Origin of the sequence: Natrinema limicola JCM 13563 (assembly GCF_000337475.1) — an archaeon.
Classification (GTDB): domain Archaea; phylum Halobacteriota; class Halobacteria; order Halobacteriales; family Natrialbaceae; genus Natrinema; species Natrinema limicola.
Genome location: NZ_AOIT01000029.1, coordinates 1 through 54,031, shown reverse-complemented (window position 1 = coordinate 54,031; position 54,031 = coordinate 1). Strand labels below are relative to the sequence as shown.

Annotated in this window: 64 protein-coding genes, 1 tRNA gene and 1 pseudogene (1 of these 66 cut by a window edge); 31 read left to right on the top strand and 35 right to left on the bottom strand. The window is 64.0% G+C overall.

Features of this window, described 5'->3' with window-relative positions; genetic code table 11:
- Window positions 1-934, bottom strand: partial view of a PD-(D/E)XK nuclease family protein gene (locus C476_RS06365; RefSeq protein ID WP_008011071.1) — the beginning only. The gene continues 1,289 nt to the left of window position 1, outside the view; only the first 934 of its 2,223 coding nucleotides appear in the window; it begins with the start codon at window positions 932-934; its stop codon lies off the left edge, out of view.
- 66 nt (window positions 935-1,000) lie between these two features.
- Window positions 1,001-2,647: a thiamine pyrophosphate-binding protein gene (locus C476_RS06360; RefSeq protein WP_008011069.1), complete on the bottom strand. Its 1,647-nt coding sequence runs from the start codon at window positions 2,645-2,647 to the stop codon at window positions 1,001-1,003.
- A gap of 204 nt (window positions 2,648-2,851) precedes the next feature.
- Between C476_RS06360 and C476_RS06355 the strand changes: the two genes are divergently transcribed.
- The gene (locus tag C476_RS06355; RefSeq protein ID WP_008011067.1) at window positions 2,852-3,259 is read left to right on the top strand and encodes a CBS domain-containing protein; all 408 of its coding nucleotides are present in this window, start codon (window positions 2,852-2,854) and stop codon (window positions 3,257-3,259) included.
- A 63-nt stretch (window positions 3,260-3,322) separates the two neighbouring features.
- On the opposite strand, the gene C476_RS06350 is transcribed toward C476_RS06355, so the two are convergent.
- The 4 genes from C476_RS06350 to C476_RS06335 all read right to left on the bottom strand — a co-directional run bounded on the left by C476_RS06350 (window position 3,323) and on the right by C476_RS06335 (window position 7,974).
- Entirely contained in the window at window positions 3,323-3,670 is a 348-nt protein-coding gene (locus tag C476_RS06350; RefSeq protein ID WP_008011065.1) for a hypothetical protein, read from the bottom strand.
- An 87-nt stretch (window positions 3,671-3,757) separates the two neighbouring features.
- Entirely contained in the window at window positions 3,758-4,171 is a 414-nt protein-coding gene (locus tag C476_RS06345) for a hypothetical protein (RefSeq protein WP_008011062.1), read from the bottom strand.
- 53 nt (window positions 4,172-4,224) lie between these two features.
- Entirely contained in the window at window positions 4,225-7,188 is a 2,964-nt protein-coding gene (gene uvrA, locus C476_RS06340; protein WP_008011060.1) for an excinuclease ABC subunit UvrA, read from the bottom strand.
- A 135-nt stretch (window positions 7,189-7,323) separates the two neighbouring features.
- Window positions 7,324-7,974 carry a hypothetical protein gene (locus C476_RS06335; RefSeq protein WP_008011057.1) on the bottom strand — a complete coding sequence of 217 codons (651 nt, stop codon included), beginning with the start codon at window positions 7,972-7,974 and terminating at the stop codon, window positions 7,324-7,326.
- Between the two features lie 107 nt (window positions 7,975-8,081).
- Here C476_RS06335 and C476_RS06330 point away from each other — a divergent pair, with 107 nt between their 5' ends.
- From C476_RS06330 to C476_RS06310, 6 genes are all read left to right on the top strand, one after another.
- Complete coding sequence (locus C476_RS06330) at window positions 8,082-8,579, top strand: hypothetical protein (RefSeq protein ID WP_008011055.1); 498 nt, start codon at window positions 8,082-8,084, stop codon at window positions 8,577-8,579.
- A gap of 66 nt (window positions 8,580-8,645) precedes the next feature.
- Complete coding sequence (locus tag C476_RS06325) at window positions 8,646-9,437, top strand: hypothetical protein (protein ID WP_008011054.1); 792 nt, start codon at window positions 8,646-8,648, stop codon at window positions 9,435-9,437.
- Window positions 9,438-9,546: 109 nt separating this feature from the next.
- Complete coding sequence (locus C476_RS18895; protein WP_008011053.1) at window positions 9,547-9,696, top strand: DUF7557 family protein; 150 nt, start codon at window positions 9,547-9,549, stop codon at window positions 9,694-9,696.
- Between the two features lie 4 nt (window positions 9,697-9,700).
- Entirely contained in the window at window positions 9,701-10,414 is a 714-nt protein-coding gene (locus C476_RS06320) for a triose-phosphate isomerase (protein ID WP_008011052.1), read from the top strand.
- Window positions 10,415-10,446: 32 nt separating this feature from the next.
- A complete protein-coding gene (locus C476_RS06315) occupies window positions 10,447-10,863 on the top strand; it encodes a universal stress protein (protein ID WP_008011051.1) in 417 nt (138 codons plus the stop codon).
- A gap of 68 nt (window positions 10,864-10,931) precedes the next feature.
- Window positions 10,932-12,182 (top strand): digeranylgeranylglycerophospholipid reductase, encoded by a 1,251-nt coding sequence (locus tag C476_RS06310; protein ID WP_008011050.1) that lies wholly within the window; start codon window positions 10,932-10,934, stop codon window positions 12,180-12,182.
- Between the two features lie 23 nt (window positions 12,183-12,205).
- On the opposite strand, the gene C476_RS06305 is transcribed toward C476_RS06310, so the two are convergent.
- Window positions 12,206-13,846, bottom strand: coding sequence for a potassium channel family protein (locus tag C476_RS06305; protein WP_008011049.1), 1,641 nt, complete (start codon window positions 13,844-13,846; stop codon window positions 12,206-12,208).
- A gap of 191 nt (window positions 13,847-14,037) precedes the next feature.
- Between C476_RS06305 and C476_RS06300 the strand changes: the two genes are divergently transcribed.
- A complete protein-coding gene (locus tag C476_RS06300) occupies window positions 14,038-14,835 on the top strand; it encodes a ZIP family metal transporter (protein ID WP_008011048.1) in 798 nt (265 codons plus the stop codon).
- 104 nt (window positions 14,836-14,939) lie between these two features.
- Complete coding sequence (locus C476_RS06295; protein WP_008011047.1) at window positions 14,940-15,401, top strand: universal stress protein; 462 nt, start codon at window positions 14,940-14,942, stop codon at window positions 15,399-15,401.
- Window positions 15,402-15,424: 23 nt separating this feature from the next.
- Here C476_RS06295 and C476_RS06290 read toward each other — a convergent pair whose 3' ends face one another.
- The 7 genes from C476_RS06290 to C476_RS06260 form a co-directional block, all read right to left on the bottom strand.
- Entirely contained in the window at window positions 15,425-15,835 is a 411-nt protein-coding gene (locus C476_RS06290; RefSeq protein WP_008011045.1) for a hypothetical protein, read from the bottom strand.
- A gap of 73 nt (window positions 15,836-15,908) precedes the next feature.
- Complete coding sequence (locus C476_RS06285) at window positions 15,909-16,376, bottom strand: phosphopantetheine adenylyltransferase (protein ID WP_049911640.1); 468 nt, start codon at window positions 16,374-16,376, stop codon at window positions 15,909-15,911.
- A gap of 76 nt (window positions 16,377-16,452) precedes the next feature.
- Window positions 16,453-17,046, bottom strand: a complete 594-nt coding sequence (locus C476_RS06280; RefSeq protein ID WP_008011038.1) for a cysteine hydrolase family protein — start codon at window positions 17,044-17,046, stop codon at window positions 16,453-16,455.
- Window positions 17,043-17,840: a YqcI/YcgG family protein gene (locus C476_RS06275; protein ID WP_008011036.1), complete on the bottom strand. Its 798-nt coding sequence runs from the start codon at window positions 17,838-17,840 to the stop codon at window positions 17,043-17,045. Before C476_RS06275 ends, C476_RS06280 begins: the two co-directional genes overlap by 4 nt.
- A gap of 280 nt (window positions 17,841-18,120) precedes the next feature.
- Window positions 18,121-18,609: an MOSC domain-containing protein gene (locus C476_RS06270; protein ID WP_008011035.1), complete on the bottom strand. Its 489-nt coding sequence runs from the start codon at window positions 18,607-18,609 to the stop codon at window positions 18,121-18,123.
- A gap of 137 nt (window positions 18,610-18,746) precedes the next feature.
- Window positions 18,747-19,439 carry a YqjF family protein gene (locus C476_RS06265; RefSeq protein WP_049911624.1) on the bottom strand — a complete coding sequence of 231 codons (693 nt, stop codon included), beginning with the start codon at window positions 19,437-19,439 and terminating at the stop codon, window positions 18,747-18,749.
- Between the two features lie 71 nt (window positions 19,440-19,510).
- A complete protein-coding gene (locus C476_RS06260; RefSeq protein ID WP_008011032.1) occupies window positions 19,511-20,251 on the bottom strand; it encodes an SDR family oxidoreductase in 741 nt (246 codons plus the stop codon).
- A 130-nt stretch (window positions 20,252-20,381) separates the two neighbouring features.
- On the opposite strand from C476_RS06260, the gene C476_RS06255 reads away from it, so the two are divergent.
- Together C476_RS06255 and C476_RS06250 are read left to right on the top strand one after the other, a co-directional pair.
- On the top strand, window positions 20,382-20,849 hold the full coding sequence (locus tag C476_RS06255) for a universal stress protein (RefSeq protein ID WP_008011031.1): 468 nt from the start codon (window positions 20,382-20,384) through the stop codon (window positions 20,847-20,849).
- Between the two features lie 128 nt (window positions 20,850-20,977).
- Window positions 20,978-21,442: a universal stress protein gene (locus C476_RS06250; protein WP_008011028.1), complete on the top strand. Its 465-nt coding sequence runs from the start codon at window positions 20,978-20,980 to the stop codon at window positions 21,440-21,442.
- 209 nt (window positions 21,443-21,651) lie between these two features.
- Here C476_RS06250 and C476_RS06245 read toward each other — a convergent pair whose 3' ends face one another.
- Entirely contained in the window at window positions 21,652-22,086 is a 435-nt protein-coding gene (locus tag C476_RS06245; RefSeq protein WP_008011026.1) for a hypothetical protein, read from the bottom strand.
- Between the two features lie 153 nt (window positions 22,087-22,239).
- On the opposite strand from C476_RS06245, the gene C476_RS06240 reads away from it, so the two are divergent.
- The 13 genes from C476_RS06240 to C476_RS06185 all read left to right on the top strand — a co-directional run bounded on the left by C476_RS06240 (window position 22,240) and on the right by C476_RS06185 (window position 34,312).
- A complete protein-coding gene (locus C476_RS06240; RefSeq protein WP_008011024.1) occupies window positions 22,240-23,217 on the top strand; it encodes an ROK family protein in 978 nt (325 codons plus the stop codon).
- Window positions 23,218-23,294: 77 nt separating this feature from the next.
- Entirely contained in the window at window positions 23,295-24,731 is a 1,437-nt protein-coding gene (locus tag C476_RS06235) for an LVIVD repeat-containing protein (RefSeq protein ID WP_008011021.1), read from the top strand.
- Window positions 24,732-24,791: 60 nt separating this feature from the next.
- Window positions 24,792-25,157: a NifU family protein gene (locus tag C476_RS06230; RefSeq protein ID WP_008011018.1), complete on the top strand. Its 366-nt coding sequence runs from the start codon at window positions 24,792-24,794 to the stop codon at window positions 25,155-25,157.
- 539 nt (window positions 25,158-25,696) lie between these two features.
- Window positions 25,697-25,846 carry a DUF7512 family protein gene (locus tag C476_RS18890; RefSeq protein ID WP_008011016.1) on the top strand — a complete coding sequence of 50 codons (150 nt, stop codon included), beginning with the start codon at window positions 25,697-25,699 and terminating at the stop codon, window positions 25,844-25,846.
- An 8-nt stretch (window positions 25,847-25,854) separates the two neighbouring features.
- Complete coding sequence (locus C476_RS06225) at window positions 25,855-26,850, top strand: sulfite exporter TauE/SafE family protein (protein ID WP_008011014.1); 996 nt, start codon at window positions 25,855-25,857, stop codon at window positions 26,848-26,850.
- 185 nt (window positions 26,851-27,035) lie between these two features.
- A complete protein-coding gene (locus C476_RS06220; RefSeq protein ID WP_008011012.1) occupies window positions 27,036-27,608 on the top strand; it encodes a hypothetical protein in 573 nt (190 codons plus the stop codon).
- Entirely contained in the window at window positions 27,605-28,552 is a 948-nt protein-coding gene (locus C476_RS06215; RefSeq protein ID WP_008011010.1) for a homoserine dehydrogenase, read from the top strand. Before C476_RS06220 ends, C476_RS06215 begins: the two co-directional genes overlap by 4 nt.
- 374 nt (window positions 28,553-28,926) lie before the next feature.
- Complete coding sequence (tuf, locus tag C476_RS06210; RefSeq protein WP_008011008.1) at window positions 28,927-30,189, top strand: translation elongation factor EF-1 subunit alpha; 1,263 nt, start codon at window positions 28,927-28,929, stop codon at window positions 30,187-30,189.
- Window positions 30,190-30,498: a 30S ribosomal protein S10 gene (gene rpsJ, locus C476_RS06205; protein ID WP_004215311.1), complete on the top strand. Its 309-nt coding sequence runs from the start codon at window positions 30,190-30,192 to the stop codon at window positions 30,496-30,498.
- A gap of 228 nt (window positions 30,499-30,726) precedes the next feature.
- On the top strand, window positions 30,727-31,833 hold the full coding sequence (locus C476_RS06200; RefSeq protein ID WP_008010963.1) for a putative sulfate/molybdate transporter: 1,107 nt from the start codon (window positions 30,727-30,729) through the stop codon (window positions 31,831-31,833).
- 140 nt (window positions 31,834-31,973) lie between these two features.
- Window positions 31,974-32,447, top strand: coding sequence for a DUF7384 family protein (locus C476_RS06195; protein ID WP_008010961.1), 474 nt, complete (start codon window positions 31,974-31,976; stop codon window positions 32,445-32,447).
- A gap of 88 nt (window positions 32,448-32,535) precedes the next feature.
- Window positions 32,536-33,666 carry a guanosine monophosphate reductase gene (locus tag C476_RS06190; protein ID WP_008010959.1) on the top strand — a complete coding sequence of 377 codons (1,131 nt, stop codon included), beginning with the start codon at window positions 32,536-32,538 and terminating at the stop codon, window positions 33,664-33,666.
- A gap of 193 nt (window positions 33,667-33,859) precedes the next feature.
- A complete protein-coding gene (locus C476_RS06185; RefSeq protein WP_008010957.1) occupies window positions 33,860-34,312 on the top strand; it encodes a universal stress protein in 453 nt (150 codons plus the stop codon).
- Between the two features lie 9 nt (window positions 34,313-34,321).
- Here the strand turns inward: C476_RS06185 and C476_RS06180 are convergent, their stop codons facing one another.
- Both C476_RS06180 and C476_RS06175 read right to left on the bottom strand, forming a co-directional pair.
- Entirely contained in the window at window positions 34,322-35,203 is an 882-nt protein-coding gene (locus tag C476_RS06180; protein ID WP_008010955.1) for a universal stress protein, read from the bottom strand.
- Between the two features lie 61 nt (window positions 35,204-35,264).
- Complete coding sequence (locus C476_RS06175; RefSeq protein WP_008010953.1) at window positions 35,265-35,969, bottom strand: DUF2270 domain-containing protein; 705 nt, start codon at window positions 35,967-35,969, stop codon at window positions 35,265-35,267.
- A 163-nt stretch (window positions 35,970-36,132) separates the two neighbouring features.
- Between C476_RS06175 and C476_RS06170 the strand changes: the two genes are divergently transcribed.
- On the top strand, window positions 36,133-36,621 hold the full coding sequence (locus C476_RS06170) for a DUF2267 domain-containing protein (RefSeq protein WP_008010952.1): 489 nt from the start codon (window positions 36,133-36,135) through the stop codon (window positions 36,619-36,621).
- Window positions 36,622-36,667: 46 nt separating this feature from the next.
- Here the strand turns inward: C476_RS06170 and C476_RS06165 are convergent, their stop codons facing one another.
- On the bottom strand, window positions 36,668-37,306 hold the full coding sequence (locus C476_RS06165; protein WP_049911623.1) for an SOUL family heme-binding protein: 639 nt from the start codon (window positions 37,304-37,306) through the stop codon (window positions 36,668-36,670).
- A 128-nt stretch (window positions 37,307-37,434) separates the two neighbouring features.
- Here C476_RS06165 and C476_RS06160 point away from each other — a divergent pair, with 128 nt between their 5' ends.
- Window positions 37,435-37,935, top strand: a complete 501-nt coding sequence (locus C476_RS06160; RefSeq protein ID WP_049911639.1) for a universal stress protein — start codon at window positions 37,435-37,437, stop codon at window positions 37,933-37,935.
- 534 nt (window positions 37,936-38,469) lie between these two features.
- On the opposite strand, the gene C476_RS06150 is transcribed toward C476_RS06160, so the two are convergent.
- The 7 genes from C476_RS06150 to C476_RS06120 all read right to left on the bottom strand — a co-directional run bounded on the left by C476_RS06150 (window position 38,470) and on the right by C476_RS06120 (window position 42,822).
- Window positions 38,470-38,889 (bottom strand): universal stress protein, encoded by a 420-nt coding sequence (locus C476_RS06150; RefSeq protein ID WP_008010945.1) that lies wholly within the window; start codon window positions 38,887-38,889, stop codon window positions 38,470-38,472.
- A 76-nt stretch (window positions 38,890-38,965) separates the two neighbouring features.
- On the bottom strand, window positions 38,966-39,379 hold the full coding sequence (locus tag C476_RS06145) for a universal stress protein (protein ID WP_008010942.1): 414 nt from the start codon (window positions 39,377-39,379) through the stop codon (window positions 38,966-38,968).
- A gap of 144 nt (window positions 39,380-39,523) precedes the next feature.
- Complete coding sequence (locus C476_RS06140; protein ID WP_008010939.1) at window positions 39,524-40,075, bottom strand: XTP/dITP diphosphatase; 552 nt, start codon at window positions 40,073-40,075, stop codon at window positions 39,524-39,526.
- A gap of 113 nt (window positions 40,076-40,188) precedes the next feature.
- Window positions 40,189-40,473, bottom strand: a complete 285-nt coding sequence (locus tag C476_RS06135) for a DUF5808 domain-containing protein (protein ID WP_008010938.1) — start codon at window positions 40,471-40,473, stop codon at window positions 40,189-40,191.
- 90 nt (window positions 40,474-40,563) lie between these two features.
- The gene (locus C476_RS06130) at window positions 40,564-42,303 is read right to left on the bottom strand and encodes a bifunctional N(6)-L-threonylcarbamoyladenine synthase/serine/threonine protein kinase (protein ID WP_008010936.1); all 1,740 of its coding nucleotides are present in this window, start codon (window positions 42,301-42,303) and stop codon (window positions 40,564-40,566) included.
- Window positions 42,304-42,371: 68 nt separating this feature from the next.
- Window positions 42,372-42,506 (bottom strand): 30S ribosomal protein S27ae, encoded by a 135-nt coding sequence (locus tag C476_RS06125; protein WP_008010935.1) that lies wholly within the window; start codon window positions 42,504-42,506, stop codon window positions 42,372-42,374.
- 1 nt (window position 42,507) lies between these two features.
- On the bottom strand, window positions 42,508-42,822 hold the full coding sequence (locus C476_RS06120) for a 30S ribosomal protein S24e (protein WP_008010934.1): 315 nt from the start codon (window positions 42,820-42,822) through the stop codon (window positions 42,508-42,510).
- 213 nt (window positions 42,823-43,035) lie between these two features.
- Here C476_RS06120 and C476_RS06115 point away from each other — a divergent pair, with 213 nt between their 5' ends.
- Together C476_RS06115 and C476_RS06110 are read left to right on the top strand one after the other, a co-directional pair.
- A complete protein-coding gene (locus C476_RS06115) occupies window positions 43,036-44,241 on the top strand; it encodes an outer membrane protein assembly factor BamB family protein (protein ID WP_008010933.1) in 1,206 nt (401 codons plus the stop codon).
- A complete protein-coding gene (locus C476_RS06110; RefSeq protein ID WP_008010932.1) occupies window positions 44,238-45,038 on the top strand; it encodes a hypothetical protein in 801 nt (266 codons plus the stop codon). Before C476_RS06115 ends, C476_RS06110 begins: the two co-directional genes overlap by 4 nt.
- A gap of 4 nt (window positions 45,039-45,042) precedes the next feature.
- On the opposite strand, the gene C476_RS06105 is transcribed toward C476_RS06110, so the two are convergent.
- The 3 genes from C476_RS06105 to C476_RS06095 all read right to left on the bottom strand — a co-directional run bounded on the left by C476_RS06105 (window position 45,043) and on the right by C476_RS06095 (window position 47,451).
- Window positions 45,043-46,113 carry a beta propeller repeat protein gene (locus C476_RS06105; RefSeq protein WP_008010931.1) on the bottom strand — a complete coding sequence of 357 codons (1,071 nt, stop codon included), beginning with the start codon at window positions 46,111-46,113 and terminating at the stop codon, window positions 45,043-45,045.
- 160 nt (window positions 46,114-46,273) lie between these two features.
- Window positions 46,274-47,152, bottom strand: a complete 879-nt coding sequence (locus C476_RS06100) for a universal stress protein (protein ID WP_008010930.1) — start codon at window positions 47,150-47,152, stop codon at window positions 46,274-46,276.
- A 20-nt stretch (window positions 47,153-47,172) separates the two neighbouring features.
- Window positions 47,173-47,451, bottom strand: a complete 279-nt coding sequence (locus tag C476_RS06095; protein ID WP_008010929.1) for an amphi-Trp domain-containing protein — start codon at window positions 47,449-47,451, stop codon at window positions 47,173-47,175.
- Window positions 47,452-47,781: 330 nt separating this feature from the next.
- Between C476_RS06095 and C476_RS06090 the strand changes: the two genes are divergently transcribed.
- The gene (locus C476_RS06090; RefSeq protein ID WP_008010928.1) at window positions 47,782-48,000 is read left to right on the top strand and encodes a hypothetical protein; all 219 of its coding nucleotides are present in this window, start codon (window positions 47,782-47,784) and stop codon (window positions 47,998-48,000) included.
- A gap of 284 nt (window positions 48,001-48,284) precedes the next feature.
- On the opposite strand, the gene C476_RS06085 is transcribed toward C476_RS06090, so the two are convergent.
- The gene (locus tag C476_RS06085; protein ID WP_008010927.1) at window positions 48,285-48,752 is read right to left on the bottom strand and encodes a cupin domain-containing protein; all 468 of its coding nucleotides are present in this window, start codon (window positions 48,750-48,752) and stop codon (window positions 48,285-48,287) included.
- A 45-nt stretch (window positions 48,753-48,797) separates the two neighbouring features.
- On the opposite strand from C476_RS06085, the pseudogene C476_RS06080 reads away from it, so the two are divergent.
- A pseudogene (locus tag C476_RS06080) lies at window positions 48,798-49,117 on the top strand (hypothetical protein); the annotation flags it as partial.
- On the opposite strand, the gene C476_RS06075 reads toward C476_RS06080, so the two are convergent.
- From C476_RS06075 to C476_RS06050, 6 genes are all read right to left on the bottom strand, one after another.
- Window positions 49,114-49,419 carry a hypothetical protein gene (locus C476_RS06075; protein ID WP_008010924.1) on the bottom strand — a complete coding sequence of 102 codons (306 nt, stop codon included), beginning with the start codon at window positions 49,417-49,419 and terminating at the stop codon, window positions 49,114-49,116. The pseudogene C476_RS06080 and the gene C476_RS06075 overlap by 4 nt on opposite strands.
- A 512-nt stretch (window positions 49,420-49,931) precedes the next feature.
- Window positions 49,932-50,750 (bottom strand): hypothetical protein, encoded by an 819-nt coding sequence (locus tag C476_RS06070; protein ID WP_008010922.1) that lies wholly within the window; start codon window positions 50,748-50,750, stop codon window positions 49,932-49,934.
- An 86-nt stretch (window positions 50,751-50,836) separates the two neighbouring features.
- A complete protein-coding gene (locus C476_RS06065) occupies window positions 50,837-51,040 on the bottom strand; it encodes a hypothetical protein (protein ID WP_008010920.1) in 204 nt (67 codons plus the stop codon).
- Window positions 51,041-51,354: 314 nt separating this feature from the next.
- A complete protein-coding gene (locus tag C476_RS06060) occupies window positions 51,355-51,663 on the bottom strand; it encodes a hypothetical protein (RefSeq protein ID WP_008010914.1) in 309 nt (102 codons plus the stop codon).
- 107 nt (window positions 51,664-51,770) lie between these two features.
- A tRNA-Ala gene (locus C476_RS06055) sits at window positions 51,771-51,842 on the bottom strand.
- 114 nt (window positions 51,843-51,956) lie between these two features.
- The gene (locus C476_RS06050) at window positions 51,957-52,640 is read right to left on the bottom strand and encodes a rhomboid family intramembrane serine protease (protein WP_008010912.1); all 684 of its coding nucleotides are present in this window, start codon (window positions 52,638-52,640) and stop codon (window positions 51,957-51,959) included.
- 91 nt (window positions 52,641-52,731) lie between these two features.
- On the opposite strand from C476_RS06050, the gene thiD reads away from it, so the two are divergent.
- The coding region (gene thiD / locus C476_RS06045; protein ID WP_008010911.1) for a bifunctional hydroxymethylpyrimidine kinase/phosphomethylpyrimidine kinase at window positions 52,732-54,031 on the top strand (1,300 nt) is incomplete at its 3' end.

The window sequence follows — 54,031 nt, the reverse complement described above, 5'->3', positions numbered from 1 at the left end:
GGATGCGTCGTGCGCGTCCCATCGAATCGGCGTCAGGGGGTTGCTCCGGGGACTCGCCGGTCGCCAGAAACCGCACGATCGGCTGGTGTGGCGACCGAGCGTCCGTTGTGCGCACTGTCTCGGGCTCGAGCAGTTCGACCTCGAGCCCCGCGTCGGCTGCGATCTCGTCGACCGAACCGGGTTCGACGCGCGTCCGCTCGACGCTGGCGTGGCGTTCGCCGAGACAGACCAGCTCGGCGTCGCGCGTGAGCGCAGCGAGATACCGGCGGTCGAGCCGACGATATTCCTCGAACTCGACGGCGAGGACGGCGTCGAAGGAGGCGGTCACGCGTGTCCGAAGGCCGTCGGCGTCGGCCTCGAGTAAGTCGACTGCCTGCGGGATCACGTCTGCCCGCTCGACGTAGCCCCGATCGTCGAGTTCCGCGTGGAAGCGGTCGTTCATCGCGTACAAAAAGGCCAGGCAGTCGTGGGGGTCGTCCAGCTCGTCGCGGCGAATCCGCTGGCGGGTCGCCGCGAGCAGCAGTTGTCCCACGTCGCGCGTAAAGCTCTCGTGGGCGGCCGCCCGCTCGAGGTAGTCCGGAACCGAACGGTTCGCGCCGTCGATTACCAGCGAAATGAGTTCGATCCGTTCCTCGTACTCGAGGCGGTCCAGTGTCGGATCGTACTCCTCGATGGTCTTCGAGGCGTGTTCCGGGAGCGACTCGACGCGGGGCGAGCGAGGCCCCCCGTCGGCCCGCGAGAGATCGGCATCGGCCAGCGCCTCGGTCAGCGACTCGAGACCCGTCGGGTGCCGTTTCAAGACTAACACGTTGCGTGGGCCATACTCGTCGGCGAGCGCAGCGTACTCCGAAGCGACGGCCGCGAAGACGTCGCTCCCGGGTGCGGGCGCGGGGAGGAGCTTGCAGGGTCCCTCGAGGGTGGGCGGCGGAGCCATCGATCGTACGTCACCGAGTATGGCCGATTTCCTATTTAAATGTAAGCACACTCGAGTGGCGGGCCGCTAATCGCGCATCCAGTCACTCGCCTGTGGCTCGCGTGGGTCTGTCGGCACCGCGAGCACCACTGGCTCGTCGGCATCGATCGCGGTTGCGAGCCGCGACTGGATCTCGGCGGGCGTTGCCGCGCGCTCGGCGCGCAATCCGAGGCTGTCGGCGAGGCCCACGAAGTCGATCGGTGCGTCCGCCCAGCCGTACTCGCTCGCCTCGAGGTCGTAGTTTCGATCGGCGTCGTCGCTGATGATCGCGTAATCCTCGTTGACGAAGACGACGACGGTTAGGGGCACGTCCTCGGCGACGGCTGTGTGAAGTTCGTGGACACACATCATGAGCCCGCCGTCGCCGGTGAGGACGACTACGTCGTCGTCGGGGTTGGCGAGCTGTGCGCCGATACCCGACGGCAGGCCGGTCCCCATCGTCGCCCACGAACCCGGATTGACGTACGATCGCGGGCCCGCCGCCTCGAAGACGTTGAGTCCCCAGACGCGAAAGCCGCCGGCGTCGACGGTGACGATCGTCTCTTGCGGGATCGCCTTCCGGACGGCCTCGAGCGCACTGACAGACGTAATCGGTGGCGATTCCGTTCGAAGGTCCGCGAGCCGATCGCTAGTTGCCTGCCGAACTTCGCTCGCGCGCTCGAGGGCATCGTCACCGGCCGCGACCGTACGGTTGTCGAGGGCTGACTCGAGAGCCGACAGCGCCACGGCGGCGTCGGCGACGATCCCGACGGTCGGCTCGTAGCCGGTCCCGAGGTCGGCGGACTCGAGCGTGACGTGGACCAGCGAGTCGGGAACGTCGACCGACCAAGAACGGGTTGCAACCGCGTCGAAATCGGTGCCGACGGCCAGCGCCGCGTCGGCGTCCGCGAGGCACGCGAGCAACTCGGGCGCGGCACTGCCCGCGAGCGTTCCGGCGACGTAACCGTCGGGACCGTCCGGAAGCACCCCTTTGCCTTTGTAGGTGGTGACGACGGGCGCACCGAGTCGGTCGACGATGCGGCGCAATTCGTCGCTCGCGTCGGCGGCGCGAACACCGCCACCGGCGACGATCACTGGCCGTTCAGCGGCGGCCAGAAGGTCGGCGGCTGCCGCAACGTCGCGGTCGGCAACGCCCGCGAGGGACTCGCGGCTGTACGTCGCCGGCGTCGCAAGGGGGACGTCCATCGTCAAGAAATTCTTCGGGATACCGACTCTGACCGGCCCCTTGGGCGGCGTCTCAGCGGTCGCGATGGCCTCCTCGAGGACGACGGCCGTGCTCTCGGGATGCTCGACGAGGACGTTGTCCTTGACGACAGTGTCGTAGGTATCGGGTGGCGTTTCGTGGATGCCGTCGCCGCCGCGGATCTCGGGTTCGGTTTCGACTCCGAGGTGGAGTAACGGGGTACAGTCGTTGAACGCGTTCTTCAGCCCGTTCATGGCGTTCATATCTCCCGGGCCGGGCACGACTGCCGTCGCCGCGAGCCGCCCACTGGTTTCCGCGTATCCCCACGCCTGATGGGAGACGGCGGTCTCGTGGCGGGCCATGACGAACCGGATGTCGTCTCGCGTCTCGATGGTCTCGTTCAACGGCAGCGTCTGTGTGCCGGGCACGCCGAAGACGGTGTCGACCCCGTTTTCGACCAGCCGTTCGATGACTCCGCGGCTGACGTCCATACGGTCATCTCGTCGACCGGACACTTATCTCCACACCCGATCGGGGGCGCTGGCAGTCAATTCGATCAGGCTCGAGCGCCGCCACAGAGAGACGGTGTCGGTCTCGTCTCGAGCAGTGCGACAGCGACCCGAGACGTCCATACCCGTCTTCGAGAAGGATACTCACCAACAATCATTATAATGAGGGGGCGTGTATCGGTCAGTATGGAAGACATTTTCGTCGCCAGGGTGATGTCCACGTCGATACACACGGTCACGCCGGACACGCTCGTCGAAGACGCCGCACAGGAGATGCTCGAGAACGGAATCGGGTCGGTCATGGTCGTCGACGATGAGAACCACCTCGAGGGCATCCTGACGACGACGGACTTCGTCGAGATCGTCGCCGAACAGAAGCCGAAAGACCAGACGCCGGTCTCGAAGTACATGACGACAGCCGTTGTCACGACCACGGCTCAGGAAAGCATCCGCAACGTGGCAGACGCCATGATCGAACACGGCTTCCACCACACCCCGGTCGTCGACGAGGACGAGGGCGTAATCGGGATGATCACGACCTCGGATCTGGCAGGCTACATCTCGCGCGTGCAATCGCCAAGCCCCGCGGAATAAGCACGCGCAATCGGATCGCCACGCCGTTTTGGGTGACGGGGATCTATCTGCGCGCCGCGTTAGTCAGCGGTCGGCATCGTCGTCATCTTCGGTCATCCAGCGCACTGTTTCGTCGAGATACTCCCGAAGCATGCGGGCCTCTGCTGGCGTCAACGCGATATCGGCGTGGCCCGTCCCGTGATCGCCGACCATCGCGTCGATACTGACGATCACGCGGTGGTCCGTCTCCGACTCCGGCCGAACCGAGACGTCGGCCCGATCGGGATAGTCACGCGGCGGGCCGATCTCGAGGGCGGTTTCACCCCGTGTCACACCGATCTCGACGCGCTCGGATAACTCGAGATCGAACGAATCCGTCCGTTTTTCCTCGATCGGCGTCGGCTCTTCGTCGTGGGTGTCATCATCTGCCATAGATAGTGGTTGACCGGCAACGGCCTTGGCTGTACTGCTGATTGTGTGTCCCGAGAACTCGAGTGACTCCCATCAAGCATCACGGCCTCACTCGACAGCGAACATCGCATCGTCGAGGTGCCAGCCACCGCGCCAGCACTCGAGGGCGAACCAGACGAGATAGCCAAGCACGAACAGCGTCACGAGGCCGGTGAGCAGCCACATTGTGCTCCCGACTGCGAACTGGCCCAGCCTCGAGAGCCCGAACGCACTCGAGCCGACAGCGAGGACACTGATACCGATCGCGGCAACGCGGGGCCAACCGAAGGTTCGACCGCCGACGGTGAGGTGCTCCCGGCGGCCGGCCAGCAGCAACGACAGGCCGACGACGGCGAGCCAGCCAGCCAGAAGCAATGTCGTCGGCTCCGTTCCGCCACCGACGGCAAAGAGGCCGGCCAGCAGCAGCGCTGCGCCGCCACCGCCGGCGAATCCGCGGCGAACGACGGCCTTCAGTCCGGTCATCTGACAGCGGGTTGGGCGGGTTCGCAGTTAGCCGTTCTGATACGGGCTGCCGATCAATCGTCGTCCATCGGTGCCGTCACGGGCTCGACGCGCTCGCCGCGTGGCCCCTCGAGATCGACCTTCGGCAGCAGGTCTCGCAAGTAGCGGCCGGTGTGAGAGTCCTCGCGGCGCGCGACATCCTCCGGCGTCCCGGTGGCGACGATTTCGCCGCCGTGTTCGCCACCTTCGGGGCCGAGATCGATGATGTGATCGGCGTTTTTCACGAGGTCGAGTTCGTGTTCGATGACGACGACCGTATTGCCGTTGTCGGTCAGCCGGTGGAGGACGTCGATCAGTTTGCGCTCGTCCGCGCTGTGGAGGCCGGTCGTCGGCTCGTCGAGCAGGTAGAGCGTCTCGCCGGAGTCTTTCTTCCCCAGTTCCTCGGCGAGTTTGATCCGCTGGGCCTCACCGCCCGAGAGCGTCGTCGAGGGCTGGCCGAGTTTCATGTAATCGAGCCCGACGTCCTTGAGCAACTGGAGCCGGCGGCGGATCTGGCTCGAGGACTCGAAGAAGTCGTAGGCTTCCTCGACCGACATCTCGAGGACGTCGGCGATGGTCTTGCCCTTGTAGGTGACATCGAGCGTGGCGTCGTTGTAGCGAGCGCCGTCACACTCCTCGCAGGGGACGTAGACGTCCGAGAGGAAGTTCATATCGATCTTGACGGTGCCCTGGCCACCGCACTCCTCACAGCGACCGCCCTTGACGTTGAACGAGAAGCGGCCCTTCTCGTAGCCGCGCTGTTTCGCGAGTTTGGTCTCGGCGAACAGTTCGCGAACGTAGTCGAAGACGTTGGTGTAGGTCGCGGGGTTCGACCGGGGCGTGCGGCCGATCGGCGACTGATCGATCAGCCGGACGGTTTCGATCGCCTCGAGGCCCTCGAGGGCGTCGTGGTCGCCCGGAATTACGCTCGTGTTGTTGTTCATTTCGCGGGCCAGTCCCTTGTAGAGCACCTCGTGCATGAGCGTGGACTTGCCCGAACCCGACACCCCGGTGATCGCCGTAAAGCAGCTAAGCGGGATGTCGATGTCGAGATCCGCGAGGTTGTGCTGGCGTGCGCCGCGGATCGTTAGCGCGCCGTCGGGGTCCCGTCGCTCGTCGGGGACGGGGATCTGCTTGCGCCCCGAGAGGTAGTCGCCGGTGATCGATTCCTCACTGGCCTTGACCTCCTCGACGGGGCCGTTGACGACGACCTCGCCGCCGCGCTTTCCGGGACCGGGCCCCATGTCGATGACGTTGTCAGCGCGGCGCATCGTCTCCTCGTCGTGTTCGACGACGAGCAGGGTGTTCCCCAAGTCGCGCAGTTCCTCGAGCGTATCGAGCAGGCGGTCGTTGTCCCGCTGGTGGAGGCCGATCGAGGGCTCGTCGAGTACATAGAGGACGCCCACGAGCCCGGAGCCGATCTGGGTCGCGAGCCGGATGCGCTGGCTCTCGCCGCCCGAGAGCGTGGAAGCCTCGCGATCGAGCGTGAGATACTCGAGGCCGACCTCGGTCATGAAGCCGAGTCGCGCGCGGATTTCTTTCAGGATCTCCTCGGCGATCACCTTCTCGCGTTCGGTGAGGTCGGCTTCCATCGCTTCGAAGTGCGCCAAGGCGTCGCCGATGCTCATCGCATTGATTTCGGTGATCGACGTGTCGTCGACCAGCACCGCACGCGAGGCGGGTTTGAGGCGGGTGCCGTCACAGGCTGGACACTCCGTGACCGACATGTAGTCCTCGATGTGTTCGCGCGTCGAGTCCGAATCGGTCTCGATGTACCGGCGCTCTAAGTTGGGAATAACGCCCTCGAAGCGCTTTTTCTTCCGGCGGGTGCCGTTTTTCGTCTGTCGCTTGAACAGCACCTGCTCGTCAGTGCCGTAGAGGAACGCCTGCTGGATGTCGTCGTCGAGTTCCTCGAAGGGCGTCTCGAGCGAAACGTCGAAGTGTGCGGCGACGGCGTCGAGTCGGGTCCGATAGTACGACCGGTTGTAGCTCCAGGGCTCGAAGACGTGTTTCAGGGGCTTGGACTCGTCCTGGATGACGAGGTCTTCGTCGACCTCCTTGGTCTCGCCGAGGCCCTCACACTCGGGACAGGCACCGTGGGGCGAGTTAAAGGAGAACGAGCGGGTCTCGATCTCAGGCACGTCGATCCCGCAGTGCGTACAGGCGAGATCCTTCGAGAACTCGACGACGAAGCGGTCGTCGTCTTCGGTCTCGTCGCCGAGTGCACCAGTTCGGCGGGCTTCTGCGCCGAGATCTTCGGCGACTTCTTCGGAGGCGTCCGGGAGGATGACTTTCAGGACGCCCTCGGCCTCGTCGAGTGCCGTCTCGACGCTGTCGATGATGCGCGGCCGGTCCTCGACCGAGACCTTCACGCGGTCGACGATCACGTCGATCGTGTGGTCAAAGTTCTCGTCCAGATCTGGGTCCTCGAGCGTCAGATCGTGTTCCTCACCGTCGATCTCGACACGGGCATACCCCTCCGAGACGAGTTCCGCAAAGAGGTCCTCGAAGGCCCCCTTCTGGTCGCGGACCACGGGTGCCGCGAGTTTGGCCTTGGTTCCCTCGGGGAGCTCGAGGATGCGTTCGACCATGTTCTGGGCGCTCTGCTCACCGACTTCGCGGCCACACTCCGGACAGTGAGGCGTGCCGACGCGAGCGTACAGCAAGCGCAGGTAGTCGTGGAGTTCGGTGACCGTCCCGACCGTCGAGCGGGGGTTGTTCGCGGCGTTTTTCTGATCGATCGAGATCGCCGGCGAGAGGCCCTCGACGGTCTCGACCTGGGGTTTGTCCATCTGGCCGAGGAAGTTCCGTGCATACGCCGAGAGGCTCTCGATGTACCGGCGCTGGCCTTCGGCATAGACCGTCTCGAACGCCAGTGAGGACTTGCCCGACCCCGAGAGGCCGGTGACGACAGTGAACTCCTCACGCGGGATCGTCACGTCGATGTCCTTGAGGTTGTGTTCCTCCGCCCCGCGAACGTCGATGGTGTCCTTGCTCATCGTTCGCGCACGATCGTAGACTGTCTCTCGTGTCGATACGGGTCCAGATTCATTGTATCCGAATCAGTGGCCGGACGGACTTAACGAGTCTGAAAGGCAAATAGCGTGATCCGTGTTGGCAACTAGCGCTCGGATTTAGCTGTCTAATATCTGCTCGTGTGACTCCGACTCAGAGGGGTCGGCGGTTCGTCCCTGCCACCACTGGCCGACGATCGCGCCGGTCGCGAGGGCAACGACGAAGACGGCGACGGCGAGATTGAGCAGCGGCACCAGATACAAAACCTGGACGACGAGTGCCCCGACGACGAGCGCGAGCCACGGGTTCGGCTCCGGCTCGTCACGGAGTCGACGGAGCACGACCAACCCGGCTACGATCATCCCGACCGTGTTGATGACGGTCAGTCCGACCGAGATACCGATCCCCACGAGTGTAGGGACAGCCTCGAGGGCTGCAGGCGCGCCAGCGTCGACGAGCAGCGCTACGACGGCTCCCAGAGCGGCGAACACGACGAACCCACCGACGAGCACGCCCAGTCCGATCACGCCCACACTCACCGGGTCATCGCTGAGCCGCGCTTCGATCGACCGCACGTACGAGCGGTCGATGGTCAAGACGATCGCGCCGATGACGAGCGTGACGGCGACGTAGACGCCGAACGCGAGCGCTATTTCCTCGGGGGTCGTGGGGTTCGCGAGGGTGTCTCTGAAACCCCGCTGTGCGGCGGCCGGCATGGGAACGAACGCCAGGAGAGCGATCGCTGCTGCAAGCGCATGACGACGGATCATGGGGACATCTCGTGCGTGCCCATTCCTAATACTGCCGGACAACAGCCCGTGACCAGCCACTCGCGGCCGGACCAAAGTGACTTCGGCCGGCAGTCCCAAGGAACCCTATGAGCGACGACGCCGCGGACACATTCGCGGTCGACGAGGTCATCGAGTACTGCCGGACACAGGCCGGCTTGCTCTCGGGCCGCGTCGAGCAGATGGGCGCAGAGGCCGACGAACTCCTAGATGAAATCGACCAGGAGATGGCCGAGCTCCGATCACGCCTCGAGGCACTGCCCGACGAGGTACCCGGAACCGAAACCCCCTCGACTGCGGAGCTCCCAGCCACAAGCGAGAGCGACGTCGCGGCGATCGAAGAGCGACAGGAAACGCTCGAGGAGAAGCAACTCCTCGTCGAGGCGAAACAAGCCCGGATGCAGGCCTTTCAGGAGTTAGCCGCCGACTACACCGATCTCGCAGAAGACCTCGCGGCGGAAGCAGAAGACGGACAGACAGCGTTGACTCGCGTCATCGAGTTCGAGGCCGACGCCGACGCGCCGGCGTACTTCGACGAGCGCCAGACACTGCTCGAGGCGGCGGCTGCATCGACGGATACCGAGTAAGCGGACTTCCCGACCGGCTGCAACAGGGGTGTATACTTATTCCGGCTCGGCAGCCACGCTCACCCGATGATGTTCGCTCCGAGTTCGTCGATCACGTTCGATGCCAGTGATCCGGCCACGACGGTCGCGATCGGGCGGCTGTTCGCGTACCTTGCGATGGGCGTCGCGGCAGTCGTCCTGCTCTACTACGCGATTATCTACATCCGCGAGGTCCTCGCGGTCGAGGCGACCACCGAGCAGTGGTACCTGCTGGCCGGGATCGGCGCAGCGATCGTCTACGCCGTCGCCGGCGTCGCCTCGATACTGCTCGAGCCAGCCTGGATCGGTCGGTTCGTCGACGGCGCGATCCTCTTTTTCATCCTCTTTCTCGCGCTGTCGATCCGCGCGGTGTACTACGACCAGCCGGCCGCGGGCGATCGCTCCCCGTTGTTGCCCGCGTGGGCCGATTACGTCGTTATCGGCAGCTTCGTCGCCGCGTGGTGGGGTACGTTCCTGATCGAGACCGCCGCGACGCGGCTGGTCGTCGCGGTCGGCTGGGTCGTTACCTCCGCGTGGGCCGTCCTCTACGGCATCCGCGCCGTCCGCGTCCACGAAGGGACGACCTTCGCGGCGCTGACACGCCATCTGCTGCCGGCGATCGTCTGCGTCACCGCCGTCGTGTTCGTCGACCTGCTGACGAACTTCCTGCCCGGCTACGAGGCACTCGCCGACGCCGTCTGGCTCGTCGGGACGACGCTCGTCGCCGCGTTCCTCTTTAATACTGCCGTGGCGATCCGCCAGCAAGGCGGTGAACTCGAGCGCCTCTACGACTGGACGACCTGGCGCGAACAGTCGTTCGAGGACGGCTCGCTCGAGTAGCCGACCGCGTGCACATGCCACCCGCAAACGGCTATGTGTGTGGCCCCCGTCTATTTGACGACGGGCACCGATACGTTGACCGACGCGGGTACACCGCGGCCGATAATCAATGACACAGACACTCGAGATCAGCGACGACCTGATGGATCGACTCGAAAGCCACTGCGAGGAGGGAGAGACACCCGAAGAACTCATCGAGGAACTCGTCTCGATGTACGAGACCGAAGGCGCGTTCCTGCAGGAGGGATACTCCGAATAGACGGATGGGAATCGGAGCCCCCGTTTTCCTCGTCAACTACAAGACCTACGCCGGGACGACCGGCGACGACGCGCTCGCGTTCGCGGAGACGATCGAGCGGGTCCGCGACGAAACCGGCAGTCGCTTCGCCGTCGCCCCTCAGTTGCCCGACCTCCGACTCGTCGCCGAGCGGACGACCCTGCCGATCGTCGCACAGGCAGGCGTCCCACGAGCCGAAAGTGGGATGGGTGACGTTACCCTCGAGGCGGTCGCGAACGCCGGTGCTGACGCAGTCTTCGTCTCGCATCCCGAACACGAAGCGGCGCTGACTGCCGTCGATCGGGCTGTCGACCGGTGTGCCGAGCTTGGCCTCGAGTCGATCGTCGCCGTCGAGAGTCTGTCGACGGCCCGGATGGCGCTGGCCGCCGGCCCGGAGTGGCTGCTCTTCGAGCGACCGGCCGATATCGCCACCGAGGAGGGGATGGTCCGAACGCATCCCGAGCGCATCGAGGCGTTCGTCGAAGCGGTTGCCGACGAAGCCCCCGAAACGCGGACGTTCGTCGGCGGCGGCGTTCGGACCGCCGAAGATGTCTCCCGCGCGTTCGACTGCGGCGTCGACGCGACGGGGGCCGCCTCCGCAGCCGTCGGGGCCGACGACCGCGAGGCGTGGCTCCGGTCGATCGCGACCGCCGTTCCGACGGCCGACTCGAGTCGCTGCGGATCGAATGTGAATGGCTGACAATCAAGTAACTGGTCCCCGTACGTACCAGTATGCACTTACTAGTCGCCCTCGAGGACTCGGAGCCGGGGTGGGCGGCACTCGAGTTTGCGTGTGCGGAACACGCCGACGACGACATCACGGTCCTCCACGCCATCGATCCGACGAACAGTAGCTACGGCGAAGTCGCACACCTCGGGCCGACGGAACTGCTCGAGCACAGGCGCGAGGACGCAGCGGAACTGCTCGCCGATGCCGAAGCCAGGGCAGCGGACGAGGGGCGTTCGATCGAGACGGCAGTGGCCGTCGGCCAGCCGGCGGACGCCATCGTCGACTACGCGGCAGAAAACGCGATCGATCTAATCGTCGTGGGCAGCCACGGTCGATCGGGCTTCTCGCGGGTCTTACTTGGCAGCGTCGCGGAACGGGTCGCTCGACAGGCACCCGTGCCAGTGACGATCGTACGGTAACGGGCCACACAGTCGGCCCGTCGGCGCAACAGGACAAACTCATTAGGGACCACCACAGTCCAGAGTACATGAACGACCGCTACGACGTAGTCATCGCCGGTGCCGGTCCCGCCGGCGCGCAATGTGCCCGCGATCTCGCCGCTCGAGGGTACGACGTCGTCGTCCTCGAAACCGAGGCTGAAGCAGAGTTCCCCCGCCAGAGCAACAAGTCCACTGCGGGGACCTTCCACTCGATGATGGCTTCGTTTGGAATCCCCGACGACGTGGTAATGCAGTATACCGACAGCGTCGTCCTCGAGTCCCCGCGAGAACATTACGTCCGCGAGCAGACCGGAGCGGTGCTCGAGTTTGCGGACTTCAAACGCTTCCTCGTCAACGATAGCCACGAAAAGGGTGCCGAGTACCGGTTCGACGCCCGCGTCACCGCCCCGATCATGGAGGGCGGCGAAATCGTCGGTGTCACATACAACGGCGACGAGGAAGTCTACGGCGACATCGTCATCGATGCGACGGGACCAGCCGCACCGCTTGCAAAGAAACTCGGCGTCGTCGACCTCGAACGCGAGAACCACGCCATCGGGATCGAATACGAGTTCGAAGGGATCGATATCGACCGTCCTGGCTTTGCGGACCTCCACGACGCGATGATGTTGCGACTCGACCACGAAATCGCACCCGGCGGCTACTCCTGGATCTTCCACACCGGAGAGGACACCGCGAAGGTCGGTCTCTGTTACATCCAGAACGACAGCCACGAGCGGTACAGTCGGAGCGGTTTCACCATCGACGACTACCTCGACCACTGGCTCGAGACAGATCCACGATTCCGGGACGCCACGCGACTCGAGGGCAAACAGCACCGCGGCTCGGCCCACATTCAGGCACCAGGAACGATGCACACCGATCGGTTTATGGCGATCGGCGACACCGTTCCGAGCCTCGATCCGCTCTGGGGCGAAGGCATCAACAAGTGCATGCAGTCCGGTCGCGCGGCCGCCGCCACTGCCGACAGCTGTCTCAAACACGACGGCGTCGAGCCGACTGCCGAGAACCTCGAAGTCTACGATACCCTCTGGCACCGTGACGTCGCGCCCAACGCGAACAAGCGGCTCCTGATGACCCAGTTGCTCTATCTCGCCTCCAACGAACGCTATGACCAGCTCATGCGGGACCTCCAGCGTCTCGACAACGACACGCTGGCAAAGGCGAACAATGGCGATCTCCGCTCTATCGTGCGCTTGTTCGATACGGATGACGTGCCGTTGCTCGCTCGGTTCGCGAAACAGCAGTTGAATCTCGATCTCGGCTCTCTCCTATAGGTCGTCGACGCTGTCGGTCGCGTTCATGCGAGAAACTGCGCTTCGAACGATCGAACGCTGTCGTCCGTTCCCGCGAGGATCACCTCGTCGTCGGCGTCGAAGACGAACGACGCCGGGTCGAAGTCCGTGATCGTCTCGCCATCTCGACGCACGGCGAGGACGGTACAGCCCGTCCGAGTCCGAACAGTCGCGTCGACGAGCGTCTGCTCCGCCAGCCGGCCGGCGGGAAGTTTCACGACATCGATCTGCCTATCGACGGCCAGGACCTCCTCGTCTTCGAACACGGTCGAGGCGAGCATCCGCCCGCTGACCGTCGCCAACGACTGGACGTAGTCGGCACCGGCACGATACAGTTTCTGGACGTTCTCCGTGTCGTTCGCCCGGACGACAATCGTGACCGATGGGTTCAGATCCCGCACGATGAGGGTCGTGAAGATGGCGGTCGTATCGTCGTCGAGGGTCACGATCACCGTTGACGCGTCGTCGATCCCCGCCTCGCGAACCGTCGTCGGGTCACGAGCGTCGCCGACCACGTCGACCCCCTCCATCTCGACGGTGTCGAGGACGGTCACGCGCGTGTTCGTCGCTTCGAGTGCAGCACCCGCTGCCGCCCCGGACTCGCCATAGCCGGCGATAATGGCGTTCTGGGCCGCGAACGGCAGCACCGTCGACGTCGCTTCCGCCCGGAGTTCGTCGATCCGCTCGGGTTCCCCCGCGACGAGCAGGCGCGTCTCGGTGTCGAGTTCCCGATCGTTCGGGATCGGGCTCTCGAACGTCCCGCCGAACCACGCCCCGATACCGTCCACGCCGAACTGCTCTCGGAGCTGGATCTCCCCGGCAGTCCGACCATGCAGATCGCTCCCTTCGGCGATCGACAGTTCGACCAGTTCCAGATCGTTCCCGATCTCGATCCCCTCGTCGACCGCGGTCGTCACGGCCGTCGGCACCCGGTGGGCGAGACTCTCGCCGAGCATCTGACGGGGCGAAAGCACCTCGTCCGCGCCGGCGATCCGGTGGTACTCCCCGAGACGCTGCTCTTCGACCAGCGTCACGATCCGCACGTCGGGGTTGGCTGCGCGCGCCGAAAGGACGATACTCGCGTTCGTGTCGTCGGCCGAATCGGCCACGACCGCCGTCGCCCGTTCGATGCCTGCGTTCTCGAGGACCACCGTCGACTCTGGGTCGCCGTGGACGACTCGATAGTCGGTCTCGTGGAGTTCCGTCGCCGTCTCCTCGTCGGGTTCGACGACGACGTATTCCCGCCCGCGCGACTCGAGTTCCTCGATGAACGCCTCGCCACGGGACGTGTACTCACAGATGACGACGTGGTCCTCAAGGTCAGGTGCGGTCGTCGGGGCCGTCGTCTCGAGGGCGCGTCGGAGCCACGGGACGGCGAAGATGTCGACCCCGGTGAGGATCAGCCCGATCCCGGTGAGCTGGAGCACGATCACCAGCAGGTTCATCTGGAGCGTACTCCACGGTGCGTCTTCCCCGTAGCCCGTCGTCGTGTACGTCTGGAAGACGACCTCGAGCGATCGGTAGAGCGGTTGTGGACGGTTCTCCAGGGTCGCCATCCCGTAGTTGTAGAGCAACGTGGCGATGATGGTGGTCACGGCTACCAGCAGGATGTAGTAGCCGGTTCGACGTGAGCGCCACAGAGACATACACGACCTATTCGGCGGCTGGCTGTTGATACTGTCGGACAACGCGAGGTGAGAATCGCCCGCTCATCGGTTGCTGACGGGAACCAGCCATGGCACGCGGGCAACTCATTCGGAGTCGGCCCCAGCGAAACGCCACGAAGTCGCCGCCGCCATCGTCGCTAATTTATACAGCCGAGCGCATACTTCGGTAGATGGCACTGCTGGAGAACCTCGTGTTGGTGTTCGTTGCCGGCTTCATCACGGCGTTGGCGACCGGGCTCGGCGCGCTCCCGTTTTTCTTCTTCGACGATATCGGCGACCGATACAACGTGGTCCTCTGGGGACTGTCCTCGGGCATCATGCTCTCGGCGTCGACGTTCGGGCTCATCGATGAGGGGCTGGCCGAAGGGACGCCCCTCGAGATCGGCGTCGGCATGGTCGCCGGCGTCGCACTCGTCGTCGTCGCCCACGATATCCTGATGGACGCCGAGATCGATCCGCGACAGTACGAGGAAGCCGACTTCAAGAAACTCGTGCTCATCCTCGGGGTGTTGACCGTCCACAGCTTCCCCGAAGGCATCGCCGTCGGCGTCTCCTTTGCCGACCTCGGACTCGAGGGCGGGGCCGAGCTCCTCGGCTTTACCGTGCCACTTTTGGCGGTGTTCATGACGATCGCAATCTCGATCCACAACATCCCCGAGGGAACGGCGATTTCGATCCCGCTGCGGTCGATGAACGTCTCCGAGTGGAAGATGGTCTGGTGGGCCGTCTTCTCGAGTCTCCCCCAGCCGCTCGGGGCCGTCATCGCGTTTGGCTTCGTCAGCTACGCTCGCGAGTTCCTTCCCTACGGGTTCGGCTTCGCCGCCGGCGCGATGATCTACCTCGTTCTCACGGAGTTCATCCCGGAGGCACTCGATATCGGTGCGCGGCTTCCGAGCGGCGGCAAGCCGGAACTCGCCGGCGGCATCGTCGCCGGCGTTCTCGTTATGGTGCCGCTTGCGTTCATCTGAGCGCTCACGACTCTCAGGCTCGTCGGTCGCGCCGAACGAATCGGTCCGTCCGACAGTCTCCCGTTCCGGCAGGAATTTTACGCGTCTGGCCGTAGGGGCGGGCAGTGTTCGAGACGATTCTGATTCCGACCGACGGCAGCGACCACGCCGAGGCCGCCGCTGAGACCGGCATCGAACTCGCGACCGTCCACGACGCGACGGTCCACGTTGCCTGCGTCGCCGACACCGGCCCGCTCGGCGACCTCCGACTCCCCGGTGACGCGACAAGCGCCGAAGACGCGATGCGCGGCCGGGCCCAGGAGCACGTCGACGCGATCGTCGACCGCGCCGAGGCGGCTGGTCTCGAGGTCACCGGCACAGTCCTCGAGGGCCCGCCGGAGGACGAACTGCTCGAGTACGCTCGGGAGATCGACGCCGACGTGATCGTCATGGGCACACGCGGTCGCGGCGGCGTCCACCGGCTGGCGATGGGCAGCGTCACCGATCACGTCGTCCGGTTCGGCGAGATTCCGGTGCTGGTCGCAAACTCTGGATCGGGAGCACACTCCGACGAGGACGCGTCGTAAGCGACTCCGGAGGCCGGCCGGCCCTACCGGGCGATCTCGTTGATCGCTTCCGTTCGGCGGCCGATCGACCAGCCGATCAGCGCGAGGCCGACGTAGATGCCGAGCGCGGGCAGGGCGTAGACACTGACGAGTCCCTCGAGCGGGACGCCGACCGCATCGAAGGCCAACAAGAGCAGCAGCGAGACGAGCAAGACTGCGATTCCGATGTCCGCAGCGCGCATATTGGGAAACTCCTGTCCGGCGGGCGCAGCGACCACCCGTCCGAGTGCGTAGAACACGAGCGTGTACGTCGCCCAGCCAGCGCCGAGGGTCAGCACGGTCAACAGCACGTCGTCGGGCAGATAGCGCGGCAGAACGGACAGGTGGAGGACACCCGTCACGAGCACCGCGCTGCCCACCAACACGACCAACAGCGGTCTGCGATCGTCACTCATTATATAAAACGACAGTCTCCCGATCCATTACTATTGTGTCATAGACGGAGCCAGCAGCGATCACGGTGGGGTGCTACTCGAGCAGCCGTCCGTGTTCGTCGATCTCGCCCGTGACGATCCGCGTCGAGGAAATCCGCTCGCCGTCGTCGGCGTAGACGTAGGGCGCGACGATCCCCGAGAGCGGTTCGAGGCCCCGCTCACGCCGCTGGTCGTTGATGTCCTCGAGTTCGGGGGCCGTCTCGGGGGAGACCACCAGCGCGTCGATCGCGGGATCGGTCGCCGCGATCCCAGCTTCGGTCTCGAGTCGCCGAATTTCGACGTCGCGATCCCACTCGTCGAGCTCCGCAATGGCGTCTGTCACGGCAGCCATTCGCTCGTCGAACGGCGGGATCGGTCGTGGTTCGTGGCGCGTCTCGGTCGCGAGATCATCGCTGGTCAACGCGACGACGACGCCGTCTGCGCCGAACCGGAGCGCGTGTTCGAACAGGGACCGGTGACCGTCGTGGAGCGGCCCGAACGTGCCTGCGACGACGACTCGCATACAGGGTTCTGCCACGAGCAGGTCCATAAGAGCACTGCGACCCGCGGATCGATAGCGGTGGATCGCGATCGACAGATCAGGACTCGAGGAGCGCGGCGGTCGTTGCGATCTCAGCGAACTCGCCTGCGAGCTGGGCGAGCGCGGTGCGGTGGACCGTCTCCGCGTCGAAGGTCTCACCGTCGAGGGAGCGATCGAACGTTGCAGTCGCGTCGCGGACAACGATCGGGTCGAAGCCGAGGTTCTCGGCCATCCGGGTGCTCGTCGAGACGCAATGGTCCGTCGTGAGCCCGGCAATGACGACCGTCTCGAGATCCCGCTCGCGCAGCCAGTCTTCGAGGTCCGTCCCGATGAACGCGCTGTTGACCGATTTCGCCATCGTGGGCTCGCCCTCGATGGGTGCCGTCTCGGGTTTGAACGCGAAGCCAGGCCGGTCGCCTCGAAGCGGCGAGTCGGGTTCCGTCGAGTCGTGGCGGACGTGGACGATCGGCCGGTCGGTCTCGCGCCAGTGCTCGAGCAGGCGCGTCGCGTTCACTTCTGCGTCGGGGTTGTTGCGCGCGCCCCAGACGGGGTCGTCGAAGCCCTGCTGGAGGTCGATCAGGACGAGGGCGGCGTCGGCGAGCCGCTCGTCGGCTCGAGCCAGTCCGTCGGCCTCGTCCTCATCGTCGCTCATGGCAGCTTCGCACCGGGTTTCGGATGCGTGCGGGTGATCGTGATCGGACACGTCGACGGCGCTTGCTCCTCGTCCTCCGAGAGCATATACTGGTGCCACTCGCGGTCGCCCTCGACCCCCCAGTCACCGAGATCGGCGTGAGGACAGACCCCGTCGTAGTCTTCGAGGCGATCCTGAATCACCTCGCGAGCGTGTTGGCCGGCCTCGGTGTCGGCCGTCACGTCGAGGTTCTCGAACAGCGTGCGCGGCTGGAACGTGATCTCGAGGCCGATCGGACAGTACCGGCTCTTGCGTTTTTCGTAGAACGGTGCTCGGCAGGTCGGGAACATGGGCTCGCCGCCGAGACAGAACTCCCAGTAGGGGTCGTCGGGATCAGTTGGGATGTCCTCGGGCCACGGCTCGGGATCGTGGAGGTGCAGCGTCTGGAGGATATGCCACAGTGTCTCGTGATACTCCGCCTCCGAGAGCGGTTCTTCGGGCGGCTTGAAGAAGGTGACCAGCGAGGCCCGCTCCGAGTGATCCTCGAAGATCTCGAGGTACTCGAGGATCCGATCGCGCAGGCCCAAGAGCGCATCCGCGTCGCTCATCGAGGGGACCGCAGTGTAGATCGGCTCGCCGTTCTGGACGGATTCAGCGCCGAAAAAGCAGGGGAACGGCGTCTCGTTTCGCTCGCCGAGCAGTCCGTCGCGAAACGAGTGCCAGTGATCAGCGACCCACTCCGGCGTTTCTCCGGCCTGCACGCGCTGATCGAGCGTTTCCTGGTCCATCAGCGACTGGATGCCCGGTTCGTTCATCGTGTATATCTCTTCGACCTCACGAAAATGTAGTTTCTGCTTCCGCCGATCGGAGTAGCGACGAATACTTCGGATTCCTCGTTCTCGTCGCTCGGAACACGATGTCTTTTCTCCGATCAGACGCGGGGAAGCGGGACGAAGAGCGACCGTCGCGGTGCTCGTTCGCTCGCGCGCGCTACGACGTGGGGTCGTCTCGTTCGACGCGCCAGTTGCAAGCGTGCTCCGTAGCACCGCGGCCGGAACGCACCGGCGTCGGAAACCGTCGGTTCGACGACGGGTATCAGCGCCGGGTCGTTCCACGCCGGGCGACACGTTCGATACTGTCGCCCTCCGTCACGACGCCGTCCTCGAGGAGCCGCGCTCGAAGCCCACCCCGATGAACCAGTGCCTCGCGGATCCCTTCTTTTGCGAGGTGGCGCTCGAGGTACGAACACGGCTCGCAGAGTTCGATCCCCTCGCAGACGACCTCGCCGACCCGAAACCGCTCGCCGACCAGATGATTGAGCGCGATCCCCGCAGTCGTGAGGTTCCGACGATGGACGCCGGACTCGAGGTCGATCCCGTAGTCGCGTTCGACCGCCGCGAGCGCTTCGGACTCGATGAGTGTGAGATCGCTGCCCTCGCGGTCGGCGAACGTCCCCTCGGTAGCGTAGTAGCGATCGCCCTCGAGCCCTCGCCGGGCGACTGCAGTCACTTGCTCGACGCGTTCCATCGGTGCGCCCTGTTCCGGCGCGATGTGGATCGCCCGGACCGTTCCCGTCGCTGTCATAGGTCAGCCGACGGCCGCGGCTGAGGAATATCGATCGCTCTCCTGCCGCCCGGTTCATACGGACTCCTGTCAGTCAGTTCCAGTGGGACCGCGACCCGCACTGCGGGCCCACCGGGACATCGGGACAGCAGACCGTCTCACTCCCAGCGACGATTTCGCGACGACGTGATGTCGACGCCACGACTGTAGTAACAGACCGGCGATCCGGCAGGCCGGTCGAACCCGTTGGCCTCGAACAGCGTGTTCGCCTCGATGGTGACCGTCGCCGGCCGCAGCGTCCACGGCTCGTGGTCGATGTCGGCGTAGCGAAGGGTACCGTCTCGAGCCGTCGTGTAGTATCGGTAGTGTTCCGTGAGAAATGCCGCCAGCGAGCCAGGTTCGGGGACGAACGAGTCGCCGACCGGCTCGTAGGTGCCCGCGAACGTCGCCGGCGAAGCGCCCGGATGGCGTCGCTCGCTCGTAAACGCGATGCCGCGGTCGGTCCCGGCGATCTCGATGTCGGCGTAGTAGTAGGGCAGTCGGTGAAAGAGACGTGCCCCGACGACCCCGAGGAAACCCTCTGCGTCGAGGCTGAAGAAGTAGACGCCGGGCTCGCCGTCACGACTGACGTAGGTCCGGAGATTGAGTTCGGGAAGATCGACGCCCGCCGCCGCGGGAAGCCCGCGCGGGCGAACGTCGACGTTCAGATACGGCACGACAGACAGCCACGCCCGGCCGTCGTAGGTCTCGACGGTGAGGTCGTCCGGAAGCTGAGCCGCAACAACGGCAGGATCGACCGGCCAGTTGGCAAAGAGCAGGTGTCGCCAGCCCATCGCGATCGGGAGTGTCATGGTACTGCTAGGGACGGGTGGCGCAAAACGCTGTAGCCAAACGTCGATAACCGCCAGCCGTCGCTCAGAACCTATACCTGCTCGGGCAGCCAGCCGCCGTCCACTTCGATGTTTTCCCCACTGATGTAGTCACTGTCGGGGTCGAGGAAAAAATACAGCGGCGCGATCAGGTCCTCGAAGCTCGCGGGCCGATCGCGTGGTAACTCGTCAGGGAACTCGTCTGAGTTCTCGACGACGTACGGCGAGATGGCGTTGACCGTGATTCCGTCGTCCTGGGTGTCCGCCGCGAGCATCCGCGTGAACATCAACACGCCTTTCTTCGCGACGAAGTAGGGGAAGTTCTTCGGACTGACGAGTCCCTGTTCGCTCGAGGCGTAGCCGATGTTCACGATCCGACCGGACTCGCGCGCTCGCATCCCGGGTAGGGCTCGCTTCGAGCAGAGATAGGTTCCGGTGAGGTTCGTCTCGAGGACGCGGGTCCACTCCTCGACCGCGAGGTCGTCCCAGCGGGCAGGCGCGAAGTCGCCGACGTTGTTGACCAGCACGTCGACATCACCGAGGTCGGCCTCCACGGCCCCGAAGAGGCCGTCGACGCTGTCGGGATCGGTAACATCGGCTTGGACCGTCATCGCCGCTGGTGCGCCACGCTCGCGGGCCTGGTCGGCCACCTCGCGGGCCGCGTCGGCGCTGGTGTGATAGTGGACCGCCGTCGCCGCGCCGCAGTCGGCCGTCGCCAGCAGCAGTTCGCGTCCGACGCCCCGTGCACTGCCGGTCACGAGTACCGTCTTCCCGTCGAGATCAGGTCCGTCCATGCGTCGATACTCGGCAAGAGCGTGGAAAACGGTGACGGCGTGGGAGTGTCGGCTGTCCGGGGTTCCGTCGACATCGATCCCGTCGCCATCCTGCCGCGGCTTTACGATGCTGTGGATCGATTCACTACCCATGGTAGACACGGTGTTACTCGCGGTCGGTCCCGGCGACGAAGACCGCAGCGAGCGACTGGCCGAGGCGGTCCTCACGGTCGCACAGCCCGCCGACGCCACCGTCGTCCTCGTCCACGTCTTTACTAGCAGCGAGTACGACGAAGTCCTCGAGCGTCTCGAGTTCGATCGCACCCTCGAGGAGATCGATCCAGACGTGGTCGCAGCACGCCACTCGACGATCCGCGAGTTACAAACCGTCTTCGACGAGCACGACATCGACTACGAGATCCGTGGAGCCGTCGGGGATCACGGCCAGTCGATCGTCGACCTCGCGGCGAGTACCGATGCCGACCGCGTCGTCGTCGGCGGGCGGCGACGATCACCGACCGGGAAAGCCGTCTTCGGCTCGACGGCACAGCAAGTGCTCCTGTCGGCACCGTGTCCCGTCACCTTCGTCCGCAGTGATGACTCGACTCCCGGCCACTAGCTATCAGACCCGTCTCAGGATAGTGATGGTACATCCCCAGTACTGGCCCCACTAAAACGGTCGTGGTCGGTTCTGGATCTCTCCATCGACGAGAATACTTATGCAGGTGGCCCAACCACTGTGGGGACATGGCAATCGATACGGTACTCCTTGCAGTCGGACCGATGGACACAGTACGCGCGCCGGAACTCGCCGAGACCGTCCTCGAGATCGCCGAGCCACTCGACGCGAAAGTCGTGATCGGACACGCGTTCACCGAAGACGAGTACGAGGACATCCACGAGGATATCGGCTTCGATGCCCGCGCCGACGATATCGATCCCGACGAGGTCGCCGCCGAGCGCGCGCCGGTGCCGGAACTCGCCGAGCGCTTCGAGGAGGCAGGTGTCGACTACGAGATCAAAGGCGCACTCGGCGAAGTCAGCTCCAAAGTCGTCGATATGGCAGTCGACGTCGACGCCGATCGGATGGTCGTCGGCGGCCGCCGCCGCTCTCCGGCCGAAAAGGCCGTTCTCGGCTCTGTGTCACAGGAAATCATCCTCTCGGCTCCCTGTCCGGTCACCTACTTCCGCGACCTCGACGTCATGGAGTAACGCGGCGGACCTGACGCTGTCGGACGGATCGATCCCGCTTTTTGCCCTCTCAGTACACCAGCAGACGCCGGTCCTGGCTCCGTTGACGACGATGTCGGTGACAGCCCGCGCTGATGCTCGACTTCGACTCATACGGACTCCTGTCAGTCAGTGCCGGCCGGCCGCGACCGTCCTGCGGGCCCACCGGGACATCGGGACAGCAGCCCGTATCAGTGGTCGCTCTCTGCCTGTCGTTTCCACTCCCGTTCCTGTCTGTGCTCGCGGACGTGGCGCTTCCCGTCGGCCAACTCCCGTCGAACCCGCTGCTCGAGTGCTCGCGTTTCGGCCAGCAGACTCTCTTGGAAGTGCTCGAGGACGTCGTAGGACCAGCGGTCGTCGTCGACGACGCCGTGGGGAAGGAGGTCGTCGCGAATCACGTCGGCAAGGTCGTCGTGGCCGGCCGCTCTGAGCCGCGCTTCAGCCCGACAGAGGTGATCCATACCGTGTCCCGTCGCGTGGTGAAACTCGAGCAGACAGCCCTGGGCGCGCTGGGCCCACTCGAGACCCAATTCGACCTCGTGGAGGGCCTCGAGTTCCGTCTCGGAGAGCGCGGTCGCCGGGTCTGACTCGACGTCCGTCTCGGTGCGTGAGTCGTCGGTGGCCATACAGCATATATGCCACATGGTGACATACATATGTCGCCGGCCACCCGAGACGACGAGAGGATGCACTGTCTGCCTCGAACGTATCGAAATCGATACTCGTCGTCGAGTACAATCTGGGTAGTTAAGTACGGTCGCGGTCGTCTCTAGAGTAGCATGGTCTACTATGCGGGCGTCGATCTCGGCGCGACCAACGTCCGGGCCGTCGTCGCCGAGGCGGACGGGACGAGGATCGGTGTGAGCCGCCGATCGACGCCGCGTGGGCCGACGGGTATCGACGTAACGGAAGGCGTCCTGCGAACGCTTCGCGGTGCCTGTAGCGAGGCCGGGATCGATCCCAACTGGATCACTGCCGCTGGGATCGGCTCGATCGGACCGTTCGACCTCGCTGAAGGGGCAGTAATCGATCCCGCGAACCTGCCCGACTCGATCGACCGCATCCCGCTGACCGGCCCGATCTCGAAGCTGATCGACAGCGATGACGTCTACCTCCACAACGACACGACCGCGGGCGTCATCGGCGAGCGGTTTCACGCCGCCAGCAACCCCGACGACATGGTCTATATCACCATCTCCTCGGGGATCGGTGCCGGCGTCTGCTCGGACGGTCGCATCGTCAGCGGCTGGGACGGCAACGCCGGCGAAGTCGGCCACTACGTCGTCGACCCCCACGGTCGGCTGACCTGTGGCTGCGGCCACGACGGTCACTGGGAGGCCTACTGTTCGGGCAATGCGATCCCCGATTTCGCCCGGCTGCTCGCCGACGACGACCCGACGATTGCGACCGACCTCCCGCTCGAGGGGCCGGAGTTCACCGCAAAAGACGTGTTCGATCTCGCCGGCGAGGACGAACTGGCCGACTACGTCATCGACCAGCTCGCCCACTGGAACGCGATCGGCGTCACGAACGTGATCCATGCGTTCGCGCCGATCGTCGTCTCCTTTGGCGGCGCAGTCGCGTTGCACAACGAGGAACTGGTCGTCGATCCCATCCGCGAGCGCGTCTCGGAGATGGTGATGACGAACATGCCGGAGATTCACGTCACCGAACTCGGCGACGACGTCGTCGTCGAAGGGGCACTCGCCAGCGCCCTGACCGAGGGAACCGGGGATCGGCGTCGGCTCCGCGGCTGACTCGATCGCACGGCTCGGTCGCGGTGTTCGCCGCCGAGTACACCATCTTCTATGTATCTGTCTCCGCTTTTCTACCTATGAAGCGGAGAGCGTTCCTCACGACGGGCGGTGTCGCCGGGCTCGGCCTGTCCCTGCCGTCTACGGCCGTGACATCCCGATCGGCTGCCGCGAGATCCAAGCAACAGGAACCATACGAGCCGCTCGGACAGGTCCCTATCACCGGCGCTGCCGAAGCCGTCGTCGGCGACAACAAGCTCGCGTACGTCGCCGCGACCACCGGGTTCGCGGTCGTCGACGTGAGCGATCCCGCCGAGCCGACGGTCCTCACCGAGGAACGCAACATCGAGATCGACGGCGCGCCACTGACGCAGATCCTCGATCTGACCATCGACGACGACCGGCTGATCGTCGCCGGCCCAGCCGAAACTGCCGGCACAAGCGATCTGTTTCTGGGCTTCCGACGGTACGACGTGAGCAACCCCGCCGAGCCGAACCCGACCGGTGTCTACGAAACCGGGTTCCATATCCACAACTGCTATCTCGAGGACGACCACCTCTTTCTCGTCGAGAACATGCGCAATGAAAACCGGCTCGTGATCGTCGATGTCGGCGGCGACGAGATCACACGGATCGGAGACTGGTCGCTGCTGGACCACGAGCCTGGCTGGCGTGATGTCCACTGGCTCGGGCGCTATCTCCACGACGTCTACGTCCACGATGGGACGGCCTACCTCCCCTGCTGGAACGCCGGAACCTACATACTCGACGTCAGCGAGTCGGCCGATCCCTCGGTCATCTCCCACGTCGCAGACACGACACTCGAGGCCCAACGCGAGATCGACGACTTTCGAGATGGCGTCTACGGGTTGCCCGGGAACGATCACTACGCGGCGGTCGACGACGATGGCGACCTGTTGGCGGTCGGCCGGGAGGCGTGGGCGACTGGCGGGGCCGACCCCGACCATCCAGGCGGGATTGACCTCTACGACGTAAGCGATCCGACCGAGCCGGTCCACCGAGGATCGATCGACGCCCCGCGGACGGCCGACGAATCCTATCGCGGCGGGACCTGGACGACCTCGCACAACTTCGAGCTACGCGGCGGCCGACTCTACTCGGCGTGGTACCGTGCCGGTGTGCAGATCCACGACGTGTCCGATCCCACTTCTCCCGAGCGGCTCGCCTGGTGGCGCAACCCGGCCGAAACGGGGTTCTGGACCGCACGGGTTGTCGACCCGGGCGAAACGTTCATCGCCTCGAGCACGGCGGCGATTCCGAACACGTCGCTCGAGGGTGCACTCTACACCTTCCCGGCCGAGGCCGGTACGCAGGCCGATCCGCCGTCACTGCAACCACCCGCCAAGTGGCTCGGGGACAACGACGCGAACGAAACGAGTCGGAACGAATCTGATGCCACTGATTCGAGCCCGGGTTTCACCGGCGTTGCCGGGCTCGTCGGTGGCAGCGTTGCACTCGAGTGGCTGCGCCGACACCGCAGAAACGTTCAGGATTAATTCGACTGATTTCGGCAGCGTGACCGAACTTATTCCCCGTTCGAGCACTTAGCCTGATTTATGAGTGACTCAGAGACCGAGCCGTCGCTGCGAGAGCGTGTCGAGAAATGGCTGACACGCGAAATGCCGATCATTCAGATGCATGGCGGGACCAGCGCGGTGCGCGCAGCCGATCCGGAGACCGGCGAGGTAATCATCGAACTCGGTGGCGGCTGTAAGGGCTGTTCGGTCAGCAACGTGACGACGGGCAACATCGAGGCCGAACTGCTCACCTGGCCCGAGATCGACGAGATAACGGTTCGAGTCCCCGACGCCCGCGACAGCCTCGGTGGCCCCGACCAGCCCGAGTCGATCATGGGGATCGACCGAACCGAAGGCGGCCGCGGCGACTGGGGGTCATCGAACCCAGGAAAGGATCATCTCTAAGCGCGCACTTTTCGACGCCGGTGATCGTTGACCGGGAAGCTCGAGCGGGTGGTGGCCCCTCGAAGAGGACGAGTTATCCCCGGTGGCGAGGCCTGATACGGACTACTGGAAGTCAGTTCTGGCGTCTCCGTGACCCGTCCTGCGGATACGCCGGGACATCGGTACCGCAGACCGTATGACACCCGTGATGTGACTGCTGTCACTGCGTCCTGGGATCGATCGTGGCGGATCGAGGCTGCGCCGGAAACAACTGTCAGTAGTCCGTAGAAGCGACAATCGAGAGTTCCAGCCGTATACGGCTGGATTCGTGGAGGTACATGGGCTGCGCGCGAGCGAGTTTTGTCATAGATAGAGGCAAATATCACCAGGCCGGGCGCGAGCCTCAGCGACGATAAGTTATGAAAATCCCATACGACGTGATAATGAACCCATGCGTATTCTATCTTGCACGATCTCCACAAGGCTATTAAACCAGGATCGGATGAGACGTCGCTATCGATGCAACCGACACGCGAATGCGATAGCAGAGTGATCGAACAATGATCGGGCTCGAATCGATGGGCGCGACTGGACAGGCCGTCACAGGCGTCGGTGCCGTCCTCGTCGAAGCGATGGTGCTGTACGTCGTGTATGGTGCGCTCACGACGGCGCTAAGTGAGCCGCTCAAAAGCGCTCTCGGGGGGAACTAATCATGGCAATGGAGTTGTTCGGGATCGCAGCAGGGCAACTCGGCCTGTTCGTCAGTTTCGGGCTGCTCATCGGGACTCTGTTCGGGTTCTTCGGGATGGGCGGATCGTTCCTCGTCACGCCCGCACTGCTTGTGATGGGGTACGATTCGACGACTGCAGTCGGGAGCGGCCTCGCGTTCGTCTTCGGGACCTCGGTGATCGCGGCGCTTCGCCACCGCGACCACGGACAGGTCGACTACAAACTCGGCCTGATGTTCATCGTGGGGATGACCGCCGGCATCGAAGTCGGAAAGGGGGTCGTCTACTACCTGAAAGCACTCGGCTTCGCTGACCTCGTGGTGAGTGTTTCGTATATCGGCTTGCTGGCGATCGTCGGGCTGCTCATGTTGCGAGACGCCCGCACGGAGAGCGCGGACGACGACGAGGGGTCCGCCCTCGCCGAGAAATTCCAGTCGATCAAGATTCCGCCGATGATCTCGATCAAAGGCGGAACCAAAGTGTCGCTGTGGGTGACGCTCGCGATGGCGTTTGCCATCGGCATCCTTTCGGGCTTCCTCGGCGTCGGCGGCGGCTTCCTGCTGATGCCCGCGATGATGTACGGGCTGGGCGTTCCCGCTGCGGTCGCGGTCGGGACCGACGTGTTCCAGATCACGGCCTCCGGTGCGTTCGGCGCGTTCACCTACGCCCAGTCCGGTGCGCTTGACCTGACGATCGTCCTGCCGCTGCTCGCGGGGAGTGCGATGGGCGCTCGCATCGGTGCTGGCGCAACGGCGCTGGTCGACGAAGACGACATCACCGAGTACTTCGCCGCGATGCTGCTCGCGGGATCGGCCGCGGTGGCCAGCCGGAACCTCGGAAACGCCTACGACATGGGGATTTTCAACCAGTTGAGTCAGGTGCTCATCTTCGGCTCGGCTCTGCTGGTCAGCGCCGCGGTCATCTGGGCAAGTATCCAGAGTATCCGCGAAGACGAACCTGCCGAATCGGTCCACGCCGCAGACTGAGACGGTCTGCTGTCAGTGGGTTCCGGTGTTCCGGAAACTCGTGACAGCAATCGTCCGAGCGCGGGAGCAGGCCATGTCCCTCGTTGACAGTCGGTGAGCGTTGGGAAGTCCTATATCCTTTTATGCGCCCGTTACGGACTCGTACACCATGATGAGTAACCGTCCGCAGGCAGGAGGTGACGACGATGGGTAACGTACCCGCGTCCAGCGACGAGGACGACCCCGACGCCGAGACCGACGGTGGCGTCCGCGCCTATACCGTCCGGCTCGAGCTCGTCGACGAACCCGGCGAGTTACTGAGCGCACTCGCACCAATCGCCGACAACGGCGGCAATCTGCTGAGTATCCACCACGAACGCGGCAACATCACGCCTCGCGGCCACATCCCCGTCGAGGTCGACATGGAGTGTCCCCCCGACCGGTTCGACGGCATCGTCGAGGCGCTTCGTGACGCCGGTATCAACGTCATTCAGGCCGGCGAAGAACACTACGGCGAGGAGATCAGTGTCGTACTAATCGGCCACTTAGTCGAGACCGACCTCTCGAATACCCTCTCGCGAATCGAAGACGAGGCCGACGCCATCGTGCAAGATCTCTCACTGACGTCGCCCGAGGGCACCGACGGCGTCGCGAGCGCCCGCGCGCGACTCGCGATCAACTCCGGGCGCTCCACGGAGGCACTGGAGACCATCCGCACGATCGGGACGGACAAGGATCTGACTGTCGTCGAACCACTGCTCGCAGGTGATGCCGCATGAAACTCGCCATTCTCGGTGCCGGTGACGTCGGCCGCTCGGTCGCCGACCTCGCCGGCGAATACGGCCACGACGTCGTCGCGCTCGCCGACTCGAGTCACGCCGCGGTCGATCCGGATGGCATCGCCGTCGAATCTGTCCTCGAGCGCAAGGTCGGCGGCGAAGCCGTCGGCACTGCCGATCCCGAGGACGTCTTCGACACCGACTACGACGTGTTAGTCGAGGCGACTCCGACGACGCTCGGCGACGCCGAACCCGGCTTCTCCCACGTCCAGCGCGCGCTCGAGGCCGACCGCCACGCCGTGCTGGCGAACAAGGGCCCGGTCGCCGAACGCTACGAAGAGTTACGCGCGCTCGAGGCCGAGAGCGCAGGTTCGATTCGCTTCGAGGCGACCGTCGGCGGTGCGATTCCAATCCTCTCGACGATCGAAGACAGTACGCCAGAAGCCGTCACCGCGGTCCGAGGCGTCTTGAACGGCACCGCGAACTTCATCCTCACGCGGATGGCCGCCGAGGGACTCGACTACGAGCACGTCCTCGCCGAAGCCCAGGATCTCGGCGTCGCCGAGGCCGACCCCACCTTCGACGTCGACGGCACCGACGCCGCCCTGAAGTTCGTCATCCTCGCGAACGTGCTGTCTGACGGCGGGTTCGCGCTCGAGGACGCGACGGTCGAAGGTATTCAGAACATTCCGGGCAGCGCGCTCGATCTCGCCGCCGAGGACGGCCGCACGATCCGGCTTATCGGCGAGGCGACCCGCGACGGCGTCCGCGTCGGTCCGCGGCTCGTCCCCGAAAACAGTGCGCTCGCAGTGACGGGAACGCGAAACATCGTCCAGATCGAGACGCGACACGCCGGCTCGCTCCACACGAGCGGTCGCGGAGCTGGCGGCCCGGAGACGGCGACGGCGGTGCTCTCCGACGTCGGTCGACTCCCACCGCTGTAACGCGATTACGACGTTCCTTTTCTGCTGGTGGCACCCTGGCTTCACTACCGGTTGTTACCAGTCGGACGAGACGAGTTGTACCGATCGTACCACAGCCCTGTGTCGGTATGTCACGCGTTTCATACGGACTCCTGTCAGTCAGTGCCGGCCGGCCGCGACCCGCACTGCGGGCCCACCGGGACATCGGGACAACAGCCCGCATCAGTCGTTACGATAGCGACCCGCTGTCGTCGGCAATCGAACGTTCAGTGGCGTGTGAATGCTAGCCAAACCGCAAGACGGCGTCGGGATCGGCTGAATACGCTTTCGAAATGGTTTTAACCGCAACGGGCGAAAGAGACCGATATAAGCGCCTCTGCGCGTGAGCTACAACAATGAGCGAACAACACCAGAATCTGGCTATCATCGGCCACGTTGACCACGGGAAGAGTACGCTCGTGGGACGACTCCTCTACGAGACGGGGAGCGTACCAGAGCACGTCATCGAACAGCACCGCGAAGAAGCAGAAGAGAAGGGCAAAGGTGGCTTCGAGTTCGCCTACGTCATGGACAACCTCGCTGAAGAGCGAGAGCGTGGTGTCACCATCGACATCGCACACCAGGAGTTCTCGACGGACGCCTACGACTTCACCATCGTCGACTGTCCCGGCCACCGCGACTTCGTGAAGAACATGATCACGGGCGCATCCCAGGCGGACAACGCCGTCCTCGTCGTCGCCGCTGACGACGGTGTCGCGCCCCAGACCCAGGAGCACGTCTTCCTGGCTCGTACCCTCGGTATCGACGAGCTCATCATCGGCATCAACAAGATGGACGTCGTCGACTACAAGGAGTCGACCTACGACGAGGTCGTCGAGGAAGTCAACCAGCTCCTCAAGCAGGTCCAGTTCAACACGGACGACGCCTCGTTCATCCCGATCTCGGCGTTCGAGGGCGACAACATCGCCGAGGAGTCCGACAACACGCCGTGGTACGACGGCGAAATCCTCCTCGAGGCACTCAACGACCTGCCAGAGCCGGAGCCACCGACGGACGCGCCGCTCCGACTCCCCATCCAGGACGTTTACACGATCTCCGGTATCGGTACCGTCCCCGTCGGACGTATCGAGACTGGTGTCATGAACGTCGGCGACAACGTCTCCTTCCAGCCCTCTGACGTGGGCGGCGAAGTGAAGACGATCGAGATGCACCACGAAGAGGTGCCCAAGGCCGAACCCGGTGACAACGTCGGATTCAACGTCCGCGGCATCGGCAAGGACGACATCCGCCGTGGTGACGTCTGTGGTCCTGCAGACGAGCCGCCAAGCGTCGCCGAGACGTTCCAGGCACAGGTCGTCGTCATGCAGCACCCCTCGGTCATCACCGCCGGCTACACGCCGGTCTTCCACGCCCACACCGCACAGGTTGCGTGTACGATCGAGTCCATCGACAAGAAAATGGACCCCTCGAGCGGCGAGGTCGCCGAGGAGAACCCCGACTTCATCCAGGCGGGTGACGCTGCTGTGGTCACCATCCGACCGCAAAAGCCCCTCAGCATCGAGCCATCCAGCGAGATCCCAGAACTCGGGAGCTTCGCCATCCGCGACATGGGTCAGACCATCGCGGCCGGCAAGGTCCTCGACGTCAACGAGAAATAAATGCAGCAGGCACGCGTTCGACTCGCGGGCACGAGTCCCGACGACTTAGACGACATCTGCGACGATGTCCGCGAGATCGCGAACAACACCGGCGTCAACCTGAGCGGACCCATCCCGCTGCCGACGAAAACGCTCGAGGTGCCGACCCGGAAGTCGCCTGATGGCGAAGGCACTGCGACGTGGGAGCACTGGGAGATGCGCGTCCACAAGCGCCTGATCGATCTGGACGCCGACGAACGCGCACTCCGCCAGCTCATGCGCATTCAGGTGCCAAACGACGTCTCGATCGAGATCGTCCTCGAAGACTAAGGACTGATCGCGACTCGAGTTCGAGTGCTTTCCGTTTTTGCGACCGTCGATCTCGGGTAGCCATCGGTACGGAAGTGGTTCTTGTCCAGAACACGCCGGGTTTCGACATCCGTGTCCATCACGCCCGAACCGAGCGGCCGTAATCAGATCTGGTGACAGAAACCATAGAACGAAACCAAGTCTCGTTACTGCCAATAGTCAAGTTCGGCCCGTGCATATCGGTGACTGATGGCATATGCCGTCGAATTACCGGCCGATACCGATCTCGAGTTTACAACGAACGAACTCACGGGTGCGCTAGGTGATTCGGTTACGGTGCTGCCGCTGTTGGTTGCACTGGGAGCGACGACCACTGTCTCGCTTCCCCACGTGCTGGTCGGTTTCGGCGTCTTCCAGATCGTCTGGGGTGTCTACTACGGCCTGCCGCTTTCTGTCGAGCCGATGAAAGCACTGATCGGGCTAGCGATCGTCGGGACGCTACCCGACGCCGAACTCGCCGCCGCCGGATTGCTCGCTGGCGGCGTCTTGCTCACGGTGGGACAACTCGGGCTTGTCGGCCGGCTCCAGCGGGTCGTCGGCGAGCCGGTCATCCGCGGTGTCCAACTCGCCGTGGCCCTGCTCTTGCTTGAGGCGGCTATCGACCTCTCGCTGGATAACCCCCCTGTTGCGGTCGCCGGGTTGGCCGTCGTCGGCCTCCTCGCACTCGTGGGCTACCGTGGAGCGAGCGTGCTGGTCGTCCTCGGACTCGGTGGCGTCGTTGCCGTCGCGACCGCCGGCGCTCCGACGCCGACAGTGCCGACGCTCGCCGTCTTTCCCGCTGGCCCGCCGTCGATCAGTGCGGCCGCACTCGAGGGAACCGTCGCACAACTCGGCATGACGATCGGCAACGCCGCGATCGCAACGGCCCTGCTCTGTGGCGATCTCTACGACCGGGAGATTTCGGCGGATACGCTCTCGACGAGTATGGGTATTACCTGCCTTGCGGCGGTCCCGTTCGGTGGCGTCCCGATGTGTCACGGCAGCGGCGGCCTCGCCGGCAAGTACGCCTTCGGCGCGCGAACCGGCGGCGCGAACGTCCTGCTGGGGGTCGGCTATCTCGCGCTCGCGCTCGTCGCCGCCGGGGCCGTCCTCGCCGCGTTCCCGATGGCGATCCTTGGCGTGTTGCTCGTCGTCGTGGCCCTCGAGCTCGCTCGCGCGGCGTTCGAGCCCGTTGCCGACGCCCGTTCGCTCGCAGTCGTCGCGGGGGTCGGCGTCGTTGGGCTGGCCATCAACGTCGGCGTTGCGTTCGCCCTCGGAACGGTCGTGTTCTGGGTGCTCTCGCGACAACGCGAGTGAAGCCGGACGATCTTTGAGCCCGCAGCCCCAATCGCCACCGATGCCACCGAGTTGGGCCGAGCTGTTCGATCGCGGGGCGGAGTACGACGGTGACCTCGAGGCCGTGCGAGGTGAACTCGAGACGCTGCGAGAGGACGAGGATGGCTGAGCAGCCGAACCCGGCCCGCGTCGTCGCGGACGCCGACGTGCTGGCGGCGGATCTGCTCGTCGGTGGTGCCGCCCGCGAGGCGCTGGATCACGTCCGTCGCCATTCGTGGGTCGAGTTGGTCGCGAGCGATCCGCTGCTCGACCAGACCGAACGCCTCGTCACGCGGCTTGCCGACGCCGACCTCGCAGCCGATCACCGAGCGCGACTCGAGGCCGAACGCGTCGCGGTCGACCAGCCCGAGGGCGATCACCCTGCGCTGGCGTCTGCCTATCGAGGTAACGCGGCGCATCTCCTCTCGTACGACGAGCGGCTTCGCTCGGCGAAAGCCGGCCTGACGCTCCAGCCTCGCGTCTCCGTCAGCGTTCGACCGCCGGACGCGTTCGCGCAGCTCTTCGATCCCGAAAGTCTCTACGACGTCGTCGAAGGCGGCGCGTATCCGGGCCCCGATCGGGATCCACGAGCGTAATCGCAGTTTTGGACGGAAAGCGGCGGTCGCACGCCCTGAGAAACCGGCGAGACCCTTATCCGGCGCGACCCCTAAACGAGAGGGGGTCATGAACGATCTTCGCACCGGGTTGAGCTACGGTGACGTGCTTCTCGTCCCGAAGCGCTCGCCAGTCGAAAGTCGACGCGACGTGGATCTCTCGACGTCGTTTACGCCAGGTATCGAACTCGAGACTCCGCTGGTCGCTGCTGCGATGGACACCGTCACGGAGGCCGAGCTAGCCGCCGAACTCTCGCGTGCCGGCGGGCTCGGCGTCCTCCATCGCTTTTTCACACCGGACGAACAGGCCAGGCAGGTCGAGCAGGTGGTCGACACCGGCGAACGAGTCGCCGCAGCCGTCGGTATCAACGAGGACTACGTTTCTCGTGCCGATTCGCTGGTCGCAGCCGGCGTCGACGCGCTCGTGGTCGACGTCGCCCACGGCCACCTCGAGGGTGCGCTCGAAGCCGTCGAACGGCTTCGATCGGCGTTTCCGGAGACCGATCTCGTCGCCGGTAACGTCGCGACACCGGCGGGTGTCGAAGACCTCGCGGCGGCGGGAGCCGACTGCGTGAAAGTCGGCATCGGGCCGGGCTCGCACTGTACCACCCGGAAGGTTGCCGGTGCGGGCGTCCCACAGCTGACTGCCGTCGACGACTGTGCAGACGCCGCCGAAGATCTCGGTGTGACGATCTGTGCCGACGGCGGGATCCGTACCTCCGGCGATGCGGTGAAGGCGCTGATGGCGGGAGCCGACACCGTGATGGTCGGAAGTCTCCTCGCCGGCACCGAGGAATCGCCCGGCGCAGTCGTCGAAGTCGACGGGACGCGATACAAGCGCTCGCGGGGGATGGCGACGACGATCGCCGCCGAAAAGCGCGACGACAAAGATGTCGACGTGCGCGCCGACGAGGGCGTCGAAGCACTGACACCGTACAAGGGACCGCTCGAGGACGTCGTCACGGAGTTTTGTGCCGGCATTCAGTCGGGGCTTTCCTACTGTGGCGGGGTGACGATCCCTGCGGCCCGCGAGAACGCGGAGTTCATCCGTGTTGCCCCGAGCGCGAAAGCACGCGAGGGCTATCACGCAGATCACGACTGGGAGGGCGTCAGCGTCGACAGCACGGGTCGGGCCGTCGACGGCGAGACGACTGAGTCAGAGGGGGCGACCGTTGCGGACGCGTCAGCCGAAGACGACTGATACGGGCTGCTGTCCCGATGTCCCGGTGGGCCCGCAGGACGGTCGCGGCCGGCCGGCACTGACTGACAGGAGTCCGTATGAGACGAAACTGGCGAGGTGAGGACAGGGAGGACATCCCGGCACGGTGCCGTCGCCTTCCCATCATGGGGCGGAATCCTCAAGCGATTTGCCGCTGGCGGCCGACGGATCACGTATGACAACGACAGTTCTGGTTGCGTTCGACGAATCACCACAAGCGACCGCTGCACTACAGCACGCGCTCTCGAATGCCGATGATGCGGAGATCCACGTTCTCCACGTCAACGATCCACGGGAGTGGGCCGGCTCTGCCGGCGTCGATGGGGTCTTTTACGCGGACGACGCCTTCGAGCGATCGAAGGACGCTGCCGAAGCCGTCCTCGAGAACGCCGAGGAGATCGCCAGCGAGTACGACACCGAGATCACGACGGTGACCGAGGTCGGGATCGTCTCCGATACGATCGTCTCGTATGCGGAAGACCACGACATCGATCAGATCGTCCTCGGGAGCCACGGACGACGTGGGCTCTCGCGGTTCCTGCTTGGCAGCGTCGCCGAACGGGTCGTTCGCCGTGCCCCCGGGACGGTAACGGTCGTTCGCGACGAAAGTCCGACGGACGACTCGTAAGCGGACGTCTCAAGAGCGCGTCACGATCAGCATCGGCACGTCGACCGACCGGAGCACGGCCCCGGAGACGCTCCCGAGCAGTTGTCGCCGGAGGTTCGACCGGCCGTGCGAGCCCATGACGACGAGATCGATGTCGTGGCTCCCGATGTACTCACGGATTTCGGCCGCAACGCCGTCGAGCGACGTTTTGGTGACGGCAGTCTCGACATCGACGTCGCCCGCCGCGTCGATTTCGCCCGCGAGTTCGTCGACGATCGCCTCGCCTTCGTCCTCGAGGCGGTCGACGAGCGATCCCTCGAGGCCGCCCGCGCTGAACGCCCCGCCGGCGGCCTGCAGATCGATGACGCTCAGGACGTGCGCGGTCACCCCGCACTGCCGTGCGACGGCACTGGCGTGGGGGGCAGCACGGGTGGCGTTGTCGCTCCCGTCGGTCGGCACGAGCAGTCGGTCGTAATCGAACGAGTCGCCGGTCGACCGGTCGCCTTTCGGCACGACGAGGACGGGTACGTCGCTCCGATGGAGGACCCCCTCAGTGACGCCGCCGAGAAGCCGTTTTCCCAGTCCCGTGATCCCCTGTCGCCCAATGACGATCAGTCCCGTCTCGTAATCGGCCGCGAGCCTGGCGATCCGTGCCGCGGGCGAGCCGTCGGTTACCGTCGTCGTCACCGACTGGTCGTGGTCGGCTGCAAGCCGCTCGATTTCAGCGACGATTTCTTCGCCGCGCTCCCGGAGTTGTGCCTGCTCGTCGCTCGTCCGGGTACTCGAGCGCCGGTCGATGACGTGGAGGACGTCGACGGCCGCGTCGAACCGCCGGGCGAGATCGAGGCCGCGGCGTGCAGCCCGTGTGGCCTCGTCGCTGCCGTCGACGGGGATCAGAATGCGGTCGTACATTGGTTCGTCCTTCGAGGGACGGCTCCTTCAGTATATGGTCAGCCGTCGGTACGTGCTCGCGTTACCGGTCCTGCCCGACCGCCTCCGTGCGGAGTTCGTCCTCACTTTGCCACGTCCGGTTTCGCATCGCGATGAACACCGAGAGCAGATAGAACGCAACGACCGTCACAGTGACCGCCAGCCCAGGAATGCTGCCGACGGCGGCGCTTTCAGGCCACGGCCGGGTGGAAAAGGCCGCGATGCGGATGACCCACGCACTCAGCGTGATCGAAAACAACACCAGATAAATCCGGCGCAATCGATGCGCGATCGCTTCCTCGAAGGAGATCTTGATCACTGGCTGTCGGTAGTCCCGGCTCAGCTTCTCGCGCCAGTTGGGGTCCTCGAGGCCGGCCGAGGGGTCGAGGCCGTACGCGAAGACGTTCTTCTGGAGCGCCCGGACGCGTCCACGCCAGATGTCGTAGCCGCGGAAGCGACGCGCCTCGATCACCAGGAACGCGGTCAGCGCCGCCGTCCCCAGCAGGAGGATGTAGTGAGGGTTGTTCCGGCTCGAGAACGTCCACGTCAGGATGGCGCTCATGATGACGATCGCCCAGTAGGTCGTCTGATCGAGTCGCTCACGCCAGAACTTCATCCGGTGGATTTCGCCCCGGTAGAGGTGGGCCAGACTCGAGCTTGGCCCCATCTCCTCCTCCAGCAACCCGCGTCCGATCTCGCGGTGTTCGGCGTCGGTCGGATCGACGTCTTTTGTTGACTCACGGTCCATCGTGGGAGACCGTACTCAATCGAAGCGAAAGAAGGCGTGGATTTCGTCATGACGTGGGACTGCCACCCGGCGGTATGAATCGGCAAATTTGGCGCTCTCTGAATCAGGTCACTGCCTGTGAACAGGGGTTTATGGCCGTGATCGTGGTCGGATGGGAACGAGGATGAACTTCGACGAGTTTACCGGCCAGATCCAGCACCGACTCGAACTCCCAGGCACTGGCGAGACCGTGCGGGCGATCCGGGCGACGCTCATGACGCTCGGACAGCGCATTCCGGCGGGTGCAGCCGAGGATCTCGCCGCGTCGCTCCCGATGGAGATCCGCTGGTACATGACCGGTGCCGTCGCCGACCACGGCCAGCGATTCGACTGGAGCGAGTTCGTCTCGCGAGTCAGCGAGATCGAGGAGACCGATCCGTCGACCGCGGCCTATCACGCCCGCGTTATCATCGATCTCGTCGAGACCCTGGTGGCACCGTCCGATTTCGAGCAGCTCCGAAATCAGCTCCCCGAGGACCAGCACGACGAGAACTGGGGGAAGCTATTCGAAGTGATCGACGCCGGTGGCTGGGGTGAGGCCGAGGAAGCACAGACCGGCGGCGGGCCACAACCAGAACCGGAGGAAACCGGCGCGGACGATCCGGACGCCTGAACCGAACGCTGTCATCCGGTCGGCGTTGTCGCTGCACAGCCCGCCATCAGTCGGGACGGGACCAGTTGCCGGACTCCTCGATCCGAACCTCGATTTCGTTGGTCCGCATAAACGGCGGCGTCCACGGATCGTTGTACTGGAGCACCACTGGCTGGCTACGCGTCTCGATCCCGCGTCGTTCGAGCGTCTCGAGTAACCGGTTCCGCTGGCGGTCGACGCGGTCGGCCGTCGCATACCACGAGAACCGCCTGACAGCAACCGTTCGTTCCGGTTCGACGACGAGTCGAACGTCGGCGTCGGTCGGTACTGGGGCGGTCTCGGGCGTGTACGTATCCGGGAGATAGAACGCCATCGTCACGCGGCCGTCGTCGGCGTCAGTTCGGACAGGCGTAGTCATCGAAATCGATTCGCGCTGGGTTGCCACCGGTGTGGTCATCGCAACGTCTTCATCTCGTGCGTTCGCACCCGAAATGTAGCGAAAGAGCCGCCGGAACGCCGTTCGGTTGTTCGGCGCTGTCGTTTCGACGAGCACCGATCGCGGATACTGCCGAATCTCGACGCCGTCGAATCGAGCCAACGTCTCCGAGGGGATGCGTTCGGTCGTCCGGCTGACGTAGACGCCCCAGCCGATCCACGCGGCGAGCAGACCGCCGAGCGCGAGCACGAGCCGCCGTATCGATCGCATAACTGGCGACCACCACGCGTACACCGATAGTGCTGGTGACTGTTCTCAAGACGTGCTCGGAACCGGCCGGCCTCGAGAAGTGGGCACTGGCCCACAACGTTACTATCGTCCCCGCCATTGCTGTCGGTATGACGTTCGTCGTCCCGTTCGATGGATCGGAACTGGCCGAAACAGCGCTTGCACGGGCCGTCGAGTACGGCCGTGCCCTCGAGGAGCCGGTCGCAGCCATCAGCGTCGTCCCAGAACGGAAAGGCTACGCACGCGAGAAGGGCTGGATCGGTCCCGACGAGGCGTTCGACGTCGACGCAGTCATCGCGACCCTTCGCGAGCAGGTCGAGTCGATCGCACCCGACGCCACGTTCGAGTACGACCGGATTCGCGAGTTTCCACCCGAACAGCGACTGGCTGGTCGAATCGAGCGACTGGCACAACAGTACGATCCGACAGTCGTGTTCCTCGGCAGCGACAACGTCGGCCGCGTCGTGACGCCGCTGGCGAGCGTCGGCGTCCACGTCGCCGCCGACGACACCTACGACGTCCACATCGTCCGCCAGACGTCGCCGCCACGGCTTGCGGGCCTCGAGCCACATCCGGATTTCTATCCTGACTCGGAATCAGAATCGGAGTAACGTCGCTCATACGGTCTGCTGTACCGGTGTCCCGGTGCAACCGCAGGACGGGTCTCGGTTGCACCGGAACTGACTGACAGCAGACCGTATCAGGGCTCGAGTGGGCTGGCCGACTGCTACGACACGAAGCGAGGGCGCTATTGAAATCCGCAGCAGTTGGTCGCTTTTCATAGTCTCAGTCGTTCAGCCAGGTCGCGATCGTATCAGCGATTCATAAAGAATATCCACCATACATGTATGCTGGCGTACAGATGTCCTTGTCAAGAGATGGTTCCCTATTCGGGATAGCACTCATTCTGTATGGGATTTACTTGGAAATATCTGGATTTATGTCGAGTCTCTATCCTATAGTTGGATTACTCGTTGTCGCTCTCGCATTCTTGGGGAGTGTGGTGTCTGTCTTGAGTTCGATCAAGGCAGATGACCACTCGACGAGCGAGGTGTAACGGCCAGTTCGCATTCTTCATCGACCGGACGTTTCGTCTCTTTTTATACATAAAGGGAGCCGTTTCAACAAATCTAAATCGAGTAGACTTAGGCAGTCAACACCGGCCTGTCAGCCGATCGGACGACGCGTTCGGCAGTGCTTCCAATCTTGCCGCCACGAGAGTGACTCTGGCCCTGATAGCCGATCACGAGGAGATCCGCGTCGACGGTATCGGCCCGCGCGAGGATCTCCTCCCAGGGACGGCCATGGCAGAGACACGTGGAGACTTCGGTTCCGTAGTTGTCGGCGCGCTCGGCGAGGTCGTCGAGCAGCGCCTGGCCGCGCTCCTCGAGGTCGTTGAGCACGATTTCGGCGCTGCTGAGTGCGGGTTCGCCGTAGCGGGAGGTCTCGACGCAATAGAGAATGTCGACGTGCGAATCGTAGTGTTCGGCCAGCGCCAGCGCGTGTTCGACGGCGCGGTTTGCCGGGTCACTGCCGTCTGTCGGAACGAGGATCGTATCGTACATCGTCGCAGTACGGTCCACGCGAATCCGGGAGAAATAGCTCACACGCCGTCGTGTGATACGTTTTCGCGCCTGAGTGTCAGGCCGTAATGACCGGGCGATCCCCGTACCGAACGACACGTTCGGCGTTGCTCCCGATCGTCCCCCCGATGCCACCGAGTCCGCGGTTGCCGAGGACGATCAGGTCGGCGTCGACCTCGTCTGCGTACGCCATGATCTCCGACGAGGGGCGGCCGTCGACGACCTCGGTCGTGACCGGCACCTGATCCGCGTCGGCCCGCTCTTCGAGTTCCGCAAGTACCTCACGGCCCCGTTTCTCGAGTTCCTCGAGAACGTCGTCGGTCCCGAGCGTTTGCTTGCCGTATCGCTGCGTGTCCACGACGTAGAGGCCGTACAGGTCAGCATCGAACGTGCGAGCGAGACTTACCGCGTGTTCGGTCGCCCGGTTCGCCGCATCGCTGCCGTCGGTCGGAACGAGGATCGTATCGTACATGTCGGCGTGTCTCGTCCCACCACCGATTGACGCTTATAGGTTTCATACGGGCACCTGCCAGTCAGTTTCGGTACACTCCCAGAGCAGGGCGGGTGCGCCGGAACCCAGTGACGGCAGCCCGTCTCAGGCCGAGACCGCAGTCGATCACGCCTCGCGGTCGGCGTACCACTCCGCGAACGCCGCGAGCGCGCGCCCACGATGGGAGATCGCGTTTTTCTCCTCGGTACTCATCTCGGCCATCGTCTGCCCGTTGTACTCGAAGATGGGGTCGTAGCCGAACCCGCCCTCGCCGCGGGGGGCGACGAGCGTGCCGGCGACCGAGCCCGAAAACGTCTCCGTCCCGTCGGCGTCAGCGTACGCGAGGACGGTCCGGAAGCGTGCACGGCGGTTCTCCTCGGTCTCGGCGAGTCGCCATAGCCGCTCGACGCCGACGGTGTCCTCGACGTACGCCGAGTACGGCCCTGGAAAGCCCCCAAGCGCGTCGACGAACAGCCCGGCGTCGTCGACCAGCACCGGCTCGTCGCTTCCCAACTCCTCGAACGCCTCGCGGGCCCCGTGAGCCGCGATCTCGGCGAGCGAGTCGCTTTGGACCTCGGTGTAGTCGTACTCGATCTGTTCGACGGGCTCGAGCCCCTCGAGATACTCGCGTGCCTCGCGGGCTTTCCCCTCGTTGCCGGTGACGAATTGAATGGCCATATGCGAGCGACGGTGCGTCGGCGGCAAAGCGTCGTCGGTTGCGCGGCGGCTCCTCAGACGGTCCGCTGTGTGGCGAGTCGCAAACGCGGTCGCGAGAAAGAACAGTCTCGCGCTCAGTCGTCGGTCTCGTCGACGATGACTTCGACTGGCTCGTCCGCTCGCTCCTCACTGTCGTCGCTCGAGCCTTTCTCCTGTTGCCAGAGGAGGCCGCCGGCGACGAGGACGACGAGCCACGACCGCCAGTTGGCGAGATTCAGCGTATAGCCGACGCCAAAGGGTTTCTCGACGAGCATGCCTTCGCCGGGCTGCCAGTACGCCGAGAGCATGCGGCCGATGCTCGGTCGTTCGAAATTGTACGGAATCCCAAGAATCTCACCGGAAGTCGGCTTGTCTGCCATGGACGGTGATACGTCGTCCCCCGATAAAGATATTGTGTGCTGCGACGAGCGCTGCGAGTCGCCAACAGCGGTCCACCGACGCGGGTCCGCTTATGTGTCAGACTGATAGCGGCCACGTCCCTCCACGTCGTGCAGGCGCTCGAGCACTCGTTTGTCACCAACGTCGCGGTACCCCTCGCGGGCCGCCTCGCGAAGCGGCTCGGGATCGTCGGCGGTGCCGACGAGACTCTGATCGAAGACGTGCAGGTCCATCGCGTAGTCCTCGACGTGGTCGGTGTGATAGCCAAGCCCGAAGTCGATGAGATACGTTCGATCGCCATCAACGCGAACGTTTCGCGTCGTCGGATCGCCGTGGACGAACCCGGCCCGGTGGAGCCGCGCGAGGTGGCGGCCGACGTCACGGACGCGGTCGGGCGACAGCGCCGCTTGTAAGTCGCGGTCGCCGACGTACTCGAGTTCCAGTCGCGCCTCGCTCCGATCGACATCTGACAGGACCGGCGTCGGAACCCCCTCACGGCGGGCCAGACTGGTCAGGCGGGCCTCGAGTGTCGTCCGTTCCGTGCGGAGTCGCTCGTCGAGGGCGGGGTGGCGGTAGGTCTTGGCCCGGCGACGCTTCGTGACGCGGCCGGCGTCGGGCTCGAGATCGACCAGCGCTTCGGCCCCGCGGACCTGACTGTCGTCCGAGCCCGCGCCGCGGCCGGCCGCAAGCTCGGGCTCATCGGCTCGCTCGCGGTTCCTCACGTCACCGCTCGCGTTTTCGAGGTCCTCGCTTCGCTCGGCCCTCCCACGCCATGTCACCGGCACCTGATCGGGCCTGAAATTGGGGTCGACACGTGACTCCTCGAGTGCGAGCGTATCGCCCGCGGCGTACATTTTCGCACCGAGTACGGCGATCATCCCGGCGTTATCACCCAAAAAGCGCGGTTCGGGCGCGTGGAAGTCGGCCCCGCGCTGGGCACACATCTCGGCGAGCATCTCGCGCAGGCGGGCGTTTCGCCCGACGCCACCACCGAGGACGAGTTCGTCGCTGCCAGTCAGTGACAGGGCACGCTCTGCGACTTCGGTTAGCATCCCGAAGATGTTCTCCTGGAGGGAGTAACAGATGTCCTCGACCGGGACACCACCGTCGGACGAGTCCGACGAGCCTCCGCTCGCGGAGACCCCGTCGTAGCGCTGCTTGGCAGCGCTCATGATTCCCGAAAACGAGAAGTCCATCCCCTTGACGACGTAGGGCAGATCGACGTACTCGCCGTCTTTGGCTGCCTCTTCGACCTTCGGCCCGCCGGGATGGGACCAGCCGACGTGGCGGGTGAACTTGTCGATCGAGTTCCCGACGCCGGTGTCCATCGTCTCCCCGAGAACGCGATAGCGGCCGTTGCGGTAGGCCAGTAGATGTGCGTTCGCCCCGCTGGCGTTGAGACAGACCGGCGAGTCGAACCCGGAGGTGTGGCGGCCGATCTCGAGGTGAGCGACCATGTGATTGACGCCGACCAGCGGAACCTCGAGGACCTGACTCAGCGCCCGGGCGGCGGTCCCGACGACGCGCAGACAGGGGCCGAGCCCGGGGCCACGGGAGAAGGCGACGGCGTCGACCGGCGGCTCCGACGGCGGTCCGTCGTGAGTCTCGCGCGCGTGCTCGAGCACGCGGCCGACGACCTCCGGGATGGCGTCGTGCATGTGTTCGGACGCCTCGCGGGGGTGAATGCCGCCGCTCTCGGGCTGATAGGCGTCGGTTTCGATGACTACGTCGTCGGTCTCGGCGTCGAAAAGCGCCGCGCTGGCAGCCCAGGCGGTGCCTTCGATCCCGAGGATACGGATGGAATTACTCACGGATGAAAACGGGTAAGACGCGTCGACGTGCCAACTCCGTCCGCGGCACGTCGGCAATCACTCAGGGGTTATTCCCACTCGGTGTAGCCGCACTTCCCGCAGTGTTTGCGGTCGCCGTGGTCGGCGAGGAAGACGTCGCCACAGCGCGGGCAGAGTTCGCCGCTGGTAGTGCCGTCGTCGTTGTAGAGGTCGTAGCGCGCCATCTTAGGCCTCCTCCGCTTCAGCGTCAACGTCTTCTTCGGCGCCGATCTTGTTGCGCTCGAGCATGTGGTCTTGCTCGACGTCGCGGGCGTCGTCGGCGGTGTCGTAGACCTTCGCCTCGCCGACGGTCGTACGCATTCCGAACTTGGTGTCGAGTTTGCGGATGACGACCTCGTCGGCGTCCTTGTTCAGCTTCGCGGCGAGGCTATCCCGGACCTGCAGGCGCTCTGGGGTGGCGTCCTCGTGGGACAGCTCGAAGGTCACGTCAGTTCGATGCAACATGGGGTTCTCCTCCTCGGAGATGATGTCGACGTCCATGATATCACTCAGTTACTCTACTATCCCCGTGTAGCGCCTAAAAGGATTTCGAACCACCCACCCGTGTTCCGGCGATCGATTGCACTGGTTCGGCTCGTTTCGCCCGTCTCGAACGAAAACGCGCTCGGGAGACGGTTTCGCCGTCATGTAACTTCCAAGCGATACATAACTTTATAAATATATTTCAATCAGAACGTAACTAGATCGAATCGAATGCCCTCCAGACGACAGGCGCTCGCCGGTATCGGACTCGCCGCGGCTGGCCTCATCGGTGGCTACACCGTGACGGCCGCGCAGTCTACGTCGGCGACACTCGACTGGCCGATGGCCCGATACGACGCCGCTGGCACCGGCTACAACCCCGACGCCTCGGGGCCGAAAGCCGATCCGCGAGTCGCGTGGGCCGGAGACCTCGAGCGGACCGGCGGGCTCGAACCCGATCCACCGGTGGTCGTCGACGGGACGGTCTACGCCGGCACCGAGAACCTGCTCGCACTCGATGCCGCCACGGGTGACGTCCGGTTCTCGTACGACAACTACGGCGTCTCCCACTCGAGTCCCGCATGTGCCGCGACGTCGATTTATCGAACGAAAACGCTGGCGATCAGTTCACCCGGTGGGACCGTCGGTTTGAACGCCGGCGGCGGGATGGCACTGTTCGGCGTTCGTGTTGGCAAACAACGGTGGCGCGGGCCGGGTACCGAGCCGGAGCCGTCCGTTTTCGGCCCCTCGAAGGCACCGCCGCCAGTCACGGTCGACGAGACAGTGTACGCTGTGGCTCCCACCACAAGCGATATCGTCGCGCTCGAGGCGGACAACGGCCGCGAGCGATGGCGGCGACGGTTTCCCGGGGGCGACATCGGTGGCACCGCCTTCCGGCCTGCAGTAAGCGGTGACACCGTGTACGCGACCGGCTGGCCCAGTGACGTGGCGGCGTTCGACGCTGAAACCGGCTCCAAGCAGTGGGCTGAGTCACTCGACGATACCGATGTCAACCGGCCGCCAACGGCCACTGAAACCGGCGTCGTCGTTCCGACTCGACGCGGCGTAACACTGTACGAGGACAGCGGTGACGTTCGCTGGACGCGAAATCTCGACGGGAACGCGACCGAGGGGGCTGTCGCCGTCGCCGAGGGGCGCGTGTTCGTCAGCGACGGCAACGAGTCGCTGTATGCGCTCGACCTCGAGACGGGTGCCGACGTGTGGTCAGTCGCGTTTCGTCACGAAGCGACACCGGTCGTCGCCGACGGCGTCGTCTACATGACGAGCGGTGCCGAACTCATCGCGTTCGACGCAGCGACTGGCGAACGACACTTTACTCGTGAATCGGAGTGGTATTTCTCCCCGCCCGCGGTTGGAGACGGCGTGCTCTATGTCGTCGACGGCGATCAGGTGCTTGCTCTGGAGGACGAGCCATGACTGAGGAACCGTTCGATCCAACACTGGATGGAAGCGATCGCGCCGGCGCTGGCCGTCCGGCCTCACCGGTCTCGCTGGCGCTCGATCGACTCCAGCGCGATCCCGTTCTTTTCGTGCCGTTCGTCGTCGCCGGCGTGTGCCTCTGGCTCCTCGACTGGATTCGACGCCACGATCCGCTCCCGACGATCCCGGGAGAGCAAACCGGCGCGACGGTCACCGTCGCGTACACTGGCTACCCGACCGGTGTGCCGGAGACGGCACGAGCGCTGTCGTCCCTGATCGATCTGAAACTGCCCTATCTCGTCTGGGGACTCACACTCGAGGTCGTCGCCGTCTTCGTTATCGCGGCCGCTGGCACCGTGACGATCGCTCGCGGGCTGTCGGCCGACAGCGGCGGGACGACGCCGCGGCGACTGCTCGCGTACGTTGGCCTCGTCGCGTCGTTCGACGTGGTGTTTCGCATCCTTACCGCGGTCGTCGGGGACGATGTCGGATTGATCGCCGGACTCGTCCTGATCATCCCTCTCTTCGTCGTCTTCGTTCGCGTGTTCGCTGCGCCGGCGTTCATCGTCACCGGATCGGGACCGATCATTGCACTCCAGCGGAGCGCACGCGCAACTCGCGGTCGTGGCTGGTCGATTCTCCCGCTCGTCGTCGCATTCGGCCTCGCTGCGTGGCTTCTCGGACTCGTTCCGGGGGTCGGCACGATCCTGAGTACCGCCCTCGTGGGCTCGGTTCACGCCGTCACAGCTGCCGTCGTCCGGGAGACAGCTACCGACGGTCACGGCGGTCACTGACGGCTCAGGGAAGCGCGACCAGCCCGCGCGGCGTCTCCTCCTCGAGTCCCTCAGACCAGTCGACGTCACCCTGTGTCCACGAGTCACCGAAATCCCGCGTCCAAAACAGCCCGCGGTTGTTGACCGCGACGACGACGCCCGGCTCGCCGATCGTCGCAAGCACCGTGCGGACGACACCCTCGCCGGTCGGGAGGCCGCGTCCCTCGAGCCGTTCCCACGACTCTCCCTGACCCGCGCGCCGATAGACGAACGAGTTCGCTCTGCTCGGAGTGTGTGCCGTCCTCGCACCGCGTGCACTCGAGATCATGACGCGGTCTGGATCACCTGGATCGGGGGCGACCGACCAGCAATACCGGTGTGCGAGCCCGTCCTGTGGATGTCGCCACGAGTCACCGAAGTCGTCGCTCTCGGCGTAGCCATCGCCGGCCGCGGCGTAGAGCCGACCGTCGCGATCGGGATGGGTCACGAGGCTGTGATTGTCCCGGCGCGAGCCCGGCGGCCGCTCGTGCCACGTCTCGCCGCCGTCGGGCGTGGTGACGAACGCGCCGGCCTCGATCCCGACGGCGAGCCGATCGGGATCGAACGGATCGACCGCGAGCGTCCGGACGTGGTGGGTGTGTGGCCGCGGCGGAAACGACCACTCGTCGGCCGAGGAAAGCGCGGCAAGCCCCTCGAGATGCGTCCAGGAGTCGCCGCCGTCACGCGAGCGATAGAGACGACTGGGTTCGGTTCCGGTATAGACCACGTCTGGGTCTGGGCTCACCGTCACGGCCATCACGCGGTCGCCCTCGCGGCCATCCAACGTCGCGTCGGTCCGCGCGACCGTCCGTCCGCCTGCTGTGCCCTCGGCCACGAACTGTGTCTCGTGGCGGTCGAACGATTTCCCGCCGTCGACGGAGCGGATCAATCCGTCGCGGGTGCCGACGAACACCTGATCGGGCGCGCTCGGATGGGCAGCGACACACTCGAGGGCACGTCCCTCGAGTCGCGACGTGGCTGTCCAGCCGTCCGGCTCGAGGCTGTCGCTCGTACAGACGAACAATCGATCCCGAACTACCACGAGTGCTGTTACCATACCTATCTGAACGGGAGCGGGACGTATGATACGGACGACCGTCAGTCAGTTCCAGCGTCTCCGCGACCCGTCCTGCGGATACGCCGGGAAATCGTTACAGCAGACCGTATGAGTCGTGTCCCGTCTTGGTCGTCACGAGCGAGACGAGCAGGAACTGCGGTTACGTCTCGCCGCGCTCCCCGCGAACGGTCAGTACCGGAACCGGCGACGTCCGAACAAGCTGTTCGGTGACGCTACCGAGCAGATATCGATCGAACCCCGTGCGGCCGTGCGTGCCGACGACGACGAGGTCGATGTCGTGGTCGTCGATGTACGTCCGGATCGTCTGGGGGATCGACGAGCCGAACTCGATCGCTTCGGCGACCGGCTCGACGCCAGCCTCGGTCGCGAACGCCGACGCATCGTCGAGGATCTGGGTCGCGCTCTCCTCGAGCATCGACAGCTGGATCTCGTTTCGGACATCGACACCGAGTGTCGCGGTCGTGACGACCGAGAGGAGATGCAACGCGGCCCCCTCGGCGGTCGCGATATCGGTCCCGGTCGCGAGTGCGTCCTGTGCGCTCTCGCTGCCATCGGTCGGGACCAATACGCTCCGGTATGGGTAGTCGACCATGTCGGTATCCGGCCGGATCGTCAACAGGGGCGTCTCGGCCTGCCTGATAACGCGTTCGGTCGTACTGCCGAGCAGGAATCGGCGCAGCCCCCGTCGTCCGTGGGTCGGCATGACGACGAGATCGACATCGTGTGACGCTGCATAGTCGACGATCGTACTGTAGGGGACGCCCTGCCGGACCTCGGTGACCGTCTCGATCCCCCGCTGCTGGGCGCGATCCTCGGCATCGTCGACGATCGTCTCGCCTTCCTGGACGAGCGTATCGACGACCTCGCCTTGCCGGCGGAGCACGCTATCTTGTGTCGTATCCGCCACGTTGAGGATGTGAACCGTCGAGTCGTGGCTGTCGGCGATCTCGAGGACGTGATCGAACGCGGCTGCCGATCCCTCACTGCCATCGGTGGGAAAGAGGATTTGGGTATACATCTGTCTCTGTCGACCCTGCGTCACTCGCGAATATCGAGCGTGCCCTCGTCTGCAGTGTGGGCCTCACGCCACCAGACGAGTTCGAATTCGATACTCTGTTTTGCCTCCGTGTCGCCCTCGGACCAGTCCGACTCGCCTTCCAGTTTGAACGTGATCGGCTCCGACGGGGTCATCGCGACGGTGGTCTCACCGAGTTCGAGTGTCACGTCGCCGTCACCGTCGAGTTGATCTGCCAGTCCGCGGAGATATGCTGCGATCTCCGACCGAGATTTCTGTGCTTCAGTCTCGAGTTCACCCATGTGCGTCGGCACATCAAGGACTGGGATAAACACGCAGGGAAGCTCTCAGCAGGGTAGAATCACATCTTATTGTGATACTTTCGCGTACCGAACCGACCTCGGACTCGAAGCCGGTGGCGACTCGAGCCGGACTGATACGGTTTGCTGTAACTGTTTACCGGAGCAACCGCAGGACGGCTCGCAGTCCCTCCGGAACTGACTGACAGCAGACCGTATGACTCACCTCACACGAGTCGAATCACGACCTGACTTGCGCCCCACCGTGACGAGCGCCGCGGGGTACCAAGCGTCGGTCGGCTCGACTCCCCTGGTACTTTCCGTCTAGGTTCCTTGGGAACAACCCACAATGGATCGATTTCGATAACCCCCTCTGACGAACGCAAAGAGAAAGCGCCCGGCGTCTGCAACACCTGTGGCGAGTTGCTTACGGTCTGGATTACGCCAGACGGAACGATCCACCCCATCAGCCCACACAACACCTGTTCGTGCGATGAGCCAGCACTTCGAATCGTCGAGGCAGACGACGTCTTCGAGGCGGACGTTCACTGAGAGCGGTCGCTCGAGGACGAAGGGCTGTGCTCGTGTGATCTCCGTCACCGTAACGTGCAAACGGGTGGCCCTAGCGAAAGTTTGTATTCCACTGCGGAGACAATCCGTCTCCGAGGCCAGTCACCGATAGCCTCGGGGACGGGACCTGCAGACACAGCGCTGGAGAACGGGACTCACACTGCCGGACAGAACGACGTGACGATCGGTCGCGCTGCTGCGGCCGTCACCGGTGGAGACGGCCGCGAATTTACGACCGACTTCGTATTGACTGCTGTCCGGCAGTATCAAGAGTGACGAACCGTCTCCGCACCACATTCCTCACAGATGGCAACGAGGGCGTCGCGGTCAGCGGTCGGTTCGATACGGACCAACTGGCGCTCGCCACAGTCGGGACACATCCGGAGAATGTCTGTCTCGCCGGTCTCGGCAGGCGCACCGAGTGCGAGCGCCACGACCCGTTCGTCAGTCTCGTTGCGGCCGCGTTGCCATTCGCCGGGCGCAAAGCGGATCGCTTCCTCCGCGCTGACGGTCACGTCACCATCCGCCGTCTCGAACGTCGCCGTCCCCTCGAGCACGTAGAAGAGTTCTTCCTGATCAGCGTGGCGATGATAGCCGAATCCGAAGCTCTCGCCGGGCTCGAGGATGTAGTGGTTCAGCGCGAGGTGGTCGGCCTCGAGGGCGTTCGAGAGCGACCGTTTGCTTTCTGCCGGACTCATCCATCGATCGACGTCGTCGAGGCTAACGTGCTTCATGGTGACACGGTCACACGGTGGAGGTAAATAGACTAGTGGCCAGGGCGTATGGGCGATCTCGAGCGGGCGAGCTGGCACGACGCGAGGTTCGGGAACGGAACGCCAGTCGAAATCAAGAGCACGATGCACGAACACGCCGACGGCCAGCCCGGGAATTGGAGGTCTATCGCAAGTACCACGAGAAGCTCCGGCGTCACGACGGCTGGTACTGTTTCGTCGTCTACCGGCCACACGGTCGCTCGGGACTGACGATCCTCCAGGACAAGATGGTTCGCTCGAGCGATTTGCCATTACTCCGCTGGCACGGTGGCGGTGATCACCGTGGCACCGAGCAGGCAAAAATCCAAATCGACTCTGTATTTTAGGGCGGTTCAATCATTTGAACCACGAAGGACACCTCGACGGGGACTGTACTCGGCTCGGTTAGCAAATCCGTGTGATCGACAACAAACATGTATTCCCCCTTATCAATCTGTTCGGTGACCTCTGTTTCGGAGACATCCAGGCGGCTATATTCAGACATCACTGAGACATCACGGGCACCATCTGCATATGAATCGTACGCGTCACGCTGGAAAACGAGACAATCAATTCCCGTGCTTCCCGTCACAGTGACCTCGTACTTCACAATGTCTCCACTGTCCTGTTCCGAATTCGTGAGTGCCATGGCTGTATATTCGCCAGGTTGAAGCGTTCGGCTCCCCACGAATCGGGAGCCTTTGTACGCCCTGCTGTCGTCGGTCGGATAGTCGTCAATGTTGTTGGGAACGCCATCGTTGTCACGGTCTGCATGTGGTTTTAACTCCGATGATGACTTACGCCCGACGCACCCACTACTGAGAACTGGTAGCCCCAATACGAGTGAGCGACGAGACAGCTTCATAGCCTTTCTTTCACCTGTTTATATTAGGTACTTTCCATCGTCTGGTTTCTCTTAGGCCATATTCGTGAACACAAACTATCTCCTCTTGTTTTCGAAGTAATTCGTACGGACACTCAAGAAAAGAGAGACCGTGAATTCGATCTAGTTGTCGCAGATCGTGAGCTTATCAGGTACTGATAAGCAAAATATACACACGACGAACTGCTGCTCGTGTGCATATTCGGGAATCAGATTTTGTCGACGTGCAACCCCTGGGGGTAAACAGGAGAGATTTTTTCGAGTCTTGTCTAATTTTCTCATCCGAAGGGGATTTCTCTTCTTACGTCTGGTTTGATGGCGTTTTCTGGGTTTGATGGGACGTTAGTTTCCCTTATAATATCTTCCAAAGTAAGGTCGTCGATCTCTATTACATCCTCAATATCAAGGTATCCTCCAAATAACTTCATCTCTTGTTCTGATTCGTAGACAGATTCGTATTTCAATACGAACATATAAAATATCTGTTCACACCCATGTGAGTGATATTCATTCAACAGATCTCCAATACTAATCGAGAGATATTTTCCGGGTTCATCTGGATCCTCCACGCCCAAAAGAAGAGGACTTGTTCGAAATTTATGCTCATTACCTGAATATATTGTTTGGGAGTTCTGATCATGATCACTTAGGCCGGTTCGACGCACGAATTGAGTAGGATCTACTTCCAATAGCCGATCAGGAACGTTTTCAGGCTCTTTGTGTATGATTGCGTCATTATCATTTATCATCTCTTCAAATTTTTTATAAAGTGGGAGTAGATCTATGTCAATCTTGAGATCAGAAGCCGGTCCGTTTCCTTGGTTTGAAATTATGAAATTGGAAGTATTATCCTCAATTTGCCAATCCCGAATCGATATTTCTGGCTTATGTTCGAGCCGCATCCATTCTTCTTGTCTTCTCATAATTGATGTTTGATCCTCCTGAATATCTGACTGTTTCTTTAGAATATCTTTGTGCGATCTCTGTATCGCTGCCTGTTTCTTCTGCGTCTTGTATTGCATATAATACAATGCAACCAAGAGTCCAGAGAAAACGAGCGCAATTTGATCACCAGAGAGGTTGATTCCACTCGCCATGTGTTTTCACATCTGTCATAGGTAGATAATAACTTCGGCATTATTGGCTATCGATTTGAGAGACGAGATAGCAGGCAAGCAGTGACCTATTTAATATATCCAACCAAATCTAATATAATACCAAACAACTGACTGAATTGCAAAATTGCGTCACTTACTGAAAGCCCATGTTGCTCTGCAATCTCCGCTGCAAGGTTCAAGGCTTGGTCCTCTTTCTCCAACCCCTCGTACTCATGTGCAAGCAGTGCCAACGCGTAGACAATTAGTAAATCGTCTTGTGGATGTCGCATGACGCTCAAGTTTGGATGCAACTTCACGATAAACCTCCGTAGACGTATCTGATAATCACGGCTATGGAGATTTCATTACGGCTTATTGTGCTGTCGCCTGGACGACAGTGCGGTGTATTTTGATGAAGTGGCCTTAGCCACACCCCTAACGGGGAACCCGACGGCCCCCGTCGTGGTTCCCCGTCAGGTGTGGCCGGGGCTCGTCCCCGGCCACCCCACGGCGCGCACCGATCGGGGGCCGAGCCGGGGCTATTACACGCTGAAAGCGACGAAATAAGGGGATTAGAATAGCGTTGCCACTGGCCGACCGCCTGCTACAGCCAGCGCCAGGCCGCGCTCTTGCCGCGCTCGCCGAGGTCGACCTGAGCCGATCGGAACCGGGCCGGGTCCTTTCCGGCGTCCGTCCACAGTAGGTACGCCTCTTTCAGTCGCGCCTCGACGTTCTCGACGTCCTGGAGCCGAAGCATGACGCGGGCCTCCTGCCGATCGTCAACGTCGACACCGTGTTTCGCACACCACGCTACCAGTGCGCTCGTCGTCTCATCGATTCCACGCTCGGCAGCCTCGAGCGCTTCAATCGTGACAATAGCTGAAACGACATCTCTCCCGTCTGTGAGTAGCACCGTTGCTCACAGTACACGACCACGGACTCGCCGGGAGTCACGCGAGCGAAGCGAGTGTGACTACGGCGAGTCCATTGACTGAAGCGAACGAAGTGAGCGGAAGGAAATGGACTCGCCGGGATTTGAACCCGGGGCCTCTTCCTTGCGAAGGAAGCGATCTGCCACTGATCTACGAGCCCTCGCACGTTCCTATCAGCGGTTTCTATTTGAGGCTTGTGTTTCGGAGGCGACTCGAGACAGCGAACCATGGTGGGCACTCGAGGCGGGGACACACCGCAGTGAGCCACGAACGGTCACGTACCGACGGCAAGCACGCGAGCGCGGCCGGCGAGTGCGCCGACCAGAAAGCCGGCGAAGTGAGCGAGCAATGCGACGCCGGGCGAGGCGGTCGCAAGCGTGAGCGCGACTGCGAGCCCGACGAACACGAGCGCCGACAGCCAGTTCGGGACGTCGACGAGCGAGGCGAGGCCGCTCGAGAGCCGGTTCGATGCGACGAGATAGCCCAGCAGGGCGAAGACGGCACCGCTGGCACCGAGGACGCCGGCTGTCGGCGCGACGGGGACGATCGGGAGCGCTGCAAGCGTCCCCGTCAGAACGAGTTGGGCGACGCCGGCGATCGCGCCGGCGATCGCAAAGAAGACGTGAAAGCGAAGCCGCGTGGTCGCCCGCGCGACCGGCCAGCCGAAGACGAGCAGGGCGAGGCTGTTCGAGAGCAGGTGGCCGAGGCCGCTGTGGGCGTAGACGCTGGTGACGATCGTCCACGGGTTAGTCGACAGCGGCGGGGCGAGGACGAACAGCGCGCCCATCACGCCCGCGAACGCTGTGAGCCCCTGTGCGACGAAGACGAGCACGAAGACGACGAGGAGCTCGAGGATCGGACTCGGGCTCCTCGAGTTGGCGGTCGATCGATCTCCAGCGCCGCCAGCGGATCGCCGAGCGGACGGGGGCTGCGTTCGGGACCGCGAGCGCCGTGCCATACGGATACGTACACTCCGATGGCCAAAAGTCTCCGTCTTCACGGATACGGGGACCATCATGGCTTAGTACAACCGCGGAATACGATCTCGTATGCGAACACCAGCACCCGAGAGCCGACCGGTCGCGCTGACGATCGCCGGCAGCGACTCCGGCGGCGGCGCGGGCATCCAGGCAGATCTCGCGACGATGGCCGCCCACGGTGTCTTCGGGACGTCGGCGATCACCGCCGTCACGGCCCAGAACACCCGCGGCGTCGCGTCCTCGCACGTCCTGCCGGGCGACGAAGTCGACGCACAACTCGAGGCCGTCACTGACGACTTCGCGGTCGGCGCGGCGAAGACGGGGATGCTCGCGACGACCGAGGTCATCGAGACCGTCGCCGACCACGCACAGACCTTCGACTTTCCGCTTGTGGTTGACCCGGTGATGGTCGCGACCTCCGGCGACCGGTTGCTCGAGCCCGAGGCCGAGCGGGCCTACGAGAACCTGCTGGGCGCAGCGACCGTTGCGACGCCCAACGCCGACGAGGCCGAGGTGCTGACCGACATCGCCGTCACCGACGAAGAAAGCGCCCGCGAGGCCGGCGAGGCGATCCTCGAGACGGGCGTCGACGCGGTCCTGATCAAAGGTGGCCACGTCCCCGGCGAGCAGGTACGGGATACGCTCGTGACCAACGACACCGTCCGGACGTTCGAGCACCCACGCGTCGCCACCGACGCGACGCATGGCTCCGGCTGTACGCTCGCCGCGGCGATCGCGGCCCGGCTCGCGAAGGGGGAGGCCCTCGAGCCCGCCGTGGGCGGTGCGACGGATTTCCTCGCCCGTGCAGTACGCCATTACTACGATGTCGGAGAGGGCCACGGCGCGGTCAACCACATGGCCGCGCTGCGAAACGAAGCGGCCCGAGAACCCACCGCCGAGGAGGTACAGGCGGTCGTCGATCGGTTCGTCGACGCCGACGTGTCGGCGCTGGTTCCCGAAGTGGGCATGAACGTCGTCGGTGCGACGCCGTATGCCGACTCCGTCGCCGAGACGGCCGCCGTCGAGGGTCGGATCACTCGGACCCTCTCGGGGGTCCACCCCAACCGCGGCGTTCGGTTCGGGGCCTCGAGCCACGTCGCTCGTTTCCTCCTCTCCGCGCGGGAATTCTTCCCGGATCTCCGCTTTGCGGTCAACTGCCGATTCGACAAGGGTGTCGAGGCAGCGCTCGAGTCCCTCGCGTGGCCGGTCGCCGAGTACGATCGGGGACAACAGCCCGACGAGGTCGCGGAGATCGAGGACAGCACGATGGGCTGGGGTGCCCGACAGGCCTTCGGGGATCGTGACGAGCCGCCTGCTGCCGTCATCGACCGCGGCGAAGTCGGGAAGGAGGCTGTCTCTTATACACATC

What these genes read in the sequence shown, in the direction of transcription:
- C476_RS06360 (WP_008011069.1), bottom strand. Translation starts at nt 2,647, where the DNA reads ATGGACGTCAGCCGCGGAGTCATCGAACGGCTGGTCGAAAACGGGGTC.
- C476_RS06355 (WP_008011067.1), top strand. Translation starts at nt 2,852, where the DNA reads ATGGAAGACATTTTCGTCGCCAGGGTGATGTCCACGTCGATACACACG.
- C476_RS06350 (WP_008011065.1), bottom strand. Translation starts at nt 3,670, where the DNA reads ATGGCAGATGATGACACCCACGACGAAGAGCCGACGCCGATCGAGGAA.
- C476_RS06345 (WP_008011062.1), bottom strand. Translation starts at nt 4,171, where the DNA reads ATGACCGGACTGAAGGCCGTCGTTCGCCGCGGATTCGCCGGCGGTGGC.
- uvrA (WP_008011060.1), bottom strand. Translation starts at nt 7,188, where the DNA reads ATGAGCAAGGACACCATCGACGTTCGCGGGGCGGAGGAACACAACCTC.
- C476_RS06335 (WP_008011057.1), bottom strand. Translation starts at nt 7,974, where the DNA reads ATGATCCGTCGTCATGCGCTTGCAGCAGCGATCGCTCTCCTGGCGTTC.
- C476_RS06330 (WP_008011055.1), top strand. Translation starts at nt 8,082, where the DNA reads ATGAGCGACGACGCCGCGGACACATTCGCGGTCGACGAGGTCATCGAG.
- C476_RS06325 (WP_008011054.1), top strand. Translation starts at nt 8,646, where the DNA reads ATGATGTTCGCTCCGAGTTCGTCGATCACGTTCGATGCCAGTGATCCG.
- C476_RS18895 (WP_008011053.1), top strand. Translation starts at nt 9,547, where the DNA reads ATGACACAGACACTCGAGATCAGCGACGACCTGATGGATCGACTCGAA.
- C476_RS06320 (WP_008011052.1), top strand. Translation starts at nt 9,701, where the DNA reads ATGGGAATCGGAGCCCCCGTTTTCCTCGTCAACTACAAGACCTACGCC.
- C476_RS06315 (WP_008011051.1), top strand. Translation starts at nt 10,447, where the DNA reads ATGCACTTACTAGTCGCCCTCGAGGACTCGGAGCCGGGGTGGGCGGCA.
- C476_RS06310 (WP_008011050.1), top strand. Translation starts at nt 10,932, where the DNA reads ATGAACGACCGCTACGACGTAGTCATCGCCGGTGCCGGTCCCGCCGGC.
- C476_RS06305 (WP_008011049.1), bottom strand. Translation starts at nt 13,846, where the DNA reads ATGTCTCTGTGGCGCTCACGTCGAACCGGCTACTACATCCTGCTGGTA.
- C476_RS06300 (WP_008011048.1), top strand. Translation starts at nt 14,038, where the DNA reads ATGGCACTGCTGGAGAACCTCGTGTTGGTGTTCGTTGCCGGCTTCATC.
- C476_RS06290 (WP_008011045.1), bottom strand. Translation starts at nt 15,835, where the DNA reads ATGAGTGACGATCGCAGACCGCTGTTGGTCGTGTTGGTGGGCAGCGCG.
- C476_RS06285 (WP_049911640.1), bottom strand. Translation starts at nt 16,376, where the DNA reads ATGCGAGTCGTCGTCGCAGGCACGTTCGGGCCGCTCCACGACGGTCAC.
- C476_RS06280 (WP_008011038.1), bottom strand. Translation starts at nt 17,046, where the DNA reads ATGAGCGACGATGAGGACGAGGCCGACGGACTGGCTCGAGCCGACGAG.
- C476_RS06275 (WP_008011036.1), bottom strand. Translation starts at nt 17,840, where the DNA reads ATGAACGAACCGGGCATCCAGTCGCTGATGGACCAGGAAACGCTCGAT.
- C476_RS06270 (WP_008011035.1), bottom strand. Translation starts at nt 18,609, where the DNA reads ATGACAGCGACGGGAACGGTCCGGGCGATCCACATCGCGCCGGAACAG.
- C476_RS06265 (WP_049911624.1), bottom strand. Translation starts at nt 19,439, where the DNA reads ATGACACTCCCGATCGCGATGGGCTGGCGACACCTGCTCTTTGCCAAC.
- C476_RS06260 (WP_008011032.1), bottom strand. Translation starts at nt 20,251, where the DNA reads ATGGACGGACCTGATCTCGACGGGAAGACGGTACTCGTGACCGGCAGT.
- C476_RS06255 (WP_008011031.1), top strand. Translation starts at nt 20,382, where the DNA reads ATGGTAGACACGGTGTTACTCGCGGTCGGTCCCGGCGACGAAGACCGC.
- C476_RS06250 (WP_008011028.1), top strand. Translation starts at nt 20,978, where the DNA reads ATGGCAATCGATACGGTACTCCTTGCAGTCGGACCGATGGACACAGTA.
- C476_RS06245 (WP_008011026.1), bottom strand. Translation starts at nt 22,086, where the DNA reads ATGGCCACCGACGACTCACGCACCGAGACGGACGTCGAGTCAGACCCG.
- C476_RS06240 (WP_008011024.1), top strand. Translation starts at nt 22,240, where the DNA reads ATGGTCTACTATGCGGGCGTCGATCTCGGCGCGACCAACGTCCGGGCC.
- C476_RS06235 (WP_008011021.1), top strand. Translation starts at nt 23,295, where the DNA reads ATGAAGCGGAGAGCGTTCCTCACGACGGGCGGTGTCGCCGGGCTCGGC.
- C476_RS06230 (WP_008011018.1), top strand. Translation starts at nt 24,792, where the DNA reads ATGAGTGACTCAGAGACCGAGCCGTCGCTGCGAGAGCGTGTCGAGAAA.
- C476_RS18890 (WP_008011016.1), top strand. Translation starts at nt 25,697, where the DNA reads ATGATCGGGCTCGAATCGATGGGCGCGACTGGACAGGCCGTCACAGGC.
- C476_RS06225 (WP_008011014.1), top strand. Translation starts at nt 25,855, where the DNA reads ATGGAGTTGTTCGGGATCGCAGCAGGGCAACTCGGCCTGTTCGTCAGT.
- C476_RS06220 (WP_008011012.1), top strand. Translation starts at nt 27,036, where the DNA reads ATGGGTAACGTACCCGCGTCCAGCGACGAGGACGACCCCGACGCCGAG.
- C476_RS06215 (WP_008011010.1), top strand. Translation starts at nt 27,605, where the DNA reads ATGAAACTCGCCATTCTCGGTGCCGGTGACGTCGGCCGCTCGGTCGCC.
- tuf (WP_008011008.1), top strand. Translation starts at nt 28,927, where the DNA reads ATGAGCGAACAACACCAGAATCTGGCTATCATCGGCCACGTTGACCAC.
- rpsJ (WP_004215311.1), top strand. Translation starts at nt 30,190, where the DNA reads ATGCAGCAGGCACGCGTTCGACTCGCGGGCACGAGTCCCGACGACTTA.
- C476_RS06200 (WP_008010963.1), top strand. Translation starts at nt 30,727, where the DNA reads ATGGCATATGCCGTCGAATTACCGGCCGATACCGATCTCGAGTTTACA.
- C476_RS06195 (WP_008010961.1), top strand. Translation starts at nt 31,974, where the DNA reads ATGGCTGAGCAGCCGAACCCGGCCCGCGTCGTCGCGGACGCCGACGTG.
- C476_RS06190 (WP_008010959.1), top strand. Translation starts at nt 32,536, where the DNA reads ATGAACGATCTTCGCACCGGGTTGAGCTACGGTGACGTGCTTCTCGTC.
- C476_RS06185 (WP_008010957.1), top strand. Translation starts at nt 33,860, where the DNA reads ATGACAACGACAGTTCTGGTTGCGTTCGACGAATCACCACAAGCGACC.
- C476_RS06180 (WP_008010955.1), bottom strand. Translation starts at nt 35,203, where the DNA reads ATGTACGACCGCATTCTGATCCCCGTCGACGGCAGCGACGAGGCCACA.
- C476_RS06175 (WP_008010953.1), bottom strand. Translation starts at nt 35,969, where the DNA reads ATGGACCGTGAGTCAACAAAAGACGTCGATCCGACCGACGCCGAACAC.
- C476_RS06170 (WP_008010952.1), top strand. Translation starts at nt 36,133, where the DNA reads ATGAACTTCGACGAGTTTACCGGCCAGATCCAGCACCGACTCGAACTC.
- C476_RS06165 (WP_049911623.1), bottom strand. Translation starts at nt 37,306, where the DNA reads ATGCGATCGATACGGCGGCTCGTGCTCGCGCTCGGCGGTCTGCTCGCC.
- C476_RS06160 (WP_049911639.1), top strand. Translation starts at nt 37,435, where the DNA reads ATGACGTTCGTCGTCCCGTTCGATGGATCGGAACTGGCCGAAACAGCG.
- C476_RS06150 (WP_008010945.1), bottom strand. Translation starts at nt 38,889, where the DNA reads ATGTACGATACGATCCTCGTTCCGACAGACGGCAGTGACCCGGCAAAC.
- C476_RS06145 (WP_008010942.1), bottom strand. Translation starts at nt 39,379, where the DNA reads ATGTACGATACGATCCTCGTTCCGACCGACGGCAGCGATGCGGCGAAC.
- C476_RS06140 (WP_008010939.1), bottom strand. Translation starts at nt 40,075, where the DNA reads ATGGCCATTCAATTCGTCACCGGCAACGAGGGGAAAGCCCGCGAGGCA.
- C476_RS06135 (WP_008010938.1), bottom strand. Translation starts at nt 40,473, where the DNA reads ATGGCAGACAAGCCGACTTCCGGTGAGATTCTTGGGATTCCGTACAAT.
- C476_RS06125 (WP_008010935.1), bottom strand. Translation starts at nt 42,506, where the DNA reads ATGGCGCGCTACGACCTCTACAACGACGACGGCACTACCAGCGGCGAA.
- C476_RS06120 (WP_008010934.1), bottom strand. Translation starts at nt 42,822, where the DNA reads ATGGACGTCGACATCATCTCCGAGGAGGAGAACCCCATGTTGCATCGA.
- C476_RS06115 (WP_008010933.1), top strand. Translation starts at nt 43,036, where the DNA reads ATGCCCTCCAGACGACAGGCGCTCGCCGGTATCGGACTCGCCGCGGCT.
- C476_RS06110 (WP_008010932.1), top strand. Translation starts at nt 44,238, where the DNA reads ATGACTGAGGAACCGTTCGATCCAACACTGGATGGAAGCGATCGCGCC.
- C476_RS06105 (WP_008010931.1), bottom strand. Translation starts at nt 46,113, where the DNA reads ATGGTAACAGCACTCGTGGTAGTTCGGGATCGATTGTTCGTCTGTACG.
- C476_RS06100 (WP_008010930.1), bottom strand. Translation starts at nt 47,152, where the DNA reads ATGTATACCCAAATCCTCTTTCCCACCGATGGCAGTGAGGGATCGGCA.
- C476_RS06095 (WP_008010929.1), bottom strand. Translation starts at nt 47,451, where the DNA reads ATGGGTGAACTCGAGACTGAAGCACAGAAATCTCGGTCGGAGATCGCA.
- C476_RS06085 (WP_008010927.1), bottom strand. Translation starts at nt 48,752, where the DNA reads ATGAAGCACGTTAGCCTCGACGACGTCGATCGATGGATGAGTCCGGCA.
- C476_RS06075 (WP_008010924.1), bottom strand. Translation starts at nt 49,419, where the DNA reads ATGGCACTCACGAATTCGGAACAGGACAGTGGAGACATTGTGAAGTAC.
- C476_RS06070 (WP_008010922.1), bottom strand. Translation starts at nt 50,750, where the DNA reads ATGGCGAGTGGAATCAACCTCTCTGGTGATCAAATTGCGCTCGTTTTC.
- C476_RS06065 (WP_008010920.1), bottom strand. Translation starts at nt 51,040, where the DNA reads ATGCGACATCCACAAGACGATTTACTAATTGTCTACGCGTTGGCACTG.
- C476_RS06050 (WP_008010912.1), bottom strand. Translation starts at nt 52,640, where the DNA reads ATGGCACGGCGCTCGCGGTCCCGAACGCAGCCCCCGTCCGCTCGGCGA.